The sequence below is a fragment of the Flavobacterium enshiense DK69 genome, from assembly GCF_000498495.1.
GTDB classification, from domain to species: domain Bacteria; phylum Bacteroidota; class Bacteroidia; order Flavobacteriales; family Flavobacteriaceae; genus Flavobacterium; species Flavobacterium enshiense.
Genome location: NZ_AVCS01000008.1, coordinates 1 through 57,671 on the forward strand (window position 1 = coordinate 1; position 57,671 = coordinate 57,671).

Annotated in this window: 46 protein-coding genes and 2 tRNA genes; 24 read left to right on the forward strand and 24 right to left on the reverse strand. The window is 39.8% G+C overall.

The genetic code is table 11. The annotated features are described in order from the left end of the window. Nucleotides 1-232 precede the first annotated feature (232 nt). The 3 genes from FEDK69T_RS05120 to FEDK69T_RS05130 all read right to left on the reverse strand — a co-directional run bounded on the left by FEDK69T_RS05120 (nt 233) and on the right by FEDK69T_RS05130 (nt 3,112). Nucleotides 233-826, reverse strand: a complete 594-nt coding sequence (locus FEDK69T_RS05120; protein WP_035630301.1) for a 5-formyltetrahydrofolate cyclo-ligase — start codon at nt 824-826, stop codon at nt 233-235. Then, nucleotides 795-2,057: a pyridoxal phosphate-dependent decarboxylase family protein gene (locus FEDK69T_RS05125; protein ID WP_023573091.1), complete on the reverse strand. Its 1,263-nt coding sequence runs from the start codon at nt 2,055-2,057 to the stop codon at nt 795-797. The genes FEDK69T_RS05120 and FEDK69T_RS05125 overlap by 32 nt, the downstream gene beginning before the upstream one ends. An 80-nt stretch (nt 2,058-2,137) precedes the next feature. Next, the gene (locus FEDK69T_RS05130; RefSeq protein WP_023573092.1) at nt 2,138-3,112 is read right to left on the reverse strand and encodes a succinylglutamate desuccinylase/aspartoacylase family protein; all 975 of its coding nucleotides are present in this window, start codon (nt 3,110-3,112) and stop codon (nt 2,138-2,140) included. A 156-nt stretch (nt 3,113-3,268) separates the two neighbouring features. Here FEDK69T_RS05130 and uvrC point away from each other — a divergent pair, with 156 nt between their 5' ends. The 9 genes from uvrC (at nt 3,269) to pgi (ending at nt 16,522) form a co-directional block, all read left to right on the forward strand. Then, nucleotides 3,269-5,074 (forward strand): excinuclease ABC subunit UvrC, encoded by a 1,806-nt coding sequence (gene uvrC, locus FEDK69T_RS05135; protein WP_023573093.1) that lies wholly within the window; start codon nt 3,269-3,271, stop codon nt 5,072-5,074. A 2-nt stretch (nt 5,075-5,076) separates the two neighbouring features. Beyond that, nucleotides 5,077-7,284, forward strand: a complete 2,208-nt coding sequence (locus FEDK69T_RS05140) for a patatin-like phospholipase family protein (RefSeq protein WP_023573094.1) — start codon at nt 5,077-5,079, stop codon at nt 7,282-7,284. A gap of 109 nt (nt 7,285-7,393) precedes the next feature. Further along, a complete protein-coding gene (locus FEDK69T_RS05145; protein WP_023573095.1) occupies nt 7,394-8,839 on the forward strand; it encodes an amino acid permease in 1,446 nt (481 codons plus the stop codon). Nucleotides 8,840-9,085: 246 nt separating this feature from the next. Then, entirely contained in the window at nt 9,086-10,243 is a 1,158-nt protein-coding gene (locus tag FEDK69T_RS05150) for a homogentisate 1,2-dioxygenase (RefSeq protein WP_023573097.1), read from the forward strand. Between the two features lie 195 nt (nt 10,244-10,438). Continuing rightward, a complete protein-coding gene (gene hppD, locus FEDK69T_RS05155; protein ID WP_023573098.1) occupies nt 10,439-11,602 on the forward strand; it encodes a 4-hydroxyphenylpyruvate dioxygenase in 1,164 nt (387 codons plus the stop codon). A gap of 299 nt (nt 11,603-11,901) precedes the next feature. Continuing rightward, the gene (locus FEDK69T_RS05160) at nt 11,902-12,696 is read left to right on the forward strand and encodes a DUF3108 domain-containing protein (protein WP_035630298.1); all 795 of its coding nucleotides are present in this window, start codon (nt 11,902-11,904) and stop codon (nt 12,694-12,696) included. Beyond that, entirely contained in the window at nt 12,696-13,622 is a 927-nt protein-coding gene (locus FEDK69T_RS05165; RefSeq protein ID WP_023573099.1) for a tryptophan 2,3-dioxygenase family protein, read from the forward strand. The genes FEDK69T_RS05160 and FEDK69T_RS05165 overlap by 1 nt, the downstream gene beginning before the upstream one ends. 27 nt (nt 13,623-13,649) lie before the next feature. Next, nucleotides 13,650-14,885, forward strand: a complete 1,236-nt coding sequence (locus FEDK69T_RS05170) for a peptidoglycan DD-metalloendopeptidase family protein (protein ID WP_023573100.1) — start codon at nt 13,650-13,652, stop codon at nt 14,883-14,885. Next, nucleotides 14,885-16,522 (forward strand): glucose-6-phosphate isomerase, encoded by a 1,638-nt coding sequence (gene pgi, locus FEDK69T_RS05175; protein ID WP_035630296.1) that lies wholly within the window; start codon nt 14,885-14,887, stop codon nt 16,520-16,522. The genes FEDK69T_RS05170 and pgi overlap by 1 nt, the downstream gene beginning before the upstream one ends. A gap of 8 nt (nt 16,523-16,530) precedes the next feature. Here pgi and mfd read toward each other — a convergent pair whose 3' ends face one another. Both mfd and FEDK69T_RS05185 read right to left on the reverse strand, forming a co-directional pair. After that, the gene (gene mfd, locus FEDK69T_RS05180) at nt 16,531-19,794 is read right to left on the reverse strand and encodes a transcription-repair coupling factor (protein WP_023573102.1); all 3,264 of its coding nucleotides are present in this window, start codon (nt 19,792-19,794) and stop codon (nt 16,531-16,533) included. A 100-nt stretch (nt 19,795-19,894) separates the two neighbouring features. Next, on the reverse strand, nt 19,895-20,539 hold the full coding sequence (locus tag FEDK69T_RS05185) for a hypothetical protein (protein ID WP_023573103.1): 645 nt from the start codon (nt 20,537-20,539) through the stop codon (nt 19,895-19,897). Between the two features lie 165 nt (nt 20,540-20,704). Here FEDK69T_RS05185 and FEDK69T_RS05190 point away from each other — a divergent pair, with 165 nt between their 5' ends. Further along, the gene (locus FEDK69T_RS05190; RefSeq protein ID WP_023573104.1) at nt 20,705-21,652 is read left to right on the forward strand and encodes an L-threonine 3-dehydrogenase; all 948 of its coding nucleotides are present in this window, start codon (nt 20,705-20,707) and stop codon (nt 21,650-21,652) included. A 52-nt stretch (nt 21,653-21,704) separates the two neighbouring features. Here FEDK69T_RS05190 and FEDK69T_RS05195 read toward each other — a convergent pair whose 3' ends face one another. The 12 genes from FEDK69T_RS05195 to FEDK69T_RS05245 all read right to left on the reverse strand — a co-directional run bounded on the left by FEDK69T_RS05195 (nt 21,705) and on the right by FEDK69T_RS05245 (nt 33,053). After that, nucleotides 21,705-22,214 (reverse strand): nuclear transport factor 2 family protein, encoded by a 510-nt coding sequence (locus FEDK69T_RS05195; protein ID WP_023573105.1) that lies wholly within the window; start codon nt 22,212-22,214, stop codon nt 21,705-21,707. A gap of 114 nt (nt 22,215-22,328) precedes the next feature. Further along, the gene (locus FEDK69T_RS05200) at nt 22,329-23,618 is read right to left on the reverse strand and encodes an NAD-dependent succinate-semialdehyde dehydrogenase (RefSeq protein ID WP_023573106.1); all 1,290 of its coding nucleotides are present in this window, start codon (nt 23,616-23,618) and stop codon (nt 22,329-22,331) included. 364 nt (nt 23,619-23,982) lie between these two features. Continuing rightward, complete coding sequence (locus FEDK69T_RS05205) at nt 23,983-25,647, reverse strand: hypothetical protein (protein ID WP_023573107.1); 1,665 nt, start codon at nt 25,645-25,647, stop codon at nt 23,983-23,985. A gap of 320 nt (nt 25,648-25,967) precedes the next feature. After that, complete coding sequence (locus FEDK69T_RS15655) at nt 25,968-26,159, reverse strand: hypothetical protein (protein WP_081711701.1); 192 nt, start codon at nt 26,157-26,159, stop codon at nt 25,968-25,970. Continuing rightward, nucleotides 26,149-26,364, reverse strand: a complete 216-nt coding sequence (locus tag FEDK69T_RS15660) for a YgaP family membrane protein (protein ID WP_023573108.1) — start codon at nt 26,362-26,364, stop codon at nt 26,149-26,151. The genes FEDK69T_RS15655 and FEDK69T_RS15660 overlap by 11 nt, the downstream gene beginning before the upstream one ends. Nucleotides 26,365-26,435: 71 nt before the next feature. Continuing rightward, nucleotides 26,436-26,732 carry a thioredoxin gene (gene trxA / locus FEDK69T_RS05215; protein WP_023573109.1) on the reverse strand — a complete coding sequence of 99 codons (297 nt, stop codon included), beginning with the start codon at nt 26,730-26,732 and terminating at the stop codon, nt 26,436-26,438. A 6-nt stretch (nt 26,733-26,738) separates the two neighbouring features. Then, nucleotides 26,739-26,936 carry a hypothetical protein gene (locus FEDK69T_RS05220; protein ID WP_035630290.1) on the reverse strand — a complete coding sequence of 66 codons (198 nt, stop codon included), beginning with the start codon at nt 26,934-26,936 and terminating at the stop codon, nt 26,739-26,741. A gap of 200 nt (nt 26,937-27,136) precedes the next feature. Further along, a tRNA-Asn gene (locus FEDK69T_RS05225) sits at nt 27,137-27,210 on the reverse strand. A gap of 74 nt (nt 27,211-27,284) precedes the next feature. Then, a tRNA-Asn gene (locus tag FEDK69T_RS05230) sits at nt 27,285-27,358 on the reverse strand. A 72-nt stretch (nt 27,359-27,430) separates the two neighbouring features. Then, nucleotides 27,431-29,023 carry a site-2 protease family protein gene (locus FEDK69T_RS05235; RefSeq protein ID WP_035630288.1) on the reverse strand — a complete coding sequence of 531 codons (1,593 nt, stop codon included), beginning with the start codon at nt 29,021-29,023 and terminating at the stop codon, nt 27,431-27,433. Between the two features lie 76 nt (nt 29,024-29,099). Beyond that, on the reverse strand, nt 29,100-31,025 hold the full coding sequence (locus FEDK69T_RS05240; protein WP_023573112.1) for a M1 family aminopeptidase: 1,926 nt from the start codon (nt 31,023-31,025) through the stop codon (nt 29,100-29,102). A 117-nt stretch (nt 31,026-31,142) separates the two neighbouring features. Further along, nucleotides 31,143-33,053, reverse strand: coding sequence for a M1 family aminopeptidase (locus FEDK69T_RS05245; RefSeq protein WP_023573113.1), 1,911 nt, complete (start codon nt 33,051-33,053; stop codon nt 31,143-31,145). A 162-nt stretch (nt 33,054-33,215) separates the two neighbouring features. Between FEDK69T_RS05245 and serS the strand changes: the two genes are divergently transcribed. After that, nucleotides 33,216-34,487, forward strand: coding sequence for a serine--tRNA ligase (serS, locus tag FEDK69T_RS05250; RefSeq protein WP_023573114.1), 1,272 nt, complete (start codon nt 33,216-33,218; stop codon nt 34,485-34,487). 72 nt (nt 34,488-34,559) lie between these two features. On the opposite strand, the gene FEDK69T_RS05255 is transcribed toward serS, so the two are convergent. Genes FEDK69T_RS05255 through panC form a run of 6 tightly spaced genes read right to left on the reverse strand, consistent with a single transcriptional unit; the run spans nt 34,560 to nt 39,928 of the window. Continuing rightward, nucleotides 34,560-35,024 (reverse strand): gliding motility lipoprotein GldH family protein, encoded by a 465-nt coding sequence (locus tag FEDK69T_RS05255; protein WP_023573115.1) that lies wholly within the window; start codon nt 35,022-35,024, stop codon nt 34,560-34,562. Between the two features lie 52 nt (nt 35,025-35,076). Further along, the gene (gene radA, locus FEDK69T_RS05260; protein ID WP_023573116.1) at nt 35,077-36,438 is read right to left on the reverse strand and encodes a DNA repair protein RadA; all 1,362 of its coding nucleotides are present in this window, start codon (nt 36,436-36,438) and stop codon (nt 35,077-35,079) included. Nucleotides 36,439-36,440: 2 nt separating this feature from the next. Beyond that, a complete protein-coding gene (locus FEDK69T_RS05265) occupies nt 36,441-37,703 on the reverse strand; it encodes an alpha/beta hydrolase-fold protein (protein ID WP_023573117.1) in 1,263 nt (420 codons plus the stop codon). Nucleotides 37,704-37,750: 47 nt separating this feature from the next. Further along, nucleotides 37,751-38,713, reverse strand: coding sequence for a lysylphosphatidylglycerol synthase transmembrane domain-containing protein (locus FEDK69T_RS05270; RefSeq protein WP_023573118.1), 963 nt, complete (start codon nt 38,711-38,713; stop codon nt 37,751-37,753). Between the two features lies 1 nt (nt 38,714). Next, complete coding sequence (gene panD, locus FEDK69T_RS05275) at nt 38,715-39,065, reverse strand: aspartate 1-decarboxylase (RefSeq protein WP_023573119.1); 351 nt, start codon at nt 39,063-39,065, stop codon at nt 38,715-38,717. A gap of 14 nt (nt 39,066-39,079) precedes the next feature. Next, nucleotides 39,080-39,928, reverse strand: a complete 849-nt coding sequence (panC, locus tag FEDK69T_RS05280; protein WP_023573120.1) for a pantoate--beta-alanine ligase — start codon at nt 39,926-39,928, stop codon at nt 39,080-39,082. A 107-nt stretch (nt 39,929-40,035) separates the two neighbouring features. On the opposite strand from panC, the gene FEDK69T_RS05285 reads away from it, so the two are divergent. The 9 genes from FEDK69T_RS05285 (at nt 40,036) to mgtE (ending at nt 51,203) form a co-directional block, all read left to right on the forward strand. Then, on the forward strand, nt 40,036-40,842 hold the full coding sequence (locus FEDK69T_RS05285) for a glycogen/starch synthase (protein ID WP_023573121.1): 807 nt from the start codon (nt 40,036-40,038) through the stop codon (nt 40,840-40,842). Nucleotides 40,843-40,860: 18 nt separating this feature from the next. Next, entirely contained in the window at nt 40,861-42,615 is a 1,755-nt protein-coding gene (locus FEDK69T_RS05290; protein WP_023573122.1) for a DUF4270 domain-containing protein, read from the forward strand. Nucleotides 42,616-42,617: 2 nt separating this feature from the next. Then, nucleotides 42,618-44,465 (forward strand): glutamine--fructose-6-phosphate transaminase (isomerizing), encoded by a 1,848-nt coding sequence (gene glmS, locus FEDK69T_RS05295; RefSeq protein WP_023573123.1) that lies wholly within the window; start codon nt 42,618-42,620, stop codon nt 44,463-44,465. A 149-nt stretch (nt 44,466-44,614) separates the two neighbouring features. Continuing rightward, nucleotides 44,615-46,126 carry a F0F1 ATP synthase subunit beta gene (gene atpD, locus FEDK69T_RS05300; RefSeq protein WP_023573124.1) on the forward strand — a complete coding sequence of 504 codons (1,512 nt, stop codon included), beginning with the start codon at nt 44,615-44,617 and terminating at the stop codon, nt 46,124-46,126. Nucleotides 46,127-46,198: 72 nt separating this feature from the next. Further along, the gene (locus FEDK69T_RS05305) at nt 46,199-46,480 is read left to right on the forward strand and encodes a F0F1 ATP synthase subunit epsilon (protein WP_023573125.1); all 282 of its coding nucleotides are present in this window, start codon (nt 46,199-46,201) and stop codon (nt 46,478-46,480) included. Nucleotides 46,481-46,660: 180 nt separating this feature from the next. Next, nucleotides 46,661-48,439: a tetratricopeptide repeat protein gene (locus FEDK69T_RS05310; protein WP_023573126.1), complete on the forward strand. Its 1,779-nt coding sequence runs from the start codon at nt 46,661-46,663 to the stop codon at nt 48,437-48,439. Nucleotides 48,440-48,592: 153 nt separating this feature from the next. Further along, nucleotides 48,593-48,904 carry a DUF4286 family protein gene (locus tag FEDK69T_RS05315; protein WP_023573127.1) on the forward strand — a complete coding sequence of 104 codons (312 nt, stop codon included), beginning with the start codon at nt 48,593-48,595 and terminating at the stop codon, nt 48,902-48,904. A 177-nt stretch (nt 48,905-49,081) separates the two neighbouring features. Beyond that, nucleotides 49,082-49,861 carry a 16S rRNA (adenine(1518)-N(6)/adenine(1519)-N(6))-dimethyltransferase RsmA gene (gene rsmA, locus FEDK69T_RS05320; protein ID WP_023573128.1) on the forward strand — a complete coding sequence of 260 codons (780 nt, stop codon included), beginning with the start codon at nt 49,082-49,084 and terminating at the stop codon, nt 49,859-49,861. After that, nucleotides 49,851-51,203, forward strand: coding sequence for a magnesium transporter (gene mgtE / locus FEDK69T_RS05325; RefSeq protein WP_035630285.1), 1,353 nt, complete (start codon nt 49,851-49,853; stop codon nt 51,201-51,203). The genes rsmA and mgtE overlap by 11 nt, the downstream gene beginning before the upstream one ends. Here the strand turns inward: mgtE and FEDK69T_RS05330 are convergent. After that, nucleotides 51,200-52,129: a magnesium transporter CorA family protein gene (locus tag FEDK69T_RS05330; RefSeq protein ID WP_023573130.1), complete on the reverse strand. Its 930-nt coding sequence runs from the start codon at nt 52,127-52,129 to the stop codon at nt 51,200-51,202. The two genes, mgtE and FEDK69T_RS05330, sit on opposite strands and share 4 nt — an antisense overlap. Nucleotides 52,130-52,364: 235 nt before the next feature. Here FEDK69T_RS05330 and FEDK69T_RS05335 point away from each other — a divergent pair, with 235 nt between their 5' ends. The 4 genes from FEDK69T_RS05335 (at nt 52,365) to FEDK69T_RS05355 (ending at nt 57,579) form a co-directional block, all read left to right on the forward strand. After that, nucleotides 52,365-53,312 carry a 2-hydroxyacid dehydrogenase gene (locus FEDK69T_RS05335; RefSeq protein WP_035630359.1) on the forward strand — a complete coding sequence of 316 codons (948 nt, stop codon included), beginning with the start codon at nt 52,365-52,367 and terminating at the stop codon, nt 53,310-53,312. A 211-nt stretch (nt 53,313-53,523) separates the two neighbouring features. Next, nucleotides 53,524-55,704, forward strand: a complete 2,181-nt coding sequence (locus tag FEDK69T_RS05340; RefSeq protein ID WP_023573132.1) for a rhomboid family intramembrane serine protease — start codon at nt 53,524-53,526, stop codon at nt 55,702-55,704. Nucleotides 55,705-55,885: 181 nt separating this feature from the next. Then, nucleotides 55,886-56,257 (forward strand): hypothetical protein, encoded by a 372-nt coding sequence (locus tag FEDK69T_RS05350; RefSeq protein WP_035630281.1) that lies wholly within the window; start codon nt 55,886-55,888, stop codon nt 56,255-56,257. Between the two features lie 47 nt (nt 56,258-56,304). After that, complete coding sequence (locus FEDK69T_RS05355) at nt 56,305-57,579, forward strand: metal-dependent hydrolase family protein (protein ID WP_035630279.1); 1,275 nt, start codon at nt 56,305-56,307, stop codon at nt 57,577-57,579. Nucleotides 57,580-57,671: the final 92 nt, after the last annotated feature.

The window sequence follows — 57,671 nt, forward strand, 5'->3', positions numbered from 1 at the left end:
ATCCTTTTTTATTTATTGTGACCTGGTGCGTAGCGCTTGGCACTTTTCGAACCCGTCATCTTTTTCGCTTGCCCCGGCGGTATTTTTTTCGCTGTATGATGATGGTGATGTGATACGGTACAGCTGGTGAAACTGATGGTCATTCCTGTCATTAGTAAGCAGCAAACGATTTTTTTGGTTAACATTTTTTTCATGAAAAGGGGATTTGATTTCTGCGAATATACTTAAATATTTATTTGAATTCAAAAATACCGTAGGGTGTTACACAGAAATCCAACGCAATATCATTTTCACGAACATCAGAAATAGCTTCTTCCGGATCAAAGCAGGATAGGCCTATTTTGATCACCTCTTCTTTGCATTCTGAAAGAAACCCGTCATAAAATCCTTTGCCGTAACCCACACGATGCCCTTTTTTATCGTAGGCTAAAAGCGGAACAAAAACCACATCAATTTTATTGGAGGGCACCTCGATGCCGTCAACGGGTTCCGGAATGTTGTATTCGTTTTTTTGGATTTTGGTATTATCCGTAAGGAGAAAATGGATCATTTTCCTGGTCTGCCATCCGGTTTCTTCATTGGTTGGGCCGAACTGTGATTTAGAGATGATAATTTCCTTATCCCTTCCCGAAAGAATCTGTAAAAGATATTCGGTATTGACTTCCCGCTGCTCTTCTATGGATAAAAACAAATGGAAATAGGTTTTGTCCCAAACAGGTAAAGAGAGGCAGTTATTGGCAATGTTCAGGCTCATGTCCTGAATTTCTTCAGAGGTCAGCTCTTTTCGCAGTTTTTTATACTTCAGGCGCAGTTCTTTTTTCAGCATGATGAGTACTTTTCAAATCAGTTATAAAAATACTCAAATGATCTGCTTTTACATGATCCATTATAACAATTTTATACCATTGATTACCCTCACCGTGTTTTTGTGGGACCAAGTCGTATTTCTTTTCCAGTCCTTTCGGGATATAATCTGCATTTATGGTTACGATATTCATGTTTGGATCCCTGAAGTAATGTATGCCTAAAGTGTCGAGTTCGCTGCAAAGCCAATCGGTACGTTTTTGCAGGGCCTGGATTTTTTCATGCCACCCGGAAGGGCCATAAGTAAACAAAATCATCCAGACCGCTACGGCGTTGGCACCGCTGCGGCTTCCGCATAAAGTCAGATCCATTCCTTCCACATATTCCGCTTCTTTGGTGAGCACGTTTTCAATCAGCCCTTTTCGGCAGATGAAAATACCGGTCCCGTAAGGAGCCTGAAGCATTTTGTGGGCATCAATAGTGATGGAACTTATTTTCGGATTTTCAAATGATATCGTTGATGCTTCATTGGTGAAGGGGTACACAAATCCCCCATAGGCCCCGTCAATATGAAGTTTGTAGGTTACCTGATGATTTTCCAATGCTTTTATGTAGTCGTCCGGATTGTCAATAGAGCCGAACATAGTGGTTCCCATATTGGCCACCACTATGAAATAGTTTTTTCCTTCGGCTTTTGCTGCAGAAATCAGATTGTTGAGTTGTATAGTATCAAGTGTGCGGGTTTCGAAATTTACGGGAACTGAATACCAATCGAGCATTAGTAAGTTGGCTGCTTTCGGAATCGAATAATGGGTGTCTTCAGAAGCGATAATGGCAATCTCGCTCAGTTTTGCCTGATGTTCATTCATAAAGTGATTGCGATACATCCATATCGCCTGAATGTTGGCCTCTGTGCCGCCCGGCGCGATATAGCCATCGTATCCGTTTATTTTGGCTTTAAAAACATCTACAGCCAATACTTTTAAAACTTCTCGTTCCATTTCCTGTGTACCGCTGAAAGCACTCTCGGAAGCTCCAAAGGTATGACAACCAATATGATTGGGATTGGTGACATAGGTTTGCAATAATGGTGTGTCTTTCAAGAAGGGAACATCGTTGCGAAACACTTTTCCGTCCAGACTGGAACCGGGATATCCCAAAGAGATGTCTTGAGCAAAATTTACATTTTCCCGTAATGCTTTTTCAATGCGTTGCTGCTGTTCGGTCTGCGAAAGTTTTTTCCAAATTATCATAAAAAATTGTTTCGGTAAAATTAAGGTCTTCCAAATCAATAAAATATGATAAATGTTAGGTTTTATCAGGGACTGGCAGGCTATTTCTTTTCCAGTTCGGTGGAAATATGGTAAATAGCATCGCCCTGATAAACAATTGGCGCTTCATTTACGTTGATGATGTAACCGGAATTCGGTGCTTTCATTTTGTGTTCGATCTTTCCGTACGGATCGGAAATGGTGGCCATCAGTTGTCCTTTTTCAACAAAACTTCCAATGGGGGTATACCCGTGGAACATACCAGAATATTTTGCTCTTATCCAGGTTGATTTTTCGATATAAGTACTATCGGATTCCGCCGAAATGGCTTTTTTTCGGTTGTTGAGCATGTCCAGATGTTCCAAAACCCGTTTGGTGCCTTCGATGCCTTTTTGGGTAACGTCTTCATTGATGTCGATGGATTTTCCGCCTTCAAACAACAGCATTTTTACGCCGAGCTTGTCGCAGGAATTTCGAAATGATCCGGTAATGTTGTTGGAATATAAGGTGAAAGGAGCATTAAAGATCGAAGCCAAATCGCGTAGTTCCGGATTGTTGGGCGCAATACGGATTTGAGCTGCATTAAATCGCGAGGCGCCGCCGGCATGAAAATCGATCGCATAATCAACGTGCGGAATGACTTCCTTAAGCAAATAGTAAGCGAATCGGCTGGCCAAAGAACCATTTTTGCTTCCCGGGAACACACGGTTCAAATCACGACCGTCGGGAAACTCCCTGGTCTGGTTCACAAATCCGAAAACATTGATAATCGGAATGCAGATGATAGTTCCGATTTTGGGTTTGTTGATTTTCTGTACGATCATTTGCCGCACAATCTCAATTCCGTTGATTTCATCGCCGTGCAGTCCTGCCGTGAGCAATACAGTGGGGCCCTGAACTTTGGACCGTTCCACGATAATCGGGATTTTCAGTTTGGTCATGGTGTGGAGTTTGGCAATTTCCATGTTGATGGTCTTGCTTTCTCCCGGCAGAATTTCTTCTTTTAGAATTTTCAGGACGTTATTGCGGTAATTCATAGCAGGTTAAAACGCTAAAATAGAAAATAAGTTTCGAATTATGAATGCAGATTATTATTTGTAGGATAATTTCTTTTACTTGGGATGATTTCGTAAATTTGAAACAGTCAAAGACTAAAAATCCAAAAGTCTAAATTCCAACATCGAATTACTATAATGTCGCTTTCCGCTTTAGAACTCCAAATCCAAACCCTGCCCGACAGTCCGGGCGTATATCAATATTACGATAAGGAAGGAAAAATTCTATACGTCGGAAAAGCGAAAAACCTGAAAAAAAGGGTTGCTTCCTACTTCAATAAAGTACACGACAATGCCAAGACGAATGTGCTGGTAAAGAAAATCGTTTCCATCAAACATATTGTTGTTCCCACGGAAACCGATGCACTGCTGTTGGAAAATAACCTAATTAAGAAACTTCAGCCGCGTTATAATGTGATGTTGCGCGATGACAAGACCTATCCGTGGATCTGCATCAAGAACGAACGTTTCCCGCGCATTTTTTCCACCCGTAAAATGATTAAGGACGGTTCGGAGTATTTTGGGCCTTATACCAGTTTTAAAACAGTACACACGATTCTGGATTTAATCAAAGAGCTTTATCCTTTGCGAACCTGCAATTATGATTTGAGCAAAGCCAATATCGACAGCGGAAAGTTCAAGGTTTGCCTGGAATACCACATCGGAAACTGCAAAGGTCCGTGTGAAGGATTGGAAACGATTACGGATTACGAAAAAAAAGTGCAGGCCATCCGCGAAATCCTGAAAGGAAATTTTAAAGACAGTTTAAAGGATTTCAAAAAACATATGGGCGAACTGGCGGCCGAAATGAAATTTGAAGAAGCCCAGAAGATCAAGGAAAAAATCGAAGTGCTGGAAAATTATCAGGCCAAATCAACGATCCTGAATCCGAAAATTTCCAATATCGATGTATTTTCGATTGTTTCCGATGAAGGCATGGCGTATGTGAACTTTCTGCAGATTTCCCACGGCGCCATTGTGCGTTCGCATACGATGGAACTCAAAAAGAAACTGGAAGAAACCGACGAAGAGTTGCTGGAACTGGCTGTGGTGGAACTGCGCGAGCGTTTTCATCTGAATTCCAAAGAAATCATCCTTCCTTTTGAATTGGATTTCGGCGAAAAAATAAAAGTGACCGTTCCGAAATTGGGCGATAAAAAACAGATTCTCGATTTGTCCGAGCGAAACGCTAAGTTTTATAGGATGGATCAGTTAAAACAGATTAAAATTGTCGATCCCGAGCGCCATACCAACCGAATCATGTCGCAGATGCAAAAAGATTTGCGCCTTTCGGTAGAACCGCGCCATATCGAATGTTTTGATAACTCGAACATCCAGGGAACAAATCCCGTTTCGGCCTGTGTGGTGTTTAAAGACGGAAAACCCAGCAAGAAAGATTACCGTCATTTCAATATTAAAACCGTTGAGGGTCCGAACGACTTTGCTTCAATGGAAGAAGTGGTGTACCGAAGATACAAACGATTACTGGACGAGGACCAGCCGTTGCCGCAACTGATCATCATCGACGGCGGAAAAGGGCAATTGTCTTCGGCCTTGAAAAGTATCGATGATTTGGGACTACGCGGAAAAATAGCCATCATCGGTATTGCCAAACGATTGGAGGAATTGTTTTATCCTGGTGATTCGGTGCCGTTGTATCTGGACAAGAAATCGGAAACACTTAAAATTATTCAGCAGCTGCGCAACGAAGCCCACCGTTTCGGAATCACGTTTCACCGTGACAAACGAAGCAAAGCTGCATTGAATTCTTCTATAGAAAGCATCCCCGGAATCGGCGAAAAAACGATGCAGACATTGATTTTACACTTTAAATCGGTGAAACGACTAAAAATGGCGACAGAAAGAGAAATTTCTGACGTCGTAGGTCTTTCAAAAGCCAAAAAAATTGTCGAATTTTACAATAAACCCAACCCAACAGAATAACAATGAAGAAACATCTTGCGCTGATATTAATTTTTGGCCTGATTTTTCATGCTTTTGCCCAAGATCAAAAAAGACCTAAAATAGGACTGGTTTTGAGTGGTGGCGGCGCTAAAGGATTGGCGCATGTTGGTGTATTGAAGGTGTTGGAGGAAGCCGGTGTAAAAGTGGATTACATAGGAGGAACGAGTATGGGCGCTATTGTCGGCGGGTTGTATGCTGCGGGTTATACGGCCAATCAGCTGGATTCCATTTTCAGGGCGGCTGATCCGGACGCGCTTATCCAGGATTACATCCCAAGAACTTCCAAAAACTTTTTCGAGAAAAGAAACGATGAGCTGTATGCCTTGACATTACCTTTCAATAATTTTAAAATTGGTGTTCCCGCTGCCCTTTCCAAAGGGATGTATAATTATAATATGCTCAGCCGATTGACCAATCATGTGCGTTATACCCGTGATTTTAACCAGCTTCCAATCCCTTTTGTGTGTATTGCTACCGATATAGAAACCGGTCAGGAGGTGGTGATCAGAAACGGGATTTTGCCTAAAGCTATTTTGGCAAGCGGCGCATTCCCTTCTTTGTATACTCCGATTGAGATAGATGGAAGATTGCTTATCGATGGAGGGGTGACCAATAATTATCCTATCGAAGAAGTAAAGAAGATGGGGGCGGATATCATTATCGGTGTAGATGTTCAGGATGGGTTGAAAGACCGAAGCAATCTCGGTGGTGCCACGGGAGTTCTGGTGCAGATTGCCAATTTCGAAATGATCCAGAAAATGAACGAAAAAAGAAAGGCTACCGATATTTACATAAAGCCCGACGTAATGGGTTATTCTGTTATTTCATTTGATTTGGGAAAAGACATTATTACCAAAGGGGAGGAGGCAGCTTTTTCCGTATATGAAATTCTTTCCAAGTACGGGGGAACAGATATGAAGCAGTCCAAAAAGATTAATGGCCCCAAATTAACGGATGTGATCACTATCGATACCGTCAAAATCAATGATCTTAATAATTTTACAAGACCCTATGTATTGGGGAAATTGCGTTTTAAGAATAATTCAAAAGTTTCATTTCAAAAGCTGAGCGACGGTATTGGGAATCTTAGTTCGACACAAAATTTCAGTGCCATAACCTATTATTTTGAAAAGAATGACGGTAAGGACAATATCGTGTTTGATTTAAAGGAGAATCCGATTAACCGCTTCCTGAAATTCGGTTTACATTATGATGGGTTGTATAAAAGTGCAGCGCTGATCAACGTGACTCAGAAAAAACTATTCTTTAAAAATGACAATCTTTCCTTTGATCTTATTTTGGGAGACAATCTTCGGTATAACCTGAATTATTATTACGACAACGGGTTTCTTTGGAGTTTCGGTGTGAATTCGCGCCTCAATCAATTCGAAAAGAAGAGTATGGTTGATTTTAGTAACGGAGAAGCGCTAGAATCTTTGGGTATTCATTCTATTCCTCTTACGTACCTCGATTTTACTAATCAGGTATTTGCTCAAACTGTTTTTGCCCAAAAATTCCTTATCGGAGCAGGCGGTGAGTGGAAGTATTTAAATATAGAATCGGAAGCATTGGAAAATACCAATCCGGTTATTGAAAACAGTAATTACCTTTCCTTCTATGGGTACATGAAATTTGACACTAAGGATAAAAATTATTTTACCACAAGAGGATTGCATTTTTTTGGTGATTTTAAAACGTTATTCTATTCAAGTGATTATACCAATACTTTTGAGCCGTTTTCAATTGCAAAAGGTGATATTGCATTTGTGGAAACTTTTTTTAAACGTTTGGCTTTTAAAATTCAGTCGGAAGCTGGATTTTCGATTGGGAAACATACGGTGCCTTTTCATGATTTCGTTTTGGGGGGGTACGGTTATAATATGATTAATAATTTCCGACACTTTTACGGGTATGATTTTTTAAGTGTTGCCGGGGACAGTTACATAAAAGGAGAATTTGGTTTTGATTATGAATTTTACAAAAAAAATCATTTTAATGCTTATGCCAATTATGCTAATGTAGGCAATGCTATATTTGAAGATAACCGCTGGATTTCCCATCCCAAACTTTCCGGATACGCTCTTGGTTACGGATTAGAAACGCTGATTGGGCCCATAGAGTTGAAGCATAGTTGGTCTCCGGAAACCAAAGATCATTTCACCTGGATTAGTGTAGGGTTCTGGTTTTAGCGGTTTGTGGCAAACTTCCGTCACTTTTTGTGTTTTAATTTCTTTTTTTTGTGACATTGTTTTAAAAAAACTCTACTTTTGGGAACTTATAATACCAAAAACTCAATTTATGTCTATTTGGAAAACGAAATCATTGACGCAATTGTTAGGTGAAGCGTCAGAATCTGAAAAAGGTTTAAGAAGAACCCTTTCTTCCCGTGCTCTTATTGCCTTGGGTATTGGAGCCATCATTGGAGCGGGACTGTTTTCATTAACCGGAATTGCTGCTGCAGAACATGCGGGGCCTGCCGTAACATTATCATTTATTTTGGCAGCTGTGGGTTGTGCTTTTGCAGGGCTTTGTTATGCTGAGTTTGCCTCAATGATTCCTGTTGCCGGAAGTGCTTATACCTATTCTTATGCAACAATGGGTGAGTTTATGGCATGGATTATTGGTTGGGATTTGGTTTTGGAATATGCTTTAGGTGCAGCCACAGTTGGTGTGAGCTGGTCGAGATATTTTCTGGAATTGCTTAGTAAATTGGGCGTTCATTTACCGCACAGTCTTATCTGCTCCCCATGGGAAACGTTAAAATTGAGTGACGGTACAGTAATAGAAGGAGGAATTATCAATCTTCCGGCTATTTTTATCGTGGTGATGCTTTCGTTGATTTTGATCAGAGGAACAAAGGAATCGGCATCGATGAACAATTTCCTTGTAATTTTGAAAGTGTCTGTGGTAATATTATTCATCGTTTTGGGATGGAATTATATAGATCAGGCTAATTATCATCCTTATATTCCTGCAAACACAGGAGTGAAAGGACAGTTTGGTATTTCGGGAATTGCAGCAGGAGCTGCAACGGTTTTCTTTGCCTTCATTGGTTTTGATGCGGTTTCAACTGCTGCTCAGGAAGCGAAAAACCCTCAAAAAGGAATGCCGATTGGTATTTTAGGTTCGTTAGTGATTTGTACTATTTTATACGTTTTGTTTGCACACGTAATGACAGGTCTTGTGCCGTATTACGAATTCGTAGGTGATGCAAAACCGGCTGCAACGGCATTCGCTAAAACACCATACGGATTTTTACAAACAGGTTTGATTGTTGCTATTCTTGCAGGTTATACTTCAGTTATCTTGGTAATGTTAATGGGGCAAAGTCGTGTGTTCTATTCCATGAGTAATGACGGTTTGTTGCCGCGTTTCTTCGGAGAAGTGCATGCTAAGTTCCATACGCCTTGGAAGACAAATCTTTTCTTTATGGTGTTTGTGAGTCTTTTTGCAGGATTCGTTCCTGTGAGTGATTTAGGTCATATGGTGAGTATCGGTACATTATTGGCTTTCGTGTTGGTATGTATCGGGGTGATGGTAATGCGTAAAAAAATGCCGGACGCGCCAAGATCTTTCAAAACTCCGTTAGTGCCATTCGTGCCGATTGCTGGTGTATTAGTGTGTGTGTACCTTATGTACTCGCTTCCGCAGGAAAGCTGGATCCGACTTGTGGTTTGGATGATAATCGGAGTGGTTATCTACTTTATGTACGGTAAAAAGAACAGTAAGGTCAATAACCAATAGATTTTAAAATAATATCAAATAAACCCAAAAAGTATAACAAAGCTGTTTCTTTTTGGGTTTTTTTATTTTATTCAATTTCAATATAATTTCCGATATTTGTACTGTTATGAATAAACATTGGACAGGTTTATTAGCACATCTTAAATTCCTCATCAAGAGAAATCCTGAATGAGTCGTTTTTCTTTTTGATTGATTGAACTAAGCCTGTTATCAGGGCTTTAATTGCAATAATTTAAAAAAAAGAACATGCCATTTTATCATAAACTGGGAAAAATCCCTCATAAAAGACATATACAGTTCCGTAAAGAAAACGGTGATTTGTATTATGAACAGCTTTTTGGTACTGTTGGTTTTGACGGAATGTCTACCAATTCTTACCACGAACACCGTCCTACACAGGTAAAGCAAATAAAAAGCCAATACAGCGTAGCGCCTAAAATAGCGAAAGCCAATAATATTCAGTCATACCGATTAAGAGGTTTTGAGGTGGCTCCGCAAGACGATTTTCTGGAAAGCAGAAAAATCGTGCTTACCAATTCGGATTGCCACATCGTATTGGCAGCGCCAAGAAAATCAACGACCGACTATTTTTATAAGAATACCGATTCGGATGAAATGATCTTCATCCACCGCGGAACCGGGAAATTGCGTACTATCTACGGAAACCTGGATTTCAAATACGGCGATTACCTGATTGTGCCACGCGGAATCATCTATAAAATCGATTTCGATACCGAAGACAACCGTTTGTTTATCGTTGAATCACACCGACCAATTTATACGCCAAAACGTTACAGAAACTGGTTCGGACAATTGGTGGAGCATTCACCTTACTGCGAAAGAGATATCCGTCGTCCGGAAGAACTGGAAACGTACGATGAAAAAGGCGAATTTATCATCAAAGTAAAAAAGAAAGACGAAATTTTCGAAATGGTTTATGCTACGCATCCCTTTGACGTAGTAGGGTATGATGGTTATAACTATCCGTACGCATTATCCATTCACGATTTCGAGCCTATAACCGGAAGAATTCATCAACCGCCTCCAGTACATCAGACTTTCGAAACGGATGCTTTTGTGGTGTGTTCGTTCGTGCCTCGTTTGTACGATTACCATCCGCAATCTATCCCGGCACCGTACAACCACAGTAATATCGATTCGGATGAAGTGTTGTATTATGTAGACGGTGATTTTATGAGCCGTAACGATATCGAAGCTGGTCATATTTCCCTGCACCCGGCCGGAATCCCACATGGACCACACCCGGGAGCTACGGAAAGAAGTATTGGTCAAACAGAAACACAGGAGCTGGCGGTTATGGTCGATACCTTTAAGCCGCTAATGGTGACTGAGGATGCTATGAAAATAGCAGACGAGAAGTATTTCCAATCCTGGTTAGATTAAAAGTCAGATAATAATTTTTAGAAGCAATTCCTGATGTGAGCTAACTCGAGCGTAGCGAACAGGCGAAGCAATCTTTTTTTGCCACTTATAAAAACAAAAAATGGATGTCCTTTCCATCAGGGCTAAATGAATCAATAACAGATCGCGTTCGGAACCCAAAAAAGTGCAGTACGATCGCATTAAAAATACAGAATTATGGCAGATGAAATTAAATCCGTAGAATACGGCTTAGAGAAAATATTTGAAGGGGCACAGGATTTTCTGCCTCTTTTAGGGACTGATTATGTAGAATTCTACGTAGGGAACGCTAAACAGGCGGCTCACTTTTATAAAACAGCTTTCGGATTCCAGTCGCTTGCGTATGCTGGCTTGGAAACTGGGGTGAAAGACAGGGCTTCATATGTGTTAAAGCAAGATAAAATCCGTTTAGTACTAACAACAGCTTTAAACAGTGCTTCGCCAATCGGAGAGCACGTAAAAAAGCACGGAGATGGAGTTAAAGTTATTGCACTTTGGGTAGAAGATGCGCGTTCCGCTTTTGAAGAAACTACAAAACGTGGAGCAAAACCTTATTTTGAACCGGTTGTTGAAAAAGATGAAAATGGTGAAGTAGTACGTGCTGGTATCTACGGTGCTTATGGGGAAACAGTTTTTGTTTTTGTTGAACGTAAAAATTATAAAGGTATCTTTTTGCCTGGATATAGTGAGTGGAAATCTGATTACAATCCTGAACCGGTTGGACTAAAATATATAGACCACATGGTTGGAAATACTGGTTGGAACAGAATGAATGAAGCCGTAAAATGGTTTGAAGATGTCATGGGGTTTGTGAACTTCCTTTCGTTTGACGACAAACAAATTACGACAGAGTATTCCGCATTGATGTCGAAAGTAATGTCAAACGGAAACGGGCGCATTAAATTCCCGATCAACGAACCGGCAGAAGGGAAAAAACGTTCACAAATTGAAGAGTACTTAGATTTTTACGAGGATGAAGGAGTACAGCATATTGCTGTTGCTACCGATGATATCATCAAAACCGTTGCGGATATGCGTTCGCGTGGCGTAGAATTTTTAAGCACACCGCCTCAGGCTTATTACGATGCAATACCTGAAAGATTGAAAGACCATATGTCCAAATTCAAGGAAGATATTCACGAGCTTCAGAAATTAGGGATTATGATCGATGCCGATGAGGAAGGTTATTTACTGCAGATTTTTACCAAACCGGTGGAAGACCGTCCGACACTTTTCTTTGAGATTATTCAAAGAATGGGTGCAAAAGGATTCGGTGCAGGTAACTTTAAAGCGCTTTTCGAATCGATAGAAAGAGAGCAGCAATTGAGAGGAACGTTATAAAAATTATATTTTTATTACGAATAATGCAAAATCAGGCTTTTTGAAAGCTGAAGTTTTGCTAATATTGTGTTAAAGTTGAAATTTCGGTTGCAATTATGTAATAAAACCAACTACATTTGCACTACGAAAATGAGGAAGTCATAACCCCTCATTGGAGTAAGTAAATTTTTCATAATTTATAGTTTTTTGGTTGGTTAATAGCATAAAAACTCAGTCATTTTTTTGACTGAGTTTTTTTGTTTTCCTAATTTTGGTATAGGAATTGTGATTTTGGTTGTAAATTACATAAAATTTGACCAATGAAAAAAGGTGTACTACTTCTCTCCCTTCTCTGTTTGCTGGTGTTTGCGGCGTCTTTTACTTCCGCACGACAGGAAGATGCCTTCGCAACGGGGGAATTTTTTAAATTCCGAATTCACTACGGGCTTGTAAATGCCGGCTTCGCAACTCTAGAAATTAAGGAAGCGGTACGCAATAACAGAAAAGTTCATCATGTTATCGGAAAGGGTTATACAGTAGGGATGACCAAATTCTTCTTCAAGGTTGCGGACGATTATCAAAGTATGTTCGACAAGGAAACCGGCAAGCCTTATCAGTATCTCAGAAAAATAGATGAGGGGGGATATACCAAGAATCAGGAGGGTTTTTTTAATCAAACAAAAAACACGGTACTTGTTAAAGACTATAAAAATAAATCCGAAAAAATCTTTACCGTGCCTGAAAATGTTCAGGATATTGTATCTTCGTTTTATTATTTAAGAAACCATCCGAGAATCGATAAAATGGTCCCGGGAGAATCGATTGTTATCGATATGTTCTTCGATGATGAGGTATATAAATTCAAACTCAAATACATCGGAAGGGAAGATCTAGATACCAAATTCGGCATTATTCCAACCATGGTTTTCAGGCCTTATGTTCAATCCGGACGAGTATTTAAGGAACAGGAAAGTTTAACTGTCTGGATTTCGGACGATGACAATAAAATGCCGATTCGAATAAAAGCCAGTTTGGCTGTAGGATCTTTAAAAGCTGACTTGGACGGATTCAAAGGATTAAAAAACTCTTTTAAAGTTAAAGTAAAAAAACAATAATGGAAATTACACCAGAAATTCAGCATCAACTGGATCAAATTGAAGCAAAATTCCAGGCGATCAATCAAAAAACAGAAACGCATTTAGAAGGCCTTTTATGGGCTAAACCCATCACTTATTGGGATTATATACAAACCGACGCACTTTTAAATTTACAGATTCAACGCACAACATTGCCGGATGAAATGGTTTTTATCATGTACCATCAGGTGAATGAATTGTTGTTCAAAATGATTCTGTGGGAAATTGAACAGGTTTCCAATGCGGCAACGTTGACTACCTCTTTTTTTGCAGAACGTCTTCACCGAATCAGTCGTTATTTCAACATGCTTACCACCTCGTTTGATATTATGGGCGATGGGATGGAAGTGGAGCAGTATTTGAAATTCCGAAACACATTAACGCCGGCCAGCGGTTTCCAAAGTGCGCAATACCGTTTGATCGAATTTGCTTCAACGGATTTGATCAACCTTATCGATCACCGTTTCAGGGCGACTATCGACCGTAATACGCCATACGAGCATGCTATGGAGCATTTGTACTGGCAGGCAGGAGGAAAAGATTATGCTACGGGTGAAAAGTCCTATCTGTTAAAAGGATTTGAGAAGAAATATAAGGCCGAATTCCTTTCTTTTATGGAGGAATATAATCAGAAAAACCTTTGGCAGAAATTCAAGCAATTGCCGGAAGAAGATCAGAAAAATGCCGACTTGATTGCAGCAATGCGTCATTATGATAAAACGGTAAACATCACTTGGGTTATGGGTCATTACAATGCTGCTGTGAAGTATATTGAGAGTGTTCCCGGAGCTCATGAAGCCACCGGAGGCAGTGACTGGAAAAAATATATGTTGCCAAAATACCAAAGAAGGATATTTTTTCCCGAACTTTGGACGAAAGAAGAATTGGAAAAATGGGGAGAATAAAAAAATAACCAACCTAAACCAACAAAATTGAGATACGTCACAATCATATTATTATCATTAATATTATTTGCTTGTAACAAAAAAGAAGAAAAAGAAGGAACAAAAAAAGCCGAAGCCCCGAAAGAGAAGATTGTTGTTGAATTCGGATTCAAATTAAATGATTTTAAAGTCGTTCACGATACAGTTCAATCGGGTGACAGTTTCGGAAAAATATTAAGCGAACAAGGGTTTGATGCTGCTAAGGTGCATGAGATCAATGAAAAAGTAAAAGACTCTTTCGATGTCCGCAACATCCGAATCGGAAAACCGTTTACCTTACTTCAAAATAAAACAGCGCCCAACGATTTAAAAGTATTCATCTATCAGCCCGATAAGATGAGCTATTATGTTGTGGACTTGCGCGACTCTATTCCGTTGGTTTATAAAAAAGAACGTCCGGTGGTTATCAAACGCAGAGCGATTGCTGCTGCCATTGACGGTTCTGTTTCCAGTACGTTAAGCCGTGCAGGGGTTTCTCCGTCACTAGCACCTGAATTATCAAAAATTTATGCTTGGTCCATCGACTTTTTTAAAATCAAGAAAGGCGACAAGTTCGCGGTAATCGTGAATGAAAAATACCTTGAAGGCGGAGAATATCTAGGCGTTGAAAATGTAGAGGCTTCTTACTTTGAATACAAAGGAAAAAAAATCTATGCATTTCCGTTCAAACAGGATGAAAATTCAAAAAGAGTTGATTATTTCGATGAAGAAGGAAAAGTGCTTAAGAATATGTTCTTAAAAGCGCCTCTGAAATTCGTAAACATTACCTCCAGATTTGCTAAAAGCCGTTTTCACCCTGTCCAGTTGCGTTGGAAAGCACATAATGGGACTGATTATGCGGCAGCGACCGGAACTCCTATTATGACCACTGCCTCAGGGACTGTTGTGCAGACAGGGTACACCGGCGGTAACGGTAATTTTGTAAAAGTGAAACATAACGGGACATATTCTACGCAATATCTGCACATGTCAAAGATACTTGTCAGACAAGGACAACATGTTCAACAGGGGCAAGTGATCGGGAAGGTTGGCAGTACAGGTTTGGCTACCGGGCCTCATGTTTGCTACCGTTTCTGGAAAAACGGGGTTCAGGTTGACCCGCTCCGTCAAAAATTACCGAATTCTGAACCTATGAACCCAAAATACAAAGCCCGATTTATAACCGAAATGACTCCGTTAAAAAAAGAATTGGATAGTGTTTCATTAGCTAAATTTGGAGAATAATGGCACTGATAAACACAAATCCTACAGGAACTGCAGCCTGGAAAAAATTGCGAGAACATTTTGCTTTCATGGAGAATGTTTCCATGTGTGATATGTTTTCCAATGATCCTGACCGTGTTCAGAAATTTCACATTATCTGGGGTGATTTCTTATTGGATTATTCCAAAAACCGAATCAACTCCGAAACCCTCGATCTGCTTTTAGCACTGGCCGAAGAAATAAATCTTAAAGACGCAATCCAAAAGTATTTTTTCGGTGATAAAATTAACGCGACCGAAAACAGAGCGGCATTGCATACAGCTTTGCGCACTTCACAAAAATCGCTTTTGGTCGACGGGAAGAATGTTATTCGTGAGATTGAAAGCGTACAGGGAAAAATTAAATTGTTTACCGAATCCGTTATTTCCGGAAGCCGAAAAGGTTTTACCGGGAAAGCTTTTACAGATATCGTCAACATTGGTATTGGCGGTTCCGATTTAGGTCCGGACATGGCCGTGGAAGCCTTGCAGTTTTATAAAAACCATTTGAACCTGCACTTTATTTCAAATATTGATGGTGATCATGTTGCTGAGAGTATCAAAAAACTGAACCCGGAAACCACTTTGTTTATTGTGGTCTCAAAGACTTTTACAACTCAGGAAACGATTTCGAACGCCACGATTCTTAAAAAGTGGTTTTTACAATCGGGTGAAAAAGAAGATGTAGCCAAACATTTTGTGGCTGTTTCTACCAATATCAAGGAGGTAACCCAATTCGGGATTGCTTCAGATAACATTTTTCCGATGTGGGACTGGGTCGGCGGTCGTTTTTCGATGTGGAGTGCCGTTGGTTTATCAATAGCATTATCGGTCGGATATGAAAATTTCGAGAAGTTGCTTGATGGTGCCCAACAAATGGATGCTCATTTTGAAAACGCTCCTTTCGAAGATAATATCTCTGTGATTCTAGCCTTGTTGAGTGTTTGGTATAATAATTTCTTTGGATGTGAAACTGAAGCTGTTATCCCATATTCGCAATATCTAAAAAAATTAGCGCCGTATTTGCAGCAGGCGGTAATGGAAAGCAACGGGAAACGGGTGGATCGCGACGGTAATCCTGTAAATTACCAAACCGGGAACATTATTTGGGGCGAACCGGGAAGTAATGCCCAACACGCTTTCTTTCAGTTAATTCATCAGGGAACCAAATTAATTCCTTGTGATTTTATTGGTTTTATCGAGCCGCTTCACGGCAATAAGGCACACCATGATAAACTCATGTCTAATTTCTTCGCTCAAACCGAAGCCTTACTTTTAGGGAAAAGGGAAGAGGATGTGATCGCCGAAGGTGTTCAGAACGAATTTTTAATCCCTTTTAAGGAGTTTAAAGGTAACAAGCCTACAAATACCCTTCTGATACATAAACTGACGCCGGAAACTCTGGGATCGTTAATTGCTATGTATGAACACAAGATATTTGTTCAAGGTGTTATCTGGAACATCTTCAGTTTTGATCAATTTGGTGTGGAATATGGAAAACAACTGGCAAATACTATCCTGGATGAAATCAATACCGGGAATTCAAAACCTCACGATAGTTCAACAGAATTTCTTTTAAAATTCTATTCCGACATAAAAACAGAAAAGCCTCAGATATGAGGCTTTTTTTATATCAATTCGATTAACTCTAATGCGCGTTTTACTGATTTTACATTTTCGAAAGTCAGCAGCAAACGTAAACCGTTTTTGGTTTCTTTCTCCTTCATTTTGCAAAGGTTTCCGTTTTGTTGCACGAATTGCAACACTTTCATGAATTTTGCCGACTGGTAGAAATCGGATTGCTGGTCGGAAACAAAATAACCTACCATTTTTCCTTGCTTCAGTACCAATTTTTCAATTCCAATATGAGTCGCTTTCCATTTGATACGGATGCTGTTCAATAATGCAACCGCTTGTTTTGGCAAGGCGCCGAAACGGTCAATCAATTTTTGTTCGTATTGCTGAAGCGCTTCTTCGGTTTTGATTACGCTTAATTCATTGTACAAATTCAGACGTTCCGAGATGTTGTTGATGTATTCGTCAGGGAATAACAGTTCAAAATCAGTGTCAATCTGAATGTCTTTGACGTATTCCTTGGTTTCGATGTCATTTTCTTCCGGATACAAATCTTTGAATTCGTTTTCTTTCAGTTCCTCGATAGCTTCGTTCATGATTTTCTGATAGGTGTCAAAACCGATGTCATTGATGAAACCGCTTTGTTCTCCTCCCAATAAATCTCCGGCACCGCGAATTTCCAGATCCTTCATGGCGATGTTGAAACCGCTGCCCAATTCACTGAACTGTTCCAAAGCCTGGATACGTTTTCGTGCTTCTTCGGTCATAGCAGAATATGGCGGACAGATAAAATAACAGAACGCTTTTTTATTGCTTCGTCCCACACGGCCTCGCATCTGATGTAAATCGGATAAACCGAAATTATTGGCATTGTTGATGAAAATCGTATTGGCATTCGGTACGTCTAAACCACTTTCAATGATTGTGGTCGCTACCAAAACGTCGAAGTCTCCGTCCATAAAAGCCAACATCAGTTCTTCCAGTTTTTTACCATCCATCTGACCGTGTCCCACGCCAACTTTCGCTCCGGGAACCAAACGCTGAATCATTCCGGCAATTTCCTTAATGTTTTCAATTCGGTTGTTGATGAAATAGACCTGTCCGCCACGCTCAATCTCATAAGAAATTGCATCGCGGATCACTTCTTCGTTAAATCCTACAACCTGTGTGTCTATCGGATAACGGTTCGGAGGAGGTGTCGTGATTACCGATAAATCCCGTGCAGCCATCAGTGAAAACTGTAGGGTTCTAGGGATCGGTGTTGCGGTTAATGTCAGTGTGTCGACGTTATGCGCGATGGTTTTCAGTTTGTCTTTTACGTTTACGCCGAATTTCTGTTCTTCGTCTACGATTAGTAAGCCCAAATCTTTGAAAACCACATTTTTATTGACGAGCTGATGGGTTCCGATCAGAATATCGAGTTTTCCTTCTTCCAGTTGTTTCAGGGTTTCCGCTTTTTGTTTGGCTGAACGGAATCGATTAACATATGCAACGCTTACCGGCATGTCTTTTAATCGGTCGCGGAAGGTTTTGTAATGTTGGAACGCCAAAATGGTCGTCGGCACTAAAACAGCTACTTGTTTTCCATTATCAACTGCTTTAAAAGCAGCACGTATAGCCACCTCAGTTTTTCCGAAACCAACATCGCCACAAACCAAACGGTCCATCGGGCGGTCGTTTTCCATGTCGGTTTTTACTTCCTGCGTAGCTTTTAGCTGGTCCGGTGTGTCTTCGTAAATGAAGGAGGATTCCAGTTCGGCCTGAAGGTAACTGTCTGGTGCAAAAGCAAATCCTTTGTCCAAACGGCGTTTAGCGTAGAGCTGAATCAGGTTGAACGCAATGTGTTTTACGCGAGCTTTGGTTTTTTGTTTTAAAGTTTTCCAAGCCGTAGAACCCAGTTTGTATATTTTCGGAGGCGCTCCGTCTTTTCCGTTGTATTTAGATATTTTGTGCAGCGAGTGGATGCTTACATACACAATGTCGTTATCGGCATAAACCAACTTGATGGCTTCCTGTGTTTTGCCTTCCACCTGAATTTTCTGCAATCCGCCAAATTTCCCGATTCCGTGATCGATGTGGGTCACATAATCCCCAACGGAAAGGGTTGTGAGTTCCTTCAGCGTAATGGTTTGTTTCTTCGAATACCCGTTTTTCAGATTGAATTTATGATAACGCTCGAATATCTGATGGTCGGTATAACAGGCAATCTGTATTTCTTCGTCGATGAACCCCTGAAACAGCGAAAAAACAACGGTATGATATTGTTTGCGGATGTTTTCGTGATTCGCTTCATCCAGACTTTCAAAAATATCGTGGAAACGTTTCGCCTGTCCGTCATTGGAACAGAACAAATAGTTTTTGATGCCGTTAAAATGATTGTCGTTCAGATTATTTAACAGCAAATCAAATTGCTTGTTGAACGACGGCTGTGGCTGCGTGTGAAATTCAAACGTTTTTTCGGTTCGGAAAATGGGTTTGGCAGCCAATTCCACCAACGTAAAATCCAAGGCCTTTTTTACGAAAGCCTGCTGGTTTAAAAACATGGCTTCCGGAGCCGCGTGCTGAATGTCTTTTGAAAGTTTTTCGAATGCTTCCGTGGCTTTTCCGAACAATTTGTCCAATTGCGATAACAGCAAATCAGTATTCTGAAGGAAAAGAACAGTTTGTGGATTGATGTACTCTAGGAAACTTTCGCGGTTCTCTTTCAGGAATTTATTTTCAACATTCGGAATGATGGTGATTTTTTTCTGTTTTTCAATGGAAAGCTGCGTTTCCACATCAAAACTTCGTATGGAATCCACTTCGTTGCCAAAGAATTCGATTCGGTACGGATTGTCATTGGAAAACGAGAATACGTCGATGATTCCGCCTCGTACCGAGAATTCTCCTGGTTCTGATACGAAATCCACTCGTTTGAAATTGTATTCGAAAAGGACTTCGTTGATGAAATCGATGGAAATGGAATCGCCAACGGTTACTTTCAGCGTGTTTTTGTCCAATTCCTTTCGGGTAACCACTTTCTCAAAAAGCGCATCGGGATAAGTTACGATGATGGCTGGTTTTTTACGCGAATTGATGCGATTTAATACTTCGGCACGTAATAAAACATTGGCATTGTCGGTTTCTTCAATCTGATACGGACGACGATAGGAGCCGGGATAAAACAATACGTCCTGATCGTTGATAAGGCTTTCCAGATCGTTCAGGTAGTAGGCTGCTTCTTCCTTGTCCTGAAAAACGAGCAAAAAAGGAAGATCGGTTTTTTGGAAAAGGGCTTCGATGACAAACGACAACGACGAACCGATTAATCCTTTCATTTGGATTTTCGATTCGCGTTTTTGTAATTGTTCCGCTATCTGTGTGACTTTCGTCGATTTATGGTAGCTATTTTGGATGTCGGTTTTCAAAGGAAATGAATTAACGGTTGAAAGGCCTTCTTTTGCTGTCTTCCGGCGTTTGTGTTTTTTCGGCTTCTTGGTCTTTGAGTTCCTGAACCTCACGACGGGCATGACGGGAGGTATCCAATGCCTGAAGCATGATTATTTCGCCTTCCTCTTTCGGGATTTCGCTTTTTACGATTATTTCATTCATCTGGTTTTGAATCGAAATAACCTCTTCGGATATATCCTGTATCAGCGGGATTACTTTTTTCGTTGGGATGTATTCAAGGCTGATGAAGGTTTCCAGTGATTTCAGTTTGGTGTTCAGCGTGGAAATTCTGCTTTTTACGGCTGGTTTGTTGAACATAGCCGGAATGTTGTTGTTGATCATTTCGCCTTTTGCCGTTAAACTTTTGGATTTTAGTCGAAAGGCATTTAGTGAACTCTTTGGTTTTTGCTGCAATTCCTGGTTGAACGTGCGCCATTCCTGCCATCTGTTTATTTGCGACTGTACTTTTGGATTAACCGGCGGTATATTGAATTTCCAATTTTGGTTAATCACGGCAAATACCGAATCATTATGTTTTGCCGCTTTATCACTGTCGGCGATTCTTTCCTCTTTGTTTTGGCAGGAAAAAATCAGCAGGGACAATAAAAGCAACAGCGACGACTTGATTTTCATAATAAAAGTTTAGAAAGCAAATTTACAAATGTTATTGAAAACTCCTTTTTTTGAAGGGAATATGTTAACTAAAATCCGATTTTTTGTTAATTGAAAATTTTCAGATTGAAATTGAATTCTAAATTTTAGCAAAAGAGTATCTTTGTGGGTACTAAAAAAATAGAAATGAGCACGAAAATTTTAATCATTGGCGCTTGCGGACAAATCGGTACCGAACTGACTGCAAAACTGAGAGAAACCTACGGAGTTGATAATGTTATAGCTTCAGACATCCGAAAACTGGAGAACGATGTGGTGCATAACGGAATTTTTGAAGTTGTGAATGCCCTTGATTATAATCAGATTGAACATCTTGTTGAGAAATATCAGATTACCGATGTGTATCTGATGGCAGCTTTGCTTTCGGCTACTGCAGAAAAGAACCCTGCTTTTGCCTGGGATCTGAATATGAACTCCCTGTTTCACGTACTTAACCTGGCGAAAGACGGAAAAATCCAAAAGATTTTCTGGCCATCTAGTATCGCGGTTTTCGGACCTACAACTCCAAGAAACAACACGCCGCAGTACACTGTGATGGAGCCATCGACAGTTTACGGAATTTCGAAACAATCGGGTGAACGTTGGTGTGAATATTACAACAATAAATATGGTGTAGATGTGAGAAGTATCCGTTATCCTGGACTTATTTCATGGACAACGCCTCCGGGAGGCGGAACTACGGATTATGCCGTGGATATCTACTATAAAGCGCTTGAAGATAAAAAATACACTTGTTTCCTTTCAGAAAATACAGGTTTGCCGATGATGTATATGGACGATGCTATTAAAGCGACAATCAGCATTATGCAGGCTCCTGCTGAGAAAGTCAAAATCCGTTCGTCTTATAATTTATCGGCAGTAAGTTTCACACCAAAGGAAATTGCGGAATCGATTAAAAATCATATTCCTGAATTTACTATCGATTATGCTCCGGATTTTCGTCAGGCGATTGCTGACAGCTGGCCGGCGAGTATTGACGACTCTTCTGCGAGAACTGATTGGGGTTGGCAGCATGATTACGACATGGAACGCATGACCACTACGATGTTAGAAAACCTGGCTAAGAAATTATAATATTAAAAACGCTACCCTTCGGTAGCGTTTTTTGTTTGGTTTAGGATTAATTTTATTTGCTGCTTTTTATTTGTTGCAGCTGTGCATCTTCCTTCGGTGCAATAATTTTGATAACGTCTTTAACATCGTCATTCGGAACCGTCATTGAAAGTACGTAGTGTTTTACTTTCCACACTTTTCCTTCTTTTACCATAACACCCGAACCGCGACAGATTTTCATCCAAGTGTCCAATAATTCATCAAACCACGCTATTTTTCCGGATGGGTCCATATAGATATGGCGTTCAACAGGTTTAAAGTCCCAGGCACGGCCTTTGTCGAAATACGGTTTGGCAAAATCAATAAATTGTTTTTTGTTCCAGTTTTCGGTTGCATCGGTACCAATGAAGATGGATTCGTCTGACATCGCACCGAAATACTTGTCGAAATTTCCTTCAGCAGCATCTTTATGCCAATTATCCAAAACGGTGGCAATTGCTTTTTTCTCAGATTCTGATTTTTGCGCTGTGGATTCAAAGGAAATCAGCATAAGGGCCGATAACAAAAAGAATAATTTTTTCATAATGGTTAGTGGTTTGTGTTTAATCCCTGCAATTTAGGAAAAGTTTTTAATCTCCTTGATTGTAGGAACGGTTCACAAAAGAGTTTCACATTTTTTCTTCTTTTGGTGGGAAATTTACGACTTATGGATTACAACTGTTTTGATGTTTACGAATTCCTTAATACCTTCTTCAGATAGTTCCCTTCCGTAGCCGGATTTTTTAACTCCTCCGAAGGGTAAACGCGGGTCGGATTTGACCATGGTGTTGATGAAGACTGCTCCTTCCTCGAATTTACTAATATGGCTTCTGAGAGTATCGATATCCTCTGTAAAAATGGAAACGCCTAAACCGAATTCGGACTGATTGCTGATCTCGATGGCTTCGGTTAAATCTTTGAAAGGAATCAGAGCCGCCACAGGGCCAAAAGTTTCTTCTTTGAAAACCGGCATTTCGGTGGTAACGTTGGTTAGTAGCGTAGGTTCGTAAAAAGCGTCTTTTCGTTTTCCTCCCAATACTATTTTGGCGCCCATGGCAACGGATTGCTCTACTTGTTTTTCTAGCTCTATGGCTAAGTCAACGCGGGCCAGTGGGCCAATTTGTGTTTCTGGCAGCATTGGGTCACCACAAACGAGTTGGCTGATTGATTCTTTGTATTTTTCGGTGAAATCGTCGAAAATGTTCTGCTGAATTAAAAAACGTTTGGCTGCAATACAGCTTTGTCCGGTGTTTTGCATTCGTGCGTTAACGGCTGATGCTACAGCTTTGTCTAAATCGGCATCTTCGCAAACGATGAAGGCATTGCTGCCTCCGAGTTCCAATAACGACTTTTTCAGGTGTTTTCCTGCCTGTGCCGCTACCGAGCTTCCGGCGGCTTCACTTCCGGTGAGCGAAACACCTTTGATTTCAGGATGGGCAATCACATCGGCTACTTTGTCGCTCGATAAATGGAGGTTTTGGTAAATACCGATTGGAAAACCGCTTTCTATAAATAAGGCTTCGATGCTTTCGGCGGATTCAGGTACGTTGCTGGCATGTTTGACCATTACGACGTTCCCTGCAATGATTGATGGAATTGCAAAGCGAAAAACCTGCCAGAACGGAAAGTTCCAGGGCATAACGCCTAAGAGTACACCTAAAGGTTCGTAGGTTACGAAATTTTCATGACCTTCGGTTTGGATATGTTTGGTTTGCAGTAAGGTGGCTGCATTTTGACAATAATATTCGCAAAGCACACCGCATTTGTCAACTTCTGCAAGGGATTGGGTGATGGGTTTTCCCATTTCCTTGGTGATCATAGCGGCATATTGTTCGCGGTTTTGATGGAGCACTTTTTTTAGCTCCTCAACCATGGCAATACGTTCTTCTATTGATATCGCCTTCCAGTAGATAAAAGCTTCCTGAGCGGTGTTTATTTTAGTTTGCATAAAAGTTCCGTTGTGAAGGATAAAGTTACGGTTTTTGCAGAAAAAAATGAGAGTTGTTTTTAAGGGGCTGTTTTTTAATTATTCGGCTTTATGAGGCTTAAATATGGAATAAGTATGGAGAATTGGTGTGGAGGAGAATAATGTATGTGAAGATGGTTTTTTTTATATCGATTCAGCTTAGTTTTGAAAAAGGCCAAGTTTTGAAATCAGAGTTTTGACTTTTCAATTTTTAGGTCTTTTGGGATAATGCAAAAAAAAACAGTGGCAAACTACAATCTGCCACTGTTTTTAGAATTTTGCATTTTAATGTAAGAAACCTTATAGCGCTTTATTTTATTGTCTGGTTATCAATAAGGCGCTTTTTTTAGCGTACATAGACTCTGTCGCCAACTTTGACTTTGTTGATGGTGATAAACTGAATAGTATGCGTCACTACTTCATCATTTGATGATGTCGCAGTAAAAGTATTCCCATCAAGGACATAAGTGCCACTTCCCGTGTCAGTATATGTTTCGAAAGTATCTGCGGCATCCGTTTCAATACTGCAGTTAGAGGTTAGAATACTTCTGTTATAAAACTTGTATTTGTCTTTTTCAATGAATGAATATGTGTTTTCTCCAATAATAAGTGTTTCACTCAGGGCAGTATAGGCTTGGGTTGCAACCGAAGGACAACTTGGTGATGTGAATAAATCTACGTAGGTGCCCAAAGGAACGCCGTCTTCAAATGAAACAAGTGTCCATGTTCCTACTAATGATGCCTCTACAGTTACAGGGATATTTCCGCTGAAAGAACTAAAACCATCATTGTACGAAATATGTAAGTTAGTTCGAACGGGTAGTGCTGTTGGTGTTCCATTTAATTTCAATTTCAGATTTAACTGTCCATTTGAGCTTAATGCTGCGGAGACAACTGATACGTTGGAATTACTCGAGCTAAATTCTACATTTTCCATAAAAGAACTATCAACCGGATTTATAACATCTGGATTGGAAGTTTGTAAAACTTCTTGGGTCAGAGTGTCGAAATCCGTATGCTCCGCAGTGTTAGTTTGATTGATTAGCGGATTGTTTTTCGTTACAATGTGATTGTATAAATTTACGCTGTTAAAGTATTTTACCGCCAATGGTTCTGTTTTTGAAGCATCACTGGCGATTAATTTTCGTTCTTTAATTTCAAAAGTTAGCTCTTTGGCAATATTATCGGTTAATACGATTTCGGGAGCTCTGTTGACTACCACATTATTTTTGTTGCTAAACCAACCAAAAACTATTGCGCTGTTTTTGTCGTAGATATTGGCCAGTGCTTCTGTATTGGCTTCGTATGCTTTATAGCCGGCGACTGCTAAAATTGCGCAGCCAAGTACAGGTGAAGTAGCAACGCCTAAAGCTGCAACTCCTACTAACGCAATTGCTGCCACATGTTTGTTGATGTGTATCTTGGTTTCCGTTACCGTATTTCTGCCGGTGATATCGCTAAAATCCGTAAGGATTAAATGGTCAAATAATTGTTTGTTGGCTTTATATAAAGTTGCGATGGATGCTTTTTCGGCAGCTGAAGCATTGTTGTAATGCGTGATTAAAGTGTTTATCGCGTTTTGTGCTGAAACAGCTTGAGGATCGTTATTTAAGGTTTGTGCAAATGCATTCAGGTTGGCAAATAGATCTACAACATTTTCGTCGGCAGTCCCGGTTAAGGAGGTAGGAGAAATATTGTAATGAACAGTTGCGTTAGACAAACCGGGAATAATTAAATCGTGGGCGCCTGTCAATACCTCATTTGGAAGGTAAAAAGCCAGTGTATGTTCGCCTGTCTTAACTAGATTGACTGGAATCCCACCAATTGTTCCCTGATATTCAAATTGCGTCAACGTAATATTGTTAAAGGTAACCGTTACAATTTGTGAACCTCTAATTGCTCCTCCGTCCTGAGTAATCGGGGTGGTTTGCTCGGTTGTGTCCTCTTTGGAGCACGAAATCATTGAGATAACCAAAAAAAAGGTCATCAGTTTAAAAAGTTTGGTTTTCATAAATGTGTAAGGGATGTTTTTGATAGGGCAAAAAAACAAAACTTATAGAACTTAAAAAATCCCGCAAATTTGTTTTTTGTTATTTTTTGTCCGTAACATTTCTTTTGGCGCTTTGTTATGGTCTCATGGGTGCCACATTGCAACAATTTTTTTAATTTGTTTTTTCTGTTACAAAAACTGAAACAAGTTTTTCAAATTTATTTTTGTGTTACCCGAAAATAAAAAGAGACCAAATTTGTTTCGTCATCGCACCTGAGATGGGAAATTAAAAAACCCCTGCAAACAGCAAGGGTAGTAGTGTAGTGAAAACTATACACGGTTTATTTTTTCTTCTTCGTATCAAACATAGAGAACACGAGCCCACCCATAACGGTTCCGTAGAGTGTGCTGTTTACCGGACTTGAAGTAATGGCGCATGAACCCTGACATCCGAAATAAAGAAAATAGAAATAACCAGCGACAGTGCCTATGATGCAGCCGATTAACCAAAGCAGTGCTGTTTTATTTTTCATCCGTTGTTTTTGGTGTGGTTTTTATGCCCAGCAGCGAGTACAAAGGGCAAAAACTTACGGCGCTTGTTATTAGAAAAACTGTTCCTATGCCTAATGCAACAAAGCCTAAGGTTCCGGTAATGACTTCAGTTGCGACCAGTACCGCTAAAATGATGGAGATTCCAATGCGGATGAATTTGTCGCGATTTCCCATGTTTGCTTTCATAACTATTGTTGTTTTGTGGTTTGTAGTCGGTTTGTTTGTTTTTTACTTGAATTCTTCGAAATAATGTTTGGTTAGCTGTGTTGTCTGATGATGCTGACAAGGTCTTTTTTCGACAGGATGCCCGATTGTCGCCATAACTGCTTTCCATCTTTGAAAAGAAGCATGGTGGGAACTGAACGTACTTGAAATTGTGCAGCAACGGTCGGATTCTTATCGATGTCTATTTTTATTACCGATACATTCTCGCCTAAGTCATCTTTAACTTGTTTTAGTATTGGGGAGAGAGTTTGGCAAGGTCCGCACCATGTGGCAAAAAAGTCAATCAATACAGGTTTGTCTTTGTTTATTATTTCGGAAAATGTACTCATGGCAGGTTACTGTTTATTTCTTTTTTGAGGCACGGCACAGCCTCTTGGCCCACAACCGAAATTAAAGATGGCCTGAAAAAGAAAAAAGGCTGCAAATATCATAAAAAACCATTCGTGGGTTGTGATGGCTTCATATCCTAATAGTAATGCCAAAGCCAATCGGAAATAGCGCATGAAGTGCCAATTTTGAAAAAAGTTGCTCATTGAAAATTGTAATATTTACGTAAAGTTACGAAATAGTCGTAATGAAAATGTAACACTTGTTACTTTGAGATAGATAATTAATTTGTGGATGTGTTTAAGTGACCGCTTTTCTTTAGTTATATCAAGTTGAAGGAGTGCAATATCTGAGTTGGATTGTATCAGAAATAAAAAAGCCCGACATTGCTGTCAGGCTTTAAAAGCTCCCCCTCTTGGGCTCGAACCAAGGACCCTCTGATTAACAGTCAGATGCTCTAACCAACTGAGCTAAGGAGGAAACTGTATTTTTTATGAAAAGAACTTTTTGATTTTAAAGATATAAAAAGCCACTCTTGCGAATGGCTTTTTTTGCTCCCCCTCTTGGGCTCGAACCAAGGACCCTCTGATTAACAGTCAGATGCTCTAACCAACTGAGCTAAGGAGGAAGGTGTGTTACCTTTAATGCGGTGCAAATATAAGCTGAAATTTTATACTCGCAAATAAAAAATTAAAAATTTTTATAAAAGTTTATCGGCTACCAGCTGGTAAATGTCTTTTCCGAAGGTTAAAACCATTAAAGTCAGCAAGATAATCATTCCGGCTGTTTGCACATGTCCCATCGCTTTTTCGCTTAAAGTTTTGCCGGTTATCATCTCGGCAATGGTAAATAGGGCATGACCACCGTCCAATCCAGGGATCGGCAATAGGTTCATGAAGGCCAAACCGATCGAAAATAAGGCTGTAAAATTCCAGATGAACTCCCAGTTCCATGTGTCTGGTAAAGCGCGTGCAATTCCAACCGGACTTTTTACGTGTTTGTAAGCTTCGGTTTTAGGGCGTAAAATCAATTTGAATTGCTTTACGTTATAGATCAGCAATTGCCACGATTCTTTAACAGCTTCCGGGAATGCTTGCGCAACACTCAGTTTGTTTACGATTTCGTAGCTTGGCTGATTGTTCGATTTTAATCTAAATCCAAGTTTTCCGTTTTTACCAACATGTGCCGGTAAATTCATTCTTTGTGTTCCTCTTAAGATATTCAGCGTTACATCTTTGTCAGCAGACAGCTTTAATTGCGATGTGAAATCAAAATAACTTTCGTAAACCCTGTTGTTGAAGCCTAAAATGATATCTTTTTCCTGAAGTTTTGCCTTGTCTGCTTCCGAACCCGGAACAACTTCATCAACAGAAGAAGCAGCCATATCTGCAGAAGGGGCTAAAAAGATGTTTTCGCCGAATCCCACCTCTCCGTCTTTGTCAATCGTAAGGGAAACAGTAACCGGAGCGTCTTTTCTTAAAACGGTAACCGGAACGGTTTTGCCTTTGTGGTTTTTCAATTCATCCGTTAACTCATCAAAATACACGAATGATTTGTTGTTAAGCATCTGTAACTTGTCTCCGGCCATAAAAACAGAAGGTTTGTTTTTTACAGGTGCTACGCTGTCTATCACGACCTGTGAAATCAGGTTTCTTGCGCCAACAAAATCGCGTCCTTCTTTTGCCAGGATTTGAGCTTTGTTTTCATCCGATAGTACAATGGTTTTCTTTTCTCCGTTTCTTTCGATTTCAATATTGTCGCCTAATAAAGCATCCAATACCATTCGGTTGAAACGAGGTTGATAAGCTCCGTCTACAGCAAGGATTTTATCGCCGTTTTTGAAGCCTGCATTCAGTCCGGTTTCCCCGAAAGACAATCCGTTTTCCTGGATTTTATCGGTCGATACATATTTTTGTCCGTAAGTGGTATAAACCACAGTGTATAGGAACCAAGCTAAAAGGACGTTTACAATGATACCACCCAACATGATAATAAGACGTTGCCAGGCTGGTTTCGAACGGAATTCCCAGGGTTGAGGCTCCTGTTTCATTTGTTCCATGTCCATGCTCTCGTCTACCATTCCTGCCAGTTTTACATATCCTCCGATTGGCAGCCATCCGATTCCCCATTCAGTATCGCCAATTTTTTTCTTTAATAAAGAGAAACCGGCATCTATGAAAAGATAGAATTTCTCCACTTTTACTTTGAACATTCGCGCCGTGATATAGTGGCCAAATTCGTGTAGAATTACTAATACGGATAATATGAAAAGGATCTGTCCTAGTTGTATCATTTTAAACAGTGAATTTTGTTATAAACGACAAAAGTAAGGTTTTCACCTTACTTTCTATCAAGTTATTTTGGTTTGCTTATTTTTTTATAAAATTTTTATGAATTACGCCTTCCGAGGTTGTAATCTTAACTAGATGAATGCCGTTTGACAGTTGGTTTAAGCTGAAATCCACGTTCGTTTCTGTTGCAACCAATTGCCCAAGTGTATTGTAAATTTCGGCTTTTTGTAATTGGATAGCTTCCGGCAATTGAATCGCTATCCGATCGTTAGCCGGATTAGGGTATAAGCTGATAATCTGGTTAAGTTCAAACGACTCGTTTCCTAAAGTAGCCGTACTGTTTTTTGAAATAATGTTTTTATTAGGGTCGAAAACAACACCGGTAACCGAAAATGGTGTGGAGACTGTGAATTGCTGTCCATTGCTTGTATTGTTTAAAACGATATCCTGCGTCTGGCCTCCCGAACCGGTTAAGCGTAAAGGAACCGGCATTTCGAAAAACGGCACTGATGCATGGGAAGTTGTTTGGTTTATGGTAATTCTTGTTTGGTTTCCGCCTAAATTTTGCGCATTAATTGTGTACGTCGGATAGCCTTCGTTGTAAACCCAGTCGTTGAAAAATTCGGTAAAATCCTGCCCTGAAACGGTTTCTAAATGGGCTTTAAATTGTGGTGTTACAGCATAACCGTAGGCAAGCTCCGGATCATTTAAGTAATTACGCAAAGCCTGGAAGAAATTGGTGTCGCCCATTTTAAAGCGGATCATGTTGGCTACCATTGAGCCTTTGTTATAAGTGATTGTATTGCTGAAGATCCTTCCTACGTTTGACAACTGTGAATCGTATAAGTACAGATTCCCACCGGGTTGTGATGTGATACTGTTGATTTTTCCGTTTTTCCAGCTTGTAAAACTGGCTGCGCCATCAAGATTTTCAACTACCAATCCTGACATGTATTCTGTTATGCCTTCGTTTAACCAAATATCTTTCCAGCTGCCACAGGTTACTTTATCGCCAAACCATTGATGCGCCATTTCGTGTGCAATCAAACTTCTGCTCCAGCCACCCATAAAGGAAACCGTGGTGTGTTCCATGCCGCCGCCCCAGCCAAATTGAGCATGGCCGTATTTTTCATTTCTGAAAGGATAAGAGCCTACTAAAGACTCATACAAATTGATGATCGTAGGGGTAACCGCTAAACTTGTTTGTGTTGATGCCGCTGTTTCCGGGTAAATATAATTCACTATCGGAAAATATGGGCTAGCAGCTGTACCTAATCCGCCCTGTTGGTTGTAAATCTGATAGTTGGTGACTGCAAAGGCTATCAGATAGGCAGGTATCGGGTAGTTGTGATGAAAATGAGTTGTTTTGTTAGTCCCGTTAATTATTGCGGACTGTTGCATCCCGTTTGCTGCACAGGTGTAGGCGGAAGGAGCAGTGACATAGATATCCACACTGTTTATTTTGTCGTTTAAATCCTGTTTGCAAGGCCACCAATCTTTAGCGCCGTACGGTTCGGACAGTGTCCACATAATAGGAGTGCCATTATGGGTTTCAGCGGCAAATGCGCTGAAACCGCTTACCGGTGGTGTCCCGGAATAGGATATTTCTACACTGCGAGATGTTCCTGATAATTGCGTGTTCGGTAATGTAATGACTACTTCGTTGTTTCCGTTTCTGGTGTATGCTAAACTTATGGAGCCTTGTTTAACACTGCTCACCGTTATTTCGTTGGCCAAATCGAAAGTAATGGTTGTCATGTCTGATAATGCCGTGTATGTAGTGGTAACTTTTCCTGTTACGAAATAAACCGCCGGATCTACGATTAATTCCAGTTTGTGATGGGTTATGTCGTAGTTTTGAGTATTCGGATTGGTTCGGAAATTCATCATTTTAGAAGCGGATTTCATTTCGGCTTCAATCATGCGATGGTGGTCTTCGTCGTGGGTTTGTGAGATGCCACAGTAGGTTGACAGTAATGCAAAAAGTAGGGTAAACTTTTTCATATTCGTTAAAAAATTTCCCAAATGTAAAAATTAATCCAACACCAGTTGTGTGTTTTGTGATTTTCTTAAAAAAAGTTAAATGGTTTATGGGTAAAGCAATTTTGTATTGTTACTCTTTTATTCTTTGATTAGATTTTTATAAAAAGTTCCGGCAGAAGTATTGACAATTAATATATATACACCATTTGAAAGTGGGCTCAGATTTATGACGGGGTTATTCTCCTTTAGATTCAATTGGCCTAACATGTTATATATTTCCGCTTTTTCCAATTCAACATCTGCCGGAAGTTTTATGGTTAGGATATCATGACAAGGATTTGGATAAGTGATAAAATCAAAATTGTCAATTAATACTTCAGTAGTGCTGTTTCTGGAAATGATGTTTTTTTTCGGATCGAAAAGAATCTGAGAAATTCGGAAAGGTACATCGATAATGAAGTCCTGATTGTTTGTAGTGTTCTCCAAGATAACGTCTTGTGTTTCCTCATTCTCACCGATTAATCGAATAGGAACCGGCATTTCAAAAAAAGGTACCGATGAATGGGATGTGGTTTGATTGATCGTTATTTTTGCCAAGCCGGCCCCCCAGTTTTGAGCGGTTATGTTGTAAATTGGGTAGCCTTCTTTGTAAATCCAGTCGTTAAAAAAATCGGTGAAGTTCATTCCTGAAACAGCTTCCAGATGCGCTTGTAACTGTGGTGTTGTTGCATATTCATAAGCCAAAGCAGGGTCGTTAAGGTAGTTTCGCATCGCCTGAAAGAAATTATCATCACCCATTTTAAACCGAATCATGTTTGTTACCATCGAACCTTTATTGTAGGTAAGACGGTAATCAAAAATTCTGTCGGCGTCTGTCAGTTGTTCGTCTGTCAAATATAAATTTCCATCGGGCTGCGATGTAATGCTGTTGATTTTGTTGGATTTCCAGGAAAGAAAACTTCCTGCGCCATCCATGTTTTCCACAATCAATCCCGATAAGTATTCTGTAATACCTTCATTTAACCAAATGTCTTTCCAGCTGCCGCAGGTTACTTTGTTGCCAAACCACTGATGGGCCATCTCGTGGGAAATCAAATCCCTGTTCCATCCTCCCATAAAGGAAACTGTGGTGTGTTCCATTCCGCCACCCCATCCAAATTGTGCGTGTCCGTATTTCTCATTCCTAAAGGGATAGGGAGTAAAAAGGGATTCGTACGTATTGATGATTCCCGGGGTAACTGACAAACTGGTTTGTGTGGAGGATGCAGTTTCGGGATAGATGTAATTGATAATTGGGAAAAAAGGGCTTTCTGTTGTTCCTAAGCCTCCTTGCTGCTCGTATATCTGGTAATTGGTTACGGCAATAGCGATGAGATAGGCCGGGATGGGGTAACCATGATGGAAATGCGTCGTTTTATTCACTCCGTTTATGGTTTGTGTTTGCTCCAAGCCATTGGAAACACTTGTGTATTGGAAAGGAGCGGTTATGTAAACATCTATACTTGTTACTTTGTCATTTAAATCCTGTTTGCAGGGCCACCAGTCTCTTGCGCCAAAGGGTTCTGATAGCGTATACAAGACAGGCGAGCCGTTATGCGTGCTGGTTGTAAAGGCTTGTTCGCCTGTAGCGGGAGCCCCGGAATAAGTGATTATAACCGACGTGGAATTACCGGCTGTTAATGTGGCTGGCAGGGTTATGACCAATTCGTTATTTGTATTTTGTGTGAAAGTCAGGTTTGTATTGTCTTGCTTTACACTGCTTACAGTCAGCTGATTTGTCAAGTCAAATGTTACGGTAGACATATCGGACAAGGCTGAAAATGTGGTGGTAACAATTCCGGAAATAAAATAGACGGCAGGGTCTACTGTAAATTCCAGTTTGTGATACGTTATGTTGTAGTTTTGGGTGTTGGGATTTTCCCTGAAGTTCATTTTTCCTGCTGCTGCTTTCATCTCGGAATGAACCAATTTATGAAATTCATTTTGGTTATCTTGGGAAAAGCCAATCGATGTAATTGCTAATGCTAAAAGGACGGTGATGTGCTTCATGTTTGTCAGAATATTTTCAAAAATAAAAAATAATTTATTCGATGATTGTGATTTTACTAAATATTACTGCTTCAGATAAAGGGATAATAGCTAACTTTCGTTGTTTACTGTTAAATTAATCAAACAATTCCTTAAATTTGCTCACCTTAAAAATCAATATATATGTTACAGATAGCTTTTATCAGAGAAAACCAGGAAAAAGTAATCCAGGCGTTGGCAAAAAGAAACATCGATGCCAGAGAAATGGTTGCAAATGCGGTAGCGTTAGACGAAAAACGCCGCGCTACTCAAGTGGAATTGGATACTGTTTTGGCTGAATCGAACAAGCTATCCAAAGACATTGGTGAATTGATGAAAAGCGGCGAAAAAGCCAAAGCTGAAATTTTAAAGGAAAAATCGACTCAACTACGCGAAAAAGGAAAAGAACTTTCAGAAGCGTTGAACATTGTTTCGGAAGAACTGACCCTTGAGTTGTATAAATTGCCAAATACTCCTGCCGATATTGTTCCGCACGGAAAAACCGCCGATGATAACGAGAATGTTTTTCAGGAAGGCGAAATTCCGGTGTTGCACGAAGGCGCCTTACCGCATTGGGAACTGATTAAAAAATATGATATCATCGATTTCGAATTGGGAACGAAGATTACTGCTCCCGGATTCCCGGTATACAAAGGTAAAGGGGCAAAGTTGCAACGTGCTTTGATTTCTTATTTCTTGGATAAAAATACCGAAGCGGGTTATCAGGAAGTTCAGGTGCCACATTTGGTCAATGAGGCATCCGCCTATGGAACCGGGCAGTTGCCGGATAAAGATGGCCAAATGTACCACGATGCCAAAGACGATTTGTATCTGATTCCTACTGCGGAAGTTCCGGTGACGAATATTTACCGCGATGTTATTCTTCAGGAAAGTGAATTGCCTGTTTTAGCAACAGGATATACACCATGTTTCAGAAGAGAAGCTGGTTCTTGGGGAGCTCACGTACGCGGATTGAACCGTTTGCACCAGTTTGACAAAGTTGAAATCGTTCGCATCGAGCATCCTGAAAAATCACACGAAGCTTTGGACGGAATGGTAGAGCACGTAAAAGGATTGTTGAAAGAATTGAAATTACCATACCGTATTTTACGTCTTTGCGGTGGTGATATGGGCTTCGCTTCAGCGTTAACGTACGATTTTGAGGTGTTTTCTACAGCGCAGGACCGTTGGTTGGAAATTTCATCGGTTTCCAATTTTGAAACGTTCCAGGCGAACCGTTTGAAATTACGTTTCAAAGGAAAAGACGGTAAAACGCAATTGGTACACACTTTAAACGGAAGTTCATTGGCATTGCCACGCGTATTAGCGGGAATCCTGGAAAATTACCAGACGCCGGAAGGAATCGTGATTCCGGAAGTGCTACGCAAATACACCGGTTTTGATATCATTGATTAATTAATGCAATAGTCCATTATAATAAATAGGAAAGCAGACTGAGAAGTCTGCTTTTTTGTTGGTTTCTTATTTTTATTTAGCTGTGGAAACATCCAATCCGACGCCAAAGACATTTGGTAAATAAGGTCCGTGGAAGGAATTGGCTACCGTCAGTTTGTAGTTTCCTTTGGTCAGTTTTGCTTTTTCTTTAATGGTATGGTGTAAATCGCATAAATCCCCTATGCAGTCACCTAGTTCCTTTCCGGAACTGTCTTTTATCTGCAGGTTCAGTGAAAATTTTTCTACATTTCCGGAAGGATCTGTGATGGTAAAATCCAAGGGAATACTTTGGAATTGGTAATCAAATACATAGCTGAACCTGAAAATCAGATCGTATAATTTCGTGTCATCGCTAATCGTAAACTCATAGGTTTTTGCATCGGTCTGTTCCCATCGGTTATGCGGAAAATCTTTATCTAATTTACTGAAAACATCAGCCTTGTTGCAGGAAACTAAAAGTGAAGTCACACAGACCAGTAGTAATGTTTTAATGTTCATATTTTCTTGGTAATTAATTAGACGATATTTTTTATGGTCTTAATAAGGTTATCTACCCAAATAGTTCCGAAACGACATCCTCAACCTTCGCTACCATTTTTATTTCGATTAGCGTGTTCTTAAGCGATATTTTATTGTATTTGGAAACGAAAATGGTCGAAAACCCTAATTTTTCAGCTTCCTGTATGCGTTGTTCCACACGGTTTACCGGACGGATTTCTCCTGAAAGCCCCACTTCACCGGCAAAACAAAAGTTTTTTTCTACCGGGATGTCTTCGTTGGATGAAAGAATCGCAGCCACAACGGCCAAATCAATTGCCGGATCGTCCACGGAAATTCCTCCTGTCACGTTCAAAAAGACATCCTTGGAGCCCAAATGAAAACCGGCACGTTTTTCCAATACGGCTAAAATCATGTTGAGGCGCTTGGCATTGTAACCCGTGGTGCTGCGTTGCGGCGTTCCGTAAACAGCGGTGGAAACGAGTGCCTGTATTTCTATCATTAGCGGGCGCATGCCTTCTAATGTAGAGGCAATGGCTGTCCCCGAAAGTTCTTCGTCTTTATGGGAAATCAAAATCTCAGACGGATTGGCTACTTCGCGCAATCCCGAACCGAGCATTTCATAAATGCCTAATTCTGCCGTGGAACCAAAACGGTTTTTGAGCGAACGCAAAATGCGGTACACATGATTTCGGTCGCCTTCAAACTGCAAAACGGTGTCAACCATGTGCTCCAGAATCTTCGGCCCGGCAATGTTGCCGTCTTTGGTAATATGTCCGATAAGAATAACCGGAGTATTGGTTTCCTTGGCGAATTTTATCAATTCGGCCGTGGTTTCCCTGATTTGCGAAATACTTCCCGGTGACGATTCGATATAATCGGTATGCAAGGTTTGAATGGAATCGATAATCACGATTTCGGGTTCAATTTCTTCAATCTGACGGAAAATATTCTGTGTTTTGGTTTCGGTCAGGATGTAACAGTTGTCGCTGTTGGCTGTAATCCTTTCAGCGCGCATTTTTATCTGTTTCTGACTTTCCTCGCCGGATACATAGAGGGTTTTATAGGGTAATTTCAACGAAATTTGAAGTAATAGCGTACTCTTTCCTATTCCGGGTTCACCACCTAAAAGCGTTAAGGAGCCAGGAACTATTCCGCCGCCTAAAACCCGGTTCAGTTCTCCGTCTGTAGTGTTCAAACGGATTTCTTCGACAGAGTCAATTTCTTTTATTTTTAAAGGCTTAGCGGCTTTTTTAACCGGAGAAGCTTCGCTTTTCCAGGCCACTTTTTCTTCTTTATGGATGACTTCTTCTACAATGGTATTCCATGCCTTGCAGGATGTGCACTGTCCTTGCCATTTGGCAAACTGGGTGCCACAGCTCTGGCAGAAAAAGGCGGTTTTTATTTTCGACATTATTATTGTTTCGGTTGTTCGGCAGGGGTTTCTGTTGGCGTTTCTGTTGGAGCATCAGCAGGAGTTTCCGCAGGGGTTTCTGTCGGCTCTTCAGTCGCTTCATTATCGCGATTCTTCTCTTTTTTCAATTGTCCTTTGATGGCATCGGCACGCTCCAGCATCATGTCTTTGGTAAGGTCACGAATAGGTGCCAGTCCGAAGGCGGTCATAAACGCTTTCTGGGCCTTATTAGGCTCTCCCATATTGTCATAATACATGGCTTTATGATACTCGCTCAACATGGTTTTCGGGTAGTTTTTCTTTGCCAATTCTGAGAGCGGAAGAAAATCTTCGTAGTTCTTGTTTTTCATGATGGCGGCCTCAATGGCTTTGAAATCGGAAAGACGGATCCTCGGCATAAAGCCCAGTTTCTTTTGGATGTTCGTGTATTTGTCCACAAGATATTGGGTGTGCCCTTTTTCCAGTTTGCCCAATTTTTCCTGGAACTCATTCATTGAAATTGGCTGGTAGCCTTCAAAAATTGTGGCTATGGCACTATTGATGGCAGACGGGACCAATGAATAATGCGAAGTATTTTTGAAATCGTCAAAAGAGTATTTTACAAAATCTGATTTTACCGCTTTTGCTCCTTCATCAAGGACTTTTATGCGTTCTCTCATCGATTTTAAATCACCATCGGCTGTAGCCAGATAGTAGAAGATGGGTTTTTGAGCAATTTTAAGTCGATCGGGAATACGGGTTTCCATTTCGGCCGGCAATTCAGGGCTTAAACATAGATAAGCATTAAAAACCGGGTTGTCTTTATACAGATAAGCATTTATAAATGAGGCTGTCAAATCGTGTCCGACAATCATGCGGAAAGGCGCCACTCGGAATTTTTTCTCTATATATGGCAGTAATTCAATCCCAATAAACTCGAAGAATTTTGCTCCCTGTTCGGTTGGAAGCCCATCTTCGTCAAATTGTGTGTCATATTCGCGTTCGTTTCCTTTGTTCTGATTGATTCCGACTATAATCACTTCCGGAAGATCATCCCAATACGCGCCGTATTTCATCGTTCCCATTACAGGATCCAATAAATATTCACTGTCCAAAACCACGAAAACCGGGTATTTCTTTTCCTTGGCCGATTCGTAAGAAGGCGGAAGAATGATACTGATATCGCGAGCAACGCCCAGTTTTTGAGATTCAAACGGTTCGTCAAAGCGCTGTGCGAACAAGGAACCCGTTACAAACGTGAGGAGTAGGAGCAATTTGGTTTTCATGAAATTTACTGTATTTAACTGTTAAAATAGAACAGCAATATAGCAAATTATTTTTTTCGATTGAAAACAGGTAAAAGTAAAAACGAAATACCGCCCAAAAGTACAACAAGCGCGGTTTGTGAAGACCATAAAATCCATCCGAAGGCTGTTCCGGCGGTTTCAGGAATGTTATAAAGTAACAGGATTTGGGCAATCATTAACGGGAAGGCTCCAAATCCACCATTAGTGAAGGTAACGGCTAAACTTCCAACCACGAATGCAGTGATGATTACGCCTATGCTGATGCCACTGGTTTCCGGCAAGGCAAATACGGCGGAATAGAATGTAAGTACGTAAGAAACCCAAATGACTGCTGTATACATCATAAAAGGCACACGGTGTGGCATTTTGAATGCGCTTAAAAGGCCTTCAACTAAACCTGCAACTTTCTCTTTTATGAATACAATCGGTTTCCAATTCGAATAAATGAAGAGCAAAACAACACTGATGAACCCAAACGCGCCAATGAATCCGACATATATTAATTTTTCAACCGGGATGATACTGGAAAGAAAGGCCTGCAGTTGGTCAAATTGGAGTATGAGTGCCGTAAAAATGAATCCGATAAGGATAAAAAGGTCGATTACGCGCTCGGCAATAATGGTTCCGAAAGCTTTGTCAAACGGGATGTCATTGTATTTTTTAAGCACCAGTGCACGCGAAACTTCGCCCGAACGGGGAACCGTATAATTCATCAGATATCCGATGCAGACTGCGGAAAAATTATTCGGGAAACTCGAAAGGTAACCCATGTGTTCCAGGCTGTAGCGCCAACGGTAGCCTCGTGCAGCCAGGCTTACAATAGAAAAGAAAGATGAAATTGCAATGAAACTATAGTTGGCATTTTTAAAATAGCCTTTCATTTCTTCCAATTGCTGGTCGGTAAACTTGTTGTAAGTGTAAAAAACCAAAAAAACTCCCAGCAAAAGCGGGAGTACAATACCTATTGTTTTTTTAACTTTTTCGTTCAAGCTATGTTAGTGAATTATCATTCTCGTTAGGGAATACAATAGCCGGTTTGAAGGTTTTAGCTTCTTCGCAGGTAAGGATTCCGTAGGCAATAATTATGATAATATCACCTTTGTGAACTTTTCTTGCAGCCGGTCCGTTCAGGGTGATTTCACCGCTGTTTCTGGGTCCGGTAATTGCGTAAGTTTCCAAACGTTCTCCGTTATTGAGGTTTACGATGGATACTTTTTCGCCTTCATGAATGTTGGAAGCTTCCATTAGAGCTTCATCAATGGTAATACTTCCGATGTAATTTAAATCGGCTCCAGTCACCTTTACGCGGTGTATCTTGGATTTAACAACGTGAATTTGCATACTGCAAAGTTATATCAATTTAGTGAAATATTATCTATTAATCGAATGTTGTTTATGAAAACAGCTACGAAACCTCGATATTTTCTGGTTTTGCTTTTTCTTTTGCATGGTAACAATGTGGCTTCGTCGGCGATTTCAAAATATTCCAGTTGGAAATTCGGGTATTTATTGAATTCGTTTGTGACAAAAGTGCTGACTTCCTTCGCAGTTTGTTTTTCGAATTTCGTTTTGGCTGCTTTTAAGATTTTGTAGATCATTGCTGCTTCATCTCTTGCTTCTTCCGAAAGACGTTCGTTGCGGGAGCTCATTGCCAGGCCGTTGGGTTCGCGATGAATCGGACAGCCGTGAATGACTACCGGAAGCTTGTGTTTTTCAGTCATTTTTTTTACGATCTGCAACTGCTGAAAATCCTTTTCGCCAAAATAGGCATTGTCTGGAGTTACAATTTCAAACAATTTTTTCACGATAGTTCCCACGCCGTCAAAATGGCCGGGACGATGTGCGCCTTCCATTTGAAATTCCAGTCCGTCGTAATTGAAAGAAGTGGATTTTGTGTTGCCTTCGTAGATGTCGTCTACAGAAGGTGCGTATACGATGATGCTGTCGGAAAGTGTTTTTATCTTTTCCACATCGCGCTCGAGTGTTCTTGGATATTTTGCTAAATCCTCGGCGTTGTTAAACTGGGTGGGATTTACAAAAATGCTTACCACTGTTACTGTGTTGTTTTTTAGGGATTCCTGCATCAGTGACAAATGTCCTTGGTGTAAGGCACCCATGGTAGGGACAAAGCCGATTTTGGTTTTTTGAGAACGTACAGTTGTCAAATGTGCCGTTAAATCAGACTTTTTACTGAAAATTAACATTTTCTTCCGGTTTAAATTGACTGCAAACTTACTATTTTGTCTAATATCTGCATAAATTTTTGTAATTTTGCATGTTTTTTGTACCCAATTTTAAAACTAAAATACAAATGGAGGATAAGAGGATATTGTATGTATCATCTGAAGTAGTGCCTTACTTGGCTGAAAATGAGGTTTCTTTAATGTCGTATGATGTGCCTAAAATGATCAACGATCAGGGAGGTCAAATACGCATTTTCATGCCGAGATACGGAAATATTAATGAGAGAAGACATCAATTGCATGAGGTGATTCGATTGTCAGGAATGAATTTGGTGGTGAATGATATGGATATGCCTCTGATTATTAAAGTTGCTTCGATCCCGAAAGAACGCATTCAGGTTTATTTTATCGATAACGACGAATATTTCAAGCGTAAAGCTACCTTTACGGATGAGGAAGGTGTCTTGTATCCAGATAATGACGAACGCGCCATTTTCTTTGCCAAAGGCGTAGTGGAAACCGTTAAGAAACTGAACTGGGTTCCGGATATTATCCACGTTCATGGTTGGATGGCTGCTATGTTGCCGGTATACATGAAACATTTCTACAAAAACGAAGCGCTTTTTGCCGATACCAAAATTGTAACGTCCGTTTATAGTCAGTCTTTTGACGGTACGTTGGATATGGAGATGCTTAAGAAAGTAACTTTCGACAATGTGCCTCAAGAATCAGTTAGTGATTTGTCTGAGCCGAATTTTGAAAACATCATGAAGGCATCAATCATGCATTCGGATGCGGTGATTATTGCTTCGGAGGAAGTGTCGTCAAGTTTAACAAAATTTATAGAAACTTCGAATAAACCTTTTTTACCTTTCGTTCCGAAAGATCAATTTGCAGAAGTATATACTAATTTTTACAAAACACAGGTTTTATAATAAACCGATTTACAAAACATGAACAAATTTGCATTAGCTAAGAAGCTTTTATTGTTGGTTTCCATCGTTCTTTTTGCTTCTTGTGATAAGGATTTTAATACTATAGGTTCGGATATTGTTGGGCAAGACTATTTTGATCTTGAGAAGGATTCGTTGGAAGTTTTTACCAATAACTTTCTTACCGGTCCGGTACAGACCAATAATCTTAGCGTAAATTCATTGGGGACTTATGTTGACCCGAAATTCGGGAGGACTACGTCTCACTTTGTGACACAGGGCGAATTGCAAAATATTTCAAGTATTGACATTAAAAATAATCCTGTGGCAGATTCTGCCTGGGTGTACGTGCCATTCTACTACGATAGTGATAAAGCAAGCGATTCTGATGGGGATGGGATAAGAAAGTTTGAATTGGATTCGATTTATGGTGATGAAGGCACTACTGATTTGGCTCAGCAGAAGTTCAAGTTGAAAGTGTATGAAAATGGATACTTTCTGGAGAACTACAATCCGGAAAATACCTTTGGTGTCAATCGTCACTTCTCTGATGAAAAAAATAAAATTGAAGCAAGCATGTTGGGTGCAGATGGTAACGGAAACTCCGTTCTGCAAGGCCCCTATCTGAATAACAGCTCAGAAGCGTCTGAAAACGAAGCGTTTTTCTTCGATGCAAAGGAACGTGTTATTTATAAGACTAATGGTGCGGGTGGTTATTTGAATGCAGATGGTGATGTGATTGATGATTCGAATATTGATGATCGCGTTGTTAAAGAGCGTTTTCCGCCGGGAATATGGTTAAATCTGAATGCAAAGTATTTTACAGAAAAAATTCTAAAGGCGCCAAAGGATATGTTGTCAAGTCAAAATGCCTTTAAAGGGTATTTCAAAGGATTGTATTTTCAGGTCGAGGCATTAAGCGGCAATCAGGGGGCTTTAGCAATGTTGGATTTTTCAAAAGGATATATTAGAGTAAATTATAAAATGGATTCATCTAATACAGATAATGATAATAATCCTGCAACACCGATACCAAGAGTCAGAAGATTTATACAGATTAAATTAGGAGGGAATAGCGTTAATTTCTTTGATACGAATCATGCATTGCCAACTAATTCGAACAGAATTGGTTTAAAAGGAGGTGCTGGTTCTGTTGCTCATTTTGATTTGTTTGATTTATCTCGTGTTGATGATAATGGGGTCCCGACCGATTTAAGGGAATTAAGAGAAGAAGTTGCGGCAAAAAACTGGATGATCAACGAAGCGAATCTTGTTTTTTATGTGGATAAAGCTGAGATGGTAAATTCTAAGTTTGTGGAGCCAAACCGAATTTATGTTTACGATGCCAAAAACAAAAGACCGGTTGTGGATTATTTCACTGACGGTTCGACCAATAGTTCAAATCCAAAATTAAGTAAAATGGGTTTTGGCGGTATTATTGAAAAAGACGCCGCGGGTCATGGAGTTAAATACAAAATCCGAATCACAGATCACATGAAAAATTTGATTTTTAAAGATTCGACGAATTATACGCTTGGTGTGTCGGTTACGGAAAATATTAATGTGTCAACCAATGCATACAGGAAACCGGCTCCCGGAGAGCAGGCAAATGAGATTGTTCCGCTTGGATCGGTGCTTAGTCCGTTAGGAACGATTTTGTATAAAGGAAATATTCCTCAACCGGCGCCGAATACACCGGGGAATTCACCGGAGGCGATGGATTATAAAAGAAGACTTAAATTAGAGATTTACTATACAAAACCTAAACTTGATTAGTTATGTGTGGAATTGTTGGATATATAGGTCACAGAGAGGCTTATCCTGTGATTATCAAAGGGTTGAAAAGGCTTGAATACCGTGGGTATGACAGTGCAGGTTTGGTTTTGTGCGAGGATGGAAAGTTTAATCTTTCCAAGACAAAAGGAAAAGTTTCTGATCTGGAAGCCAAAGCCGAAAAAGAATTATCACTAAAAGGAACTGTAGGGATGGGGCATACCCGTTGGGCTACACACGGAGTTCCTAATGATGTGAATTCACATCCTCATTTTTCGAATTCCGGGGAATTGGTGATTATCCATAACGGAATTATCGAAAACTATGAGCCGCTTAAGAAAGAATTAATGAACCGCGGATATGTTTTTCATTCCGATACAGATACCGAAGTTTTGGTAAACCTGATTGAAGAAGTTCAGAAAAAAGACAACCTTAAATTAGGGAAAGCGGTTCAGGTTGCCTTAAACCAAGTGATTGGAGCCTACGCCATTGCGGTTATGGATACAAAAACGCCTGAGGAAATGGTTGTGGCGCGTTTGGGAAGCCCGTTGGCTATCGGAATCGGGGAGGATGAATTCTTCGTTGCATCCGATGCTTCTCCTTTTATTGAATACACTACGAATGCTATCTATCTGGAAGATGAGGAAATGGCGATAGTTCGTTTGCATAAACCGATGAAGGTTCGTAAAATCAAAGACAATTCGTTAGTTGATCCATACATTCAGCAATTGCAGATGAATTTGGAGCAGATTGAAAAAGGTGGCTATGATCATTTCATGTTGAAAGAGATTTACGAGCAGCCAAGTGTGATTAAAGATACGTACCGTGGTCGTTTGCATGCCAATAAAGGAATTATTCAAATGGCCGGTGTGGAAGATAATCTTGAGAAATTTACCAATGCCCGACGAATCCTTATTGTTGCCTGCGGAACTTCGTGGCACGCCGGATTGGTGGCAGAATATATTATTGAGGAATTCGCGCGTATTTCTGTTGAAGTGGAATATGCTTCCGAATTCCGTTACCGTAATCCGATTATTAATTCGGATGATGTGGTTATCGCTATTTCGCAATCTGGGGAAACCGCTGATACTTTAGCGGCAATTAAGTTGGCGAAAGAAAAAGGCGCGTTCGTTTTTGGTGTGTGTAATGTAGTTGGGTCTTCTATTTCCCGTGAAACACATGCCGGAGCTTATACGCATGCCGGACCGGAAATCGGGGTGGCATCAACCAAAGCGTTTACTACGCAAATTACTGTGTTGACCATGATTGCGCTTCGTTTGGCTAAAGCCAAAGGAACGATGAGTAATTCTGATTACCAGCGTTATTTGTTGGAATTGGAATTGATTCCTGAAAAAGTGGAAGAAGCATTGTTAAGCAATGATGTGGCCAAAACCATTGCCGGAATTTATAAAGGTGCTCCTAATTGTCTTTATTTAGGACGCGGTTATAATTTCCCTGTGGCATTGGAAGGTGCATTGAAATTAAAAGAGATATCCTATATACATGCAGAAGGTTATCCTGCAGCCGAAATGAAGCACGGGCCAATCGCGTTAATCGATGAGCATATGCCGGTAGTGGTGATTGCGCCTAAGCAGAACCATTACGATAAAGTGGTAAGTAATATTCAGGAGATAAAAGCGCGTAGCGGAAAAATCATTGCGGTGGTTACCAAAGGAGATACGCAGGTGCGCGCATTGGCAGATCACGTGATTGAAGTGCCTGACACATCGGAAGCATTAACGCCATTATTAACGACAATCCCGTTGCAATTGCTTTCATACCACATTGCGGTGATGAGAGAATGTAATGTAGATCAGCCTAGAAACCTAGCAAAATCGGTTACTGTGGAATAAAATTTAAAGCGGATTTTTACGGTCCGCTTTTTTATTGTAAAAAATTCAATAATTAATTTTCTTTTTTTTAATTTAAAAACTATCTTTGCGCTCTGAAAAAAGAGGTTTTTTCAAGAAACGTAAATAGCTGTTTAATAAATACATAAGCAATGTCTAAAGTTACAGGAAAAGTTGCACAGATTATCGGACCGGTGGTTGACGTGGTTTTTAACACGCAAAATGCCGAACTTCCAAAGATTTATGATTCATTAGAAATCATTAAAAAAGATGGTACAAAATTAGTACTTGAAGTACAGTCTCACGTTGGTGAGGATACGGTTCGTACTATTTCGATGGATTCAACAGATGGTCTAAGCAGAGGTACAGAAGTGGTTTCAACAGGTAGTCCAATCCAAATGCCAATCGGTAAAGATATCTATGGTCGTTTGTTCAATGTAATGGGAGACGCTATTGATGGACTTGGAGATTTGCCAAAAGATGGTGCGAATGGTTTGCCAATTCACCGTCAGGCTCCTAAATTTGAAGATTTATCAACTTCGACAGAAGTTTTATTTACAGGTATTAAAGTAATCGATTTGATTGAGCCTTACGCAAAAGGAGGTAAAATTGGATTGTTTGGTGGTGCTGGTGTAGGTAAGACAGTATTGATTCAGGAGTTGATCAACAATATTGCTAAAGGTCACGGTGGTCTTTCTGTATTCGCTGGAGTAGGTGAAAGAACACGTGAAGGAAATGACTTGCTTCGTGAGATGTTAGAGTCAGGTATAATCAAATATGGTGATGATTTCATGCACTCTATGGAAAATGGAGGATGGGATTTGTCAAAAGTTGATAAACCAGGAATGAGAGAGTCTAAGGCTACTTTCGTTTTCGGACAGATGAATGAGCCACCAGGAGCTCGTGCTCGTGTAGCTTTATCTGGTCTTTCTATTGCTGAGTACTTCCGTGATGGAGCTGGAGAAGGTCAAGGAAAAGACGTACTTTTCTTCGTTGATAACATCTTCCGTTTTACACAGGCAGGTTCTGAGGTATCGGCGTTATTAGGTCGTATGCCATCTGCGGTAGGTTACCAACCAACATTGGCAACTGAGATGGGTACAATGCAGGAGCGTATTACTTCAACAAAAACGGGATCTATTACATCTGTACAAGCGGTTTACGTACCTGCGGATGACTTAACTGACCCGGCGCCTGCAACTACGTTTGCTCACTTAGATGCTACAACGGTATTGTCTCGTAAGATTGCTGAGTTAGGTATTTACCCTGCGGTAGATCCATTGGATTCTACTTCTCGTATCCTTACTCCGGAAATCTTAGGAAAAGAGCACTACGCTTGTGCGCAAAGAGTAAAAGAGATTCTACAGAAATACAAACAATTACAGGATATCATCGCGATCTTAGGTATGGAAGAGTTATCTGAAGATGATAAATTAGCTGTATCAAGAGCACGTCGTGTACAACGTTTCTTATCTCAGCCGTTCCACGTAGCTGAGCAGTTTACAGGTATTCCTGGAGTATTGGTTGATATTAAAGATACTATCAAAGGATTTAACATGATTATCGACGGTGAGTTGGATCACTTACCTGAAGCAGCGTTCAACTTGAAAGGTACCATCGAAGATGCTATCGAAGCGGGACAAAAAATGTTAGCAGAAGCATAATCTAGTAAGCAGTAAACGGTCGCAGTGAGCAGTCACTGGCAACTGTAAACTGTAAGCTGTAAACTAAAGAATATGATCGTAGAAATTGTATCACCAGAAGCCACATTATTCAGCGGAGAAGTTACTTCGGTAGCGGTTCCGGGAGTGAATGGCGAGTTCCAGATGTTGAACAACCACGCGGCTATCGTGTCGTTGTTAGGAAAAGGAAACGTAAAAATCGTTGGTTCGGGATTGAAAATCGCAAAAGAATTTGCGAATAAATTCCACAAAGTAAACGAACAGACGTATTGGTTGCCTATCGAATCAGGAACTGTCGAAATGAACGACAATAAAATAATTGTTTTAGCTGACTAAGACAATTTAAAATAAGAAAAAAAGTCTCGAGAAATCGGGACTTTTTTTATAATATAAAGCTGCTGATTGACTAATTGGGTTCTTTCTGAACAGATGTCTGTAGCTTTTAAACTATAAATTAACAGATGAATGTGACTTTAATACAAATTCAATGTTTAAATTTATAGCTTATTAACGCCGATGAGATTCAACTTCGTTTACATACTGCTTTTTTTCTCGCTAACCGTTTTTTCGCAAAACGAACAGTTGGCGCAGAATTATTTTGACCGTGGCGAATTTGAAAAAGCCATTGTTGTTTATGAGGATGTCTTAAAAGTACAGCCTTATAATTACCCGGTTTTACTTAAGTCCATTGCCTGTTACCAACAGTTGAAGCAATACGAAAAGGCTGAGCAACTGATTCAGAGCCGAATTGAAAAAATGAAATTGGATAATCTCTACGTAGAACTTGGCTATAACTATCAGTTACAAAAAAATCAGGAAAAAGCCGATAAGTATTATGCTATCGCTTTGGATAAAATCAAAGAAAATCCCAATAATGTTTATGGTATCGCCTATGCTTTCGAACAAAAAGTACTCGTGGAAAAAGCGATTAAGGCCTATGAAATAGGGAAATCTGGTAATCCAAATCTAAATTTCGATTACCAACTGGCTTTGTTGCAGGGACAGTTAGGGAATATGGAGCTGATGACTGATAAACTACTCGATTTTGCTTTTTCCAACCCGGCAAATCTTCCGATGGTTCAAAATCAGTTGATGCGGTTCATAACCGAGGATACCAGCGAAAGTTTCAACGCTTACCTGAAAAAAGCCTTATTGCTTCGTACACAAAAAACGCAGGACATTTTCTGGAACCAATTTTTGAGCTGGTATTTTGTTCAGCAGAAAGAATTCGGAAAAGCCTTCATTCAGGAGAAAGCCATTTTTAAAAGACAACCTGATAATTTCTATACAATAATCAACCTGGCTAAATTGGCGGTTCAGGAAGACGAAAACGAAATGGCGACTGAAATACTGCAGTTCATACTGGATAATACACAGGATTTGGGATTGCAAATGGAGGCGCATCATCATTTGCTGTCCATGGAAATTGAAAAGGCTTCAGAAAAAGAATTTCCGGCAATAAGAGAAAAGCTTAACTTGTTGTTGAAAAAGTACGGCATTTCGCCTTATTCCATGCAATTGCAAATTTTATCCGCACATTTTGATGCTTTCTATCTGAAGCAATTTGAAACAGCTAAAAATACACTCACCAAAGCGTTGGAATTGCCTTTGAATAATTATCAAAAAGCGGAAGTGAAAGATGAATTGGCAGATATCTTATTGTTGGACGAAAAATTCAATCAGGCCATAATCTATTATGCTCAGATTGAAGATGATTTGAAAAACGATGAAATCGGACATCAGGCTAGTCTGAAAATGGCTAAAGCGAGTTATTTTAAAGGCGATTTCGAATGGGCACAGAAACAGTTTAAAGTTTTGAAATCGTCATCGTCACAATTAATTGCGAATGATGCGCTGGAATTGTTTTTGCTTATCAGTGACAACACCGTGGAAGATAGTACACAAGTCGCCCTGAAAAAATTCTCCAAAGCCGATTTCTTACTCTATCAGAATAAAACAGCTGAAGCGCTTAAAGCATTTAAAACCATATTGACTGAACATAAAGGTCAGGCGATTGAGGATGAAACTTTACTGAAGGTAGGACAATTGTATGAAAAACAAAGCGATTTCCAACAGGCATTGCTGCTCTATCAGCAGATTTTGGACAATCATAAGGAAAGTATTTACACCGACGAAGCTTTGTTTTATTCAGCGGAAATTTACCGCAAGAATCTGCAGGATGTAGAAAAGGCAAAGGCACTCTACGAAAAGGTAATTTTTAACCATCAGGACAGTATTCACTTTGTGGATGCCCGAACGAATTTCAGAAAACTGAGGGGAGATACGAATTTATGATAGACAACTTAGAAAATTTGATTTTTTAATCTTTAATTCATGATAGATTTTCTAAAAACCTAAGAAATCCAACTCTCCAAGATATCTAATCATCTAAAAATCTAAGCCAGTCTACAAGTCTAAGCCAGTCTAATAATATAACAAACTAAAAAAATGATAATCTACAACGTAACTATCAATATACACGAAAGCGTTCATGATCAATGGATGAAATGGATGCAGGAAAAACACATCAACGACGTTTTGGCCACGGGGAAATTCACGTCGGCGCGTATGGTAAAGGTGTTGGTAGACGAAGAAATGGGAGGGGTGACGTATTCCATTCAGTATACCACTGATTCCAAAGAGACCTTACAGCGTTATTACGACGAAGACGCGCCAAGGCTCCGCGAAGAGGGATTGCGTCTTTTCGGCGATAAAATGTTGGCCTTCCGTACCGAATTGGAGTTGATTTCAGAACATTAAGATAGACCACTTAGATTTTTAGACTGACTTAGACCACTTAGATTTTTGAATGAATGCTGCTTTTAAATTGCACTAATTTAAAAAGTTTAATGATCTGACTTTCTAAGAAGTCCAAAATCTAACTTTCTAAGAAGTCTAAATTTCTATCAAACTAAAATAATCTAAGAAGTCTAAATAATGGACAAAGTAAAAGCAAAAAAACACCTCGGACAGCATTTCCTGAACGATGAAAGCATAGCCAAAGATATAGCCGATGCGCTGACATTGAAAGGCTATAAAAACGTATTGGAAATTGGCCCTGGAATGGGTGTGCTTACCAAATATCTGTTGGAGAAGCCCATCGACACTTATGTGATCGAAATTGATACCGAATCAGTGGCTTACCTCGATGCGCATTATCCTAAATTGCATGGAAAAATTATCTCCAAAGATTTTTTAAAGTACAATATCAAGGAAGTTTTCAACGATGAACCTTTCGCCATCATCGGGAACTTTCCGTATAATATTTCCACACAGATTGTGTTCAGAACTTTGGAACTTCGCGACCAGATTCCGGAATTTTCAGGGATGTTCCAAAAAGAGGTGGCTGAACGAATCTGTTCTCCAAAAGGGAGTAAGGTTTACGGTATCTTATCGGTATTAGCACAGGCCTTTTACGATGTGGAATACCTGTTTACGGTAAGCGAACATGTGTTTACGCCGCCGCCAAAAGTAAAATCCGGGGTGATGCGAATGATCCGTAAGGAAAATTACGAATTGCCTTGTGATGAAAAATTGCTGTTCACTGTTGTGAAAACATCCTTCAACCAAAGAAGAAAGACACTTAGAAACAGCTTAAAATCGATGAATCTGTCGGATAATTTAAGAGAAGATAGTATCTTTGACCTCCGTCCGGAACAGCTTTCCGTAGAACAATTCATAGAACTTACTCAAAAAATAGGAGCCGATGGAGTTTAAAATCAGCAAAGACCTAATTCAACAATTAGAGCAACTTATTCAAAGCAAAAACGACCAGCAACTGGAAGTATTGCTGAATGATTTGCACCATGCTGATATTGCCGAAATCCTTGACGAACTGGATTTTGATGAAGCAACCTATATTTTTAAAGTTCTGGATTCCGAGAAAACAGCGGAAATCCTGTTGGAACTGGAAGACGATTTGCGTGAAAACATTTTGCAACGTCTTTCAGCCAAAGAAATTGCCGAAGAGTTGGACGAGTTGGATACCGACGACGCGGCCGACATTATTGCTGAACTTCCACAGTCTAAAATGGAAGAGGTTATCTCCGAGCTGGAAGATGTTGAACACGCCAAAGACATTGTCGATTTGTTGCGTTACGATGAAGATACTGCCGGAGGTTTGATGGGAAAAGAGTTAGTGAAAGTCAACGAAAATTGGAACGTACTCACCTGTGTTAAAGAGATGCGCCAGCAGGCGGAGCATGTTACCCGCGTGCACTCCATTTATGTGGTGGATGACGAAGATCGCCTGAAAGGCCGTTTGTCGCTGAAAGACTTGCTTACCACTTCAACCAAAACGCCTATCAGTGATGTCTATATCAAAAAAGTAGATTACGTGAAAGTGGATACCCCCGATGTGGAAGTAGCCCGTATCATGCAAAAATACGACTTGGAAGCTATTCCTGTGGTAGACGAAATGGGCCGTTTGGTAGGCCGTATCACCATTGACGATATCGTAGACGTAATCAAGGAAGAAGCCGATAAAGATTACCAGTTAGCGGCCGGTATCTCACAGGACGTTGAGGCGGATGACAGTATCTTAGAACTTACCCGTGCCCGTTTGCCTTGGCTGGTTTTGGCTTTGCTTGGCGGTTTTGTCAGTGTGAAAGTTTTAGGGCTTTTCGAACCGGCGATGGAAGGCCATAAAGCCTTGTTCTTTTTTACTCCGTTAATTGCTGCTATGGGCGGAAATGTGGGAGTGCAGTCCTCGGCGATCATCGTGCAGGGTTTGGCTAACAATGCCATAACCGGAAGTATCATCCAACGTTTGTTGAAAGAGTTGTCTCTTAGTTTGTTAAACGGATTGATATTGTCGGCTATCCTTTTTGCTGGTAGTTACTTCTTGTTGGGATACGAAATCCATATTGGGATTACTGTGACCATTGCGCTGTTATCGGTAATTATCATTGCTTCCTTAAACGGGACTTTTATCCCAATCATTTTAAACAAATATGGTATCGACCCAGCTTTGGCTACGGGGCCGTTTATTACCACAAGTAACGATATCCTTGGGATTCTAATTTACTTCTCTATTGCGCGTCTTATCTTAGGGTTCTAAAAGAGGTTTTTCTTTTTGAACAACAGTACGCCTATCATTGCTAATATTGCCGATGCACAGGTAACTATCCAAATCCCGTGTGGGTTATTTTCCAACTCGTTCGGAACATTCATGCCGTACAAACTCGCTATCAGCGTAGGAATCATCAGAATGATTGAAACGGAAGTAAGTCGTTTCATGAGAACGTTCAGGTTGTTGGAAATCACCGAAGCATAGGCATCCATCATCCCCGCAAGGATATTGCTGTAGATGTTGGACATTTCCTGTGCCTGTTTCAATTCGATGTCTACGTCTTCCAATAGATCTTCGTCAAAATGTTCCCGTTCGTTTTTAAGGTTTTTTATGCGATGGAACAAAATGTCATTGCCTTTAATTGATGTGATAAAGAAAACAAGGCATTTTTCCAGTTGCATTAAAGCCTGCAAGTCTTCATTTTTAATGGATTTTTCCAAATGATCTTCTGCCAGTTTGATGCGCTGGTTGATTTGTTTCAGGTATTTCAAGTACCAGACACTGGAAGACAGCAGGAGTTTCAGTACCAAATCGAAATGGTTCTGGATGTTGATGTTTTTGCGTTGCGTATGCACAACGAAGTCGTCCAGCAATTCGGTTTTATGAAAACAGACGGTTACAAAAATGCCTTCTTTGAAAATACAGCCAAGCGGAATGGTGGTAAAAGGCAGGTTGGAATCGTTGTTTTTATAAGGGATTCGGAGAATGATCAGATGCCATCCGTCTTCTTCCTCTATACGCGGACGCTCGTCTGTGTCTTCGATATCGTTGTAAAAAGCTTCGGGAATCTGCAGTTCGTTCAATAAGAAATTACGATCGTCTGCGGTTGGGTTTTCAATCGCCATCCAGCAATTGTCGGTTTGGCTCTCAGTGGCTACCAGCCCTGAAATACCATTTCTGTAGAAGTTTTTCATTCTTTACGCTTCATGTTTGTCGAATAAAGCGCAAGATGAGTGCTTTATTCGTGTTTAATTGATTTTCCTCAGGGAACTATCCATAGTTGTTAACTCGAAATTTTGGCAAAAGTAGGTTTTAATGAACAAGCTACTCTTAAAATTTGCATAATTTATTGCCGGGTTGTCCTGCCCAAAAAAGAAAGAACTTGTTTTGATCCAATTTCGTACATTTGGGAAACCTGAATTAAAGACCTTGAAACCACAAGAAGTAAAAATACTCCATATCGACAGCAACCATCCACTGTTGTGGGAACAATTAGTTAAAGCCGGATTTCAGAATTTCGAAGATTTTAAATCATCAAAACACGAAATCGAAGCAAAGATTCATGAATATCACGGCATAGTAATCCGAAGCCGTTTTAAAATTGACAAAGACTTTCTCGACAAAGCCGCCAATCTGCAGTTCATTGCCCGTGTAGGAGCCGGCTTGGAAAGCATCGACTGTGAGTATGCTGAAAGTAAAGGCGTACACCTTATTGCTGCCCCCGAAGGCAATCGCAATGCCGTTGGTGAGCATGCTCTTGGGATGTTATTGTCGCTTTTCAATAATCTGAATAGAGCCGACCGGGAAGTGCGCAGCGGTCATTGGAACCGCGAAAGTAACCGTGGTCACGAACTCGATGGAAAAACGGTGGGTATTATCGGTTATGGGAATATGGGGAAATCGTTTGCTAAAAAACTCCGTGGTTTTGATGTGGAGGTTTTGTGTTACGATATTTTAAGCGGTATAGGTGACGAAAATGCGCGTCAGGTAAGTTTGGCTGAATTTCAGCAGAAAGTCGATGTAGTAAGCTTGCATACGCCCTGGACACCTGAAACGGACAAAATGATCAATACCGATTTGATAAATGCCTTTGCCAAACCGTTCTGGTTCATCAATACGGCAAGAGGTAATAGTGTTGTTACGGCTGATTTAGTAGCTGCTTTGCAATCCAAAAAAATTCTCGGTGCCGGTTTGGACGTACTGGAATATGAAAAACTATCGTTCGAACATTTGTTTGAAGGAGAAAAGCCGCCCGCCTTCGAGTACCTGCTGCAGGCCGACAATGTTTTGCTTTCGCCACACATCGCCGGTTGGACCGTGGAAAGTAAAGTGAAACTGGCACAAACCATTGTGGATAAGATCGTGCAGTTGCACTAAGAACACTCTCCAGAAACTCTCGCATTGGCAAGGGGTTCTTAACTTTGTTTAATTTTTTTTAAAATAAAATTTTTAGCTTAATGTTGTTTTGTCTTCGATCTTTCGACAGGCTCAGGACAAAGATGAACTATTGTTTGTTTTTGGAATTACATGGTCTATTGGAAGTGGTGCTTTATATATTTGCGGGCTTATTTCATTTTTTTAGACTACAATGACAAACTACATTAATAAATTAAAACACATAGTTCCAACATTTTTAATAATATCCCTTGGAAGCGTAATCGGAGTTTTATTGTTTAGATGGCTTTTTTGTGTTCAATTTCCAATCATTGATATAAAAGAAGAAGTTTGGGAATTTTGGATACCAATTATTTTACCTTGGATAGTAATGACTCTTTGGTTTAGACAACGGCTAAGAGTTCTAACATTCAAACGAGATAACGACAAAGGAAGAGTCTTTTTTCAATTTATTGCTTGGCTTAGCATGTTTGCAATGTTAGCGATATCCCAAAATTATTTAACTACCGCAAGTGGTAAGCTAAAAACCATTGAGAGCATCGACGACATAGATAAAGTTGAAAAATCGAGATATTACAAATTGAACAACTTTATAGTTGCAACATATTTTGGAGGCACATACACTGATTTCAGAACAAGCGGAAAATATAATCAACATCTTAACTTTGATATTTTCTTCATTACTCCAATTGTTCCGGATTCAACAATGATTCAAAGCGTTCCAAAAAAATGGTACGGTGTTAAATTCCAAAAGCAAATTAACAACCGTATCAGTAATGAAGAGAAGGAGAGGAAATATAAAGATTTTTTTAGCGAGTGTGTTCAAAAAATGAAGAGTTATAATTTTCATTCTCTAGACCATTTTGAAAGAATACCTACTTCTGATGACAGGGAAAATTATCTAAAAGCAATTGAAGCAAGAACTAAAGAAAAAGCAGATGATAGTTTTGTGATTTTAAAGCCTGTACAGGAAGAATTCGAAAAAAGAAACGGAAATAAATTTGCTTGGATTTTCGGTTCATTCGGTATCGGTCTCGGCATTTTATTGTTTTCACTTATTTGGCCTGGTTATAGTGAAACGGAGAGAAAAAAATTTTTGCAAGGCAAGAAACCAAAACAAGATGATATTGCAGATATGTTAAATTATCTAATTCCTAAAGGAAGTCATTTTGTAACGTCTATAATTTTAGATTTAAACATTTTAGTATTTCTGATAATGATTTTTTCAGGAATAAACATTATTTCTCCTAGCGGTCTTGAATTGTTAGAGTGGGGAGGAAATAGAAGGATTGAAACGATGAATGGAGAATGGTGGCGTCTTTTCACAAGTATGTTTTTACATGGAGGGATTATGCATCTATTTTTGAATATATATGGACTTGTAATTGCGGCACTTTTTATTGAGCCAATACTTGGAAGAAAAAACTATTTCACACTATACCTTTTATCTGGTCTTTGTGGTAGTCTCGCAAGTATCTGGTGGTATCCAAATATAATTAGCGTTGGTGCATCAGGGGCTATTTTTGGGCTTTATGGGGCAATACTTGGATTATTATTAACTGATGCTTTTCCAAAAGAAGGTAAAAGGTTTGTTTTTATGATGATAGGAATTTACGTCTTTATAAACCTTCTTTGGGGATTAACTGGTGGAATTGACAATGCGGCTCATATTGGTGGACTCATAAGCGGAGCATTTATTGGTATATTACTATATAAAATTGACTCAAAAAAGAAGAACGCAAGCTCCTTTGAGGGTCGAAGCGGGAATAATACCGATAAATTATATACTAAAATAGTATTGTCAATTGGAATTTTAATAATTATATTTAGTTTAATTCCAATAATTAAAAACCGAGATACTTCCATCAAAAAACAGCAACATAGCACACAAAATAAATTAAACCTTTACAATTTGAAAAATTGTATCATTTGGAGGCAAGGTGTGAATATTAGCATTAAGGATTTTGAAATGTCCCCAGATTATAATTCTGAACAAAACATGTTTTTTTGGAATGGAATAACTTTAGAATCTAATGGTTACGGGGGTTTTGAAGCATTAGCCATTTTTGACAAAAGCAAATCATGGACTAAAGACACAATTCAATTTAATTATAAAGAAATACTCGAAGTGCAAAAACTATCATTCGATTTAGCCGAACTTTATGCCCGAAAAATGAATGCTGAAATAAGAAAAGTCAGAGATAACGAAGTAAATGATACTCTTGAATTAGAAAATTTAGACAAACATTGCAGAATGATCTATGAGAAGTATGAAAAAGCAAATAGTCAAATGCTATTAAACGGTGAAACAACTAAGGAAATTATTTCATATTGGAGACCAAAAATTGACCAAGCATTGTCAGAATCAAAATAAAACTTCCGCTAACAGCGGTTTGATGAAATTGGGGTTTGGGTTTATAATGGAAAGATCTTTTTGTATATTAGACTTAGTGATAAAGCAAACTAAAGGAATAAAATCCCCGCCTTCACAAAATCGGTGGGTCGTTATCGGTAATTGTAACAACTGACACTCCAAATACAAACCGACAAAGAATATGATAAGAAAAATTTTAAGCATCATCGTTGGTTACGCAATATTCGTTGTGACTTCACTTGCGCTTTTTAAATTTTCGGGACACGCCCCTCATTCTGATGCAACGACTGCCTTTATCGTCTTGACAACTATTTATGGAGCATTCTTTTCATTTGTTGCCGGACTGGTTACACTAATTATCGCAAAGACAAAAAACTTAAAAATCAATTTTGTTCTCGCCTTGATCATTGCTGGTTTCGCACTATTTTCTCTTCTAAAATCAGCGGGTAGTCATTGGACACAATTACTTGCTATTTTTATCTTTTCACCAGTGTCAATAATGGGTGGGTTATTTTATAACAAGCGGCATAAACACAATGAAGGAAATCATTGAAAAAATTAAGTTCAGGGACAATAAAAGTTAACTAAAACTTCAAATGTATGAGACCATTAATAACTCTATTTTTTATTGTCTTTTGGGTATTCTCACATGGACAAGAGAAGCAAATCTTAATTAAGGCGGGCAAAGTATTCGACAGTGAACAAAAAAAGTTTTTAACTAATCAAGAAATTCTTGTTCAAGGTAACTTAATTAAAGAAATAGGCACAAAACTTTCCGTCCAAAAAGAAACTACTATTATAGACTTGACTAACTATACTGTGCTGCCTGGGTTGATTGAATCCCATATGCATCTATTGTATCTGGAGCCAATGAAAAGTAACCTGACACTTGAGAATTTAAAAATGATTACAATGGAAGGTGATGGATTGAGAATACTCCGGGCCTCCAAAAGAGCAAAGACATTTTTAGACGCAGGGATAACAACAGTAAAAGACCTTGGCAATTCAGGGCAATTTTTAGACGTAGCTCTGAAAATGGCTATTAACGAAGGTACAATTGAAGGCCCTAGATTATTTGTATCTGGACCTATAATCTCATCTGTTGGAGGGCAAATGCCCGGGATGAACAAGAAATATGATCATTTAATTTCGGAGGAATATAGGATTGTTAAAGATGTTGAAGACGCTAAACTGGCAGTTCAGGAAAATATCACTTATGGAGCAGATTTGATAAAGATTTGTGCCGACAATACTCCTAATAATACATCTTTGTCGATAGAGCAAATGAAGGCTATAGTTGAAACAGCTCATCGTTATAATAAGAAAGTAACCGCACATGCCACTGGAGAGAAAGCAATTTCGGACGCAATCATTGCCGGAGTTGATGGAATTGAACATGGTTATCAATTACCAGAAAGCAGCGCACGTTTGATGGCGAAAAAAGGAATTTACTTTGTCCCGACAGATCTTACTGCTGAATTACTTATGAATTATTCAGGGATGCCGAAAGAAGCAGTAACCAAGTACTTAGAAAACTCACAATTTAAAAGACTCAGATCAGCTATGAAAGAAAATGTGAAAATCGTAGCGGGCTCTGATAATTACATTGACTTCGGAATACCGCAAGGAGAAGCGGCAAAGAGAGTTCTTGTTGCCTACCACCAGGCGGGTATGAGCCCAATTGACATATTAACATCATGTACAAAAACAGCATCGGAATTTTTAAGTCTTCCTGATAAATTAGGTGTGATAAAAAAAGATGCATTTGCCGATATCATTGCAGTTGAAGGAGACTTGGAGAATGAATTTGATAAATCAATTTTTCAAATTCGTTTCGTAATGACTAATGGCAAAATATATAAAGAGGTGAAGTGAAGCCAGCACGGCGTTGTGCGTCATGTTTATGTGATCTGCAAACCTGAATTGTTGTATCTTTTTCACGATATTTTTTATAGCAACTAAAACAG

Bases quoted from the DNA above. Each gene is read 5' to 3' on its own strand.
- FEDK69T_RS05355 (WP_035630279.1), top strand. From the start codon at position 56,305: ATGAGACCATTAATAACTCTATTTTTTATTGTCTTTTGGGTATTCTCA.
- FEDK69T_RS05305 (WP_023573125.1), top strand. From the start codon at position 46,199: ATGATCGTAGAAATTGTATCACCAGAAGCCACATTATTCAGCGGAGAA.
- FEDK69T_RS05160 (WP_035630298.1), top strand. From the start codon at position 11,902: ATGAAAAAAGGTGTACTACTTCTCTCCCTTCTCTGTTTGCTGGTGTTT.
- FEDK69T_RS05350 (WP_035630281.1), top strand. From the start codon at position 55,886: ATGATAAGAAAAATTTTAAGCATCATCGTTGGTTACGCAATATTCGTT.
- serS (WP_023573114.1), top strand. From the start codon at position 33,216: ATGTTACAGATAGCTTTTATCAGAGAAAACCAGGAAAAAGTAATCCAG.
- FEDK69T_RS05190 (WP_023573104.1), top strand. From the start codon at position 20,705: ATGAGCACGAAAATTTTAATCATTGGCGCTTGCGGACAAATCGGTACC.
- mgtE (WP_035630285.1), top strand. From the start codon at position 49,851: ATGGAGTTTAAAATCAGCAAAGACCTAATTCAACAATTAGAGCAACTT.
- FEDK69T_RS05240 (WP_023573112.1), bottom strand. From the start codon at position 31,025: ATGAAAAAGTTTACCCTACTTTTTGCATTACTGTCAACCTACTGTGGC.
- FEDK69T_RS05235 (WP_035630288.1), bottom strand. From the start codon at position 29,023: ATGATACAACTAGGACAGATCCTTTTCATATTATCCGTATTAGTAATT.
- FEDK69T_RS05290 (WP_023573122.1), top strand. From the start codon at position 40,861: ATGAACAAATTTGCATTAGCTAAGAAGCTTTTATTGTTGGTTTCCATC.
- FEDK69T_RS05330 (WP_023573130.1), bottom strand. From the start codon at position 52,129: ATGAAAAACTTCTACAGAAATGGTATTTCAGGGCTGGTAGCCACTGAG.
- FEDK69T_RS05265 (WP_023573117.1), bottom strand. From the start codon at position 37,703: ATGAAAACCAAATTGCTCCTACTCCTCACGTTTGTAACGGGTTCCTTG.
- FEDK69T_RS05145 (WP_023573095.1), top strand. From the start codon at position 7,394: ATGTCTATTTGGAAAACGAAATCATTGACGCAATTGTTAGGTGAAGCG.
- radA (WP_023573116.1), bottom strand. From the start codon at position 36,438: ATGTCGAAAATAAAAACCGCCTTTTTCTGCCAGAGCTGTGGCACCCAG.
- FEDK69T_RS05120 (WP_035630301.1), bottom strand. From the start codon at position 826: ATGCTGAAAAAAGAACTGCGCCTGAAGTATAAAAAACTGCGAAAAGAG.
- trxA (WP_023573109.1), bottom strand. From the start codon at position 26,732: ATGAGTACATTTTCCGAAATAATAAACAAAGACAAACCTGTATTGATT.
- panD (WP_023573119.1), bottom strand. From the start codon at position 39,065: ATGCAAATTCACGTTGTTAAATCCAAGATACACCGCGTAAAGGTGACT.
- atpD (WP_023573124.1), top strand. From the start codon at position 44,615: ATGTCTAAAGTTACAGGAAAAGTTGCACAGATTATCGGACCGGTGGTT.
- FEDK69T_RS05285 (WP_023573121.1), top strand. From the start codon at position 40,036: ATGGAGGATAAGAGGATATTGTATGTATCATCTGAAGTAGTGCCTTAC.
- FEDK69T_RS05255 (WP_023573115.1), bottom strand. From the start codon at position 35,024: ATGAACATTAAAACATTACTACTGGTCTGTGTGACTTCACTTTTAGTT.
- rsmA (WP_023573128.1), top strand. From the start codon at position 49,082: ATGGACAAAGTAAAAGCAAAAAAACACCTCGGACAGCATTTCCTGAAC.
- mfd (WP_023573102.1), bottom strand. From the start codon at position 19,794: ATGAAAGGATTAATCGGTTCGTCGTTGTCGTTTGTCATCGAAGCCCTT.
- FEDK69T_RS05245 (WP_023573113.1), bottom strand. From the start codon at position 33,053: ATGAAGCACATCACCGTCCTTTTAGCATTAGCAATTACATCGATTGGC.
- hppD (WP_023573098.1), top strand. From the start codon at position 10,439: ATGGCAGATGAAATTAAATCCGTAGAATACGGCTTAGAGAAAATATTT.
- FEDK69T_RS05165 (WP_023573099.1), top strand. From the start codon at position 12,696: ATGGAAATTACACCAGAAATTCAGCATCAACTGGATCAAATTGAAGCA.
- panC (WP_023573120.1), bottom strand. From the start codon at position 39,928: ATGTTAATTTTCAGTAAAAAGTCTGATTTAACGGCACATTTGACAACT.
- FEDK69T_RS05315 (WP_023573127.1), top strand. From the start codon at position 48,593: ATGATAATCTACAACGTAACTATCAATATACACGAAAGCGTTCATGAT.
- FEDK69T_RS05150 (WP_023573097.1), top strand. From the start codon at position 9,086: ATGCCATTTTATCATAAACTGGGAAAAATCCCTCATAAAAGACATATA.
- FEDK69T_RS05140 (WP_023573094.1), top strand. From the start codon at position 5,077: ATGAAGAAACATCTTGCGCTGATATTAATTTTTGGCCTGATTTTTCAT.
- FEDK69T_RS15660 (WP_023573108.1), bottom strand. From the start codon at position 26,364: ATGAAAGCAAACATGGGAAATCGCGACAAATTCATCCGCATTGGAATC.
- FEDK69T_RS05130 (WP_023573092.1), bottom strand. From the start codon at position 3,112: ATGAATTACCGCAATAACGTCCTGAAAATTCTAAAAGAAGAAATTCTG.
- FEDK69T_RS05125 (WP_023573091.1), bottom strand. From the start codon at position 2,057: ATGATAATTTGGAAAAAACTTTCGCAGACCGAACAGCAGCAACGCATT.
- FEDK69T_RS05195 (WP_023573105.1), bottom strand. From the start codon at position 22,214: ATGAAAAAATTATTCTTTTTGTTATCGGCCCTTATGCTGATTTCCTTT.
- FEDK69T_RS05310 (WP_023573126.1), top strand. From the start codon at position 46,661: ATGAGATTCAACTTCGTTTACATACTGCTTTTTTTCTCGCTAACCGTT.
- FEDK69T_RS05220 (WP_035630290.1), bottom strand. From the start codon at position 26,936: ATGAGCAACTTTTTTCAAAATTGGCACTTCATGCGCTATTTCCGATTG.
- FEDK69T_RS15655 (WP_081711701.1), bottom strand. From the start codon at position 26,159: ATGAAAAATAAAACAGCACTGCTTTGGTTAATCGGCTGCATCATAGGC.
- FEDK69T_RS05185 (WP_023573103.1), bottom strand. From the start codon at position 20,539: ATGAAAATCAAGTCGTCGCTGTTGCTTTTATTGTCCCTGCTGATTTTT.
- FEDK69T_RS05340 (WP_023573132.1), top strand. From the start codon at position 53,524: ATGACAAACTACATTAATAAATTAAAACACATAGTTCCAACATTTTTA.
- glmS (WP_023573123.1), top strand. From the start codon at position 42,618: ATGTGTGGAATTGTTGGATATATAGGTCACAGAGAGGCTTATCCTGTG.
- uvrC (WP_023573093.1), top strand. From the start codon at position 3,269: ATGTCGCTTTCCGCTTTAGAACTCCAAATCCAAACCCTGCCCGACAGT.
- pgi (WP_035630296.1), top strand. From the start codon at position 14,885: ATGGCACTGATAAACACAAATCCTACAGGAACTGCAGCCTGGAAAAAA.
- FEDK69T_RS05200 (WP_023573106.1), bottom strand. From the start codon at position 23,618: ATGCAAACTAAAATAAACACCGCTCAGGAAGCTTTTATCTACTGGAAG.
- FEDK69T_RS05205 (WP_023573107.1), bottom strand. From the start codon at position 25,647: ATGAAAACCAAACTTTTTAAACTGATGACCTTTTTTTTGGTTATCTCA.